The 54,446-nt window shown below is 61.2% G+C and carries 62 protein-coding genes, 1 tRNA gene and 1 pseudogene (2 of these 64 cut by a window edge); 35 read left to right on the top strand and 29 right to left on the bottom strand.

The features are described from left to right. Positions 1–266, bottom strand: partial view of a nucleoside-diphosphate kinase gene (locus EOW68_RS13960; RefSeq protein WP_128225776.1) — the 5' portion only. The gene continues 241 nt to the left of window position 1, outside the view; only the first 266 of its 507 coding nucleotides appear in the window; the start codon lies at positions 264–266; its stop codon lies beyond the left edge, outside the window. Between the two features lie 106 nt (positions 267–372). Next, entirely contained in the window at positions 373–804 is a 432-nt protein-coding gene (locus EOW68_RS13955; protein WP_128225775.1) for an EamA family transporter, read from the bottom strand. A 489-nt stretch (positions 805–1,293) separates the two neighbouring features. Here EOW68_RS13955 and EOW68_RS13950 point away from each other — a divergent pair, with 489 nt between their 5' ends. Further along, positions 1,294–3,831: a DNA topoisomerase I gene (locus EOW68_RS13950; RefSeq protein WP_128225774.1), complete on the top strand. Its 2,538-nt coding sequence runs from the start codon at positions 1,294–1,296 to the stop codon at positions 3,829–3,831. A gap of 32 nt (positions 3,832–3,863) precedes the next feature. Here EOW68_RS13950 and EOW68_RS13945 read toward each other — a convergent pair whose 3' ends face one another. Both EOW68_RS13945 and EOW68_RS13940 read right to left on the bottom strand, forming a co-directional pair. Further along, a complete protein-coding gene (locus EOW68_RS13945; RefSeq protein WP_128225773.1) occupies positions 3,864–4,673 on the bottom strand; it encodes a M14 family metallopeptidase in 810 nt (269 codons plus the stop codon). A gap of 97 nt (positions 4,674–4,770) precedes the next feature. Continuing rightward, a complete protein-coding gene (locus EOW68_RS13940) occupies positions 4,771–5,916 on the bottom strand; it encodes a PQQ-dependent sugar dehydrogenase (protein WP_431358939.1) in 1,146 nt (381 codons plus the stop codon). A 382-nt stretch (positions 5,917–6,298) separates the two neighbouring features. Between EOW68_RS13940 and aspS the strand changes: the two genes are divergently transcribed. Further along, positions 6,299–7,603 carry an aspartate--tRNA(Asn) ligase gene (gene aspS, locus EOW68_RS13935; protein ID WP_128225772.1) on the top strand — a complete coding sequence of 435 codons (1,305 nt, stop codon included), beginning with the start codon at positions 6,299–6,301 and terminating at the stop codon, positions 7,601–7,603. A gap of 25 nt (positions 7,604–7,628) precedes the next feature. Here aspS and EOW68_RS13930 read toward each other — a convergent pair whose 3' ends face one another. The 3 genes from EOW68_RS13930 to EOW68_RS13920 form a co-directional block, all read right to left on the bottom strand. Continuing rightward, positions 7,629–8,579: a type IV pilin domain-containing protein gene (locus EOW68_RS13930; RefSeq protein WP_128225771.1), complete on the bottom strand. Its 951-nt coding sequence runs from the start codon at positions 8,577–8,579 to the stop codon at positions 7,629–7,631. 226 nt (positions 8,580–8,805) lie between these two features. Then, complete coding sequence (locus EOW68_RS13925; protein ID WP_128225770.1) at positions 8,806–9,312, bottom strand: PIN domain-containing protein; 507 nt, start codon at positions 9,310–9,312, stop codon at positions 8,806–8,808. Beyond that, the gene (locus EOW68_RS13920; protein ID WP_128225769.1) at positions 9,313–9,615 is read right to left on the bottom strand and encodes a UPF0175 family protein; all 303 of its coding nucleotides are present in this window, start codon (positions 9,613–9,615) and stop codon (positions 9,313–9,315) included. A 103-nt stretch (positions 9,616–9,718) separates the two neighbouring features. Between EOW68_RS13920 and EOW68_RS13915 the strand changes: the two genes are divergently transcribed. From EOW68_RS13915 to EOW68_RS13900, 4 genes are all read left to right on the top strand, one after another. After that, positions 9,719–10,558: a pantoate kinase gene (locus EOW68_RS13915; protein ID WP_128225768.1), complete on the top strand. Its 840-nt coding sequence runs from the start codon at positions 9,719–9,721 to the stop codon at positions 10,556–10,558. Between the two features lie 55 nt (positions 10,559–10,613). Further along, complete coding sequence (locus EOW68_RS13910; protein WP_128225767.1) at positions 10,614–11,363, top strand: 4-phosphopantoate--beta-alanine ligase; 750 nt, start codon at positions 10,614–10,616, stop codon at positions 11,361–11,363. A gap of 76 nt (positions 11,364–11,439) precedes the next feature. Further along, positions 11,440–12,084, top strand: a complete 645-nt coding sequence (locus EOW68_RS13905) for a chemotaxis protein CheC (RefSeq protein ID WP_128225766.1) — start codon at positions 11,440–11,442, stop codon at positions 12,082–12,084. A gap of 184 nt (positions 12,085–12,268) precedes the next feature. After that, positions 12,269–13,195 carry a sulfide-dependent adenosine diphosphate thiazole synthase gene (locus EOW68_RS13900; protein WP_128225765.1) on the top strand — a complete coding sequence of 309 codons (927 nt, stop codon included), beginning with the start codon at positions 12,269–12,271 and terminating at the stop codon, positions 13,193–13,195. 225 nt (positions 13,196–13,420) lie between these two features. On the opposite strand, the gene EOW68_RS13895 is transcribed toward EOW68_RS13900, so the two are convergent. After that, on the bottom strand, positions 13,421–14,125 hold the full coding sequence (locus EOW68_RS13895; protein WP_128225764.1) for a class I SAM-dependent methyltransferase: 705 nt from the start codon (positions 14,123–14,125) through the stop codon (positions 13,421–13,423). A 113-nt stretch (positions 14,126–14,238) separates the two neighbouring features. On the opposite strand from EOW68_RS13895, the gene EOW68_RS13890 reads away from it, so the two are divergent. Continuing rightward, positions 14,239–14,478, top strand: a complete 240-nt coding sequence (locus EOW68_RS13890; protein WP_128225763.1) for a hypothetical protein — start codon at positions 14,239–14,241, stop codon at positions 14,476–14,478. 4 nt (positions 14,479–14,482) lie between these two features. On the opposite strand, the gene EOW68_RS13885 is transcribed toward EOW68_RS13890, so the two are convergent. Together EOW68_RS13885 and EOW68_RS13880 are read right to left on the bottom strand one after the other, a co-directional pair. Continuing rightward, positions 14,483–14,794, bottom strand: a complete 312-nt coding sequence (locus EOW68_RS13885; RefSeq protein ID WP_128225762.1) for a glutathione S-transferase N-terminal domain-containing protein — start codon at positions 14,792–14,794, stop codon at positions 14,483–14,485. A 68-nt stretch (positions 14,795–14,862) separates the two neighbouring features. Further along, a complete protein-coding gene (locus EOW68_RS13880; RefSeq protein ID WP_128225761.1) occupies positions 14,863–15,981 on the bottom strand; it encodes a helix-turn-helix transcriptional regulator in 1,119 nt (372 codons plus the stop codon). 144 nt (positions 15,982–16,125) lie between these two features. On the opposite strand from EOW68_RS13880, the gene EOW68_RS18835 reads away from it, so the two are divergent. The 3 genes from EOW68_RS18835 to EOW68_RS13865 are packed head-to-tail and all read left to right on the top strand — an operon-like array spanning position 16,126 to position 19,501. Next, entirely contained in the window at positions 16,126–17,937 is a 1,812-nt protein-coding gene (locus tag EOW68_RS18835) for a DUF7096 domain-containing protein (protein ID WP_431358938.1), read from the top strand. Beyond that, on the top strand, positions 17,885–18,676 hold the full coding sequence (locus tag EOW68_RS13870; RefSeq protein ID WP_128225760.1) for a DUF7345 domain-containing protein: 792 nt from the start codon (positions 17,885–17,887) through the stop codon (positions 18,674–18,676). The genes EOW68_RS18835 and EOW68_RS13870 overlap by 53 nt, the downstream gene beginning before the upstream one ends. Before the next feature lie 57 nt (positions 18,677–18,733). After that, entirely contained in the window at positions 18,734–19,501 is a 768-nt protein-coding gene (locus tag EOW68_RS13865) for a DUF7001 family protein (RefSeq protein ID WP_128225759.1), read from the top strand. Between the two features lie 10 nt (positions 19,502–19,511). On the opposite strand, the gene EOW68_RS13860 is transcribed toward EOW68_RS13865, so the two are convergent. From EOW68_RS13860 to dcd, 4 genes and pseudogenes are all read right to left on the bottom strand, one after another. Further along, positions 19,512–20,183 carry a class I SAM-dependent methyltransferase gene (locus EOW68_RS13860; protein ID WP_128225758.1) on the bottom strand — a complete coding sequence of 224 codons (672 nt, stop codon included), beginning with the start codon at positions 20,181–20,183 and terminating at the stop codon, positions 19,512–19,514. Beyond that, positions 20,176–21,075 carry a thiamine-phosphate synthase family protein gene (locus EOW68_RS13855; RefSeq protein ID WP_128225757.1) on the bottom strand — a complete coding sequence of 300 codons (900 nt, stop codon included), beginning with the start codon at positions 21,073–21,075 and terminating at the stop codon, positions 20,176–20,178. Before EOW68_RS13855 ends, EOW68_RS13860 begins: the two co-directional genes overlap by 8 nt. Positions 21,076–21,213: 138 nt before the next feature. Beyond that, complete coding sequence (locus EOW68_RS18830; protein WP_431358942.1) at positions 21,214–22,902, bottom strand: dCTP deaminase domain-containing protein; 1,689 nt, start codon at positions 22,900–22,902, stop codon at positions 21,214–21,216. Beyond that, positions 22,885–23,238, bottom strand: a pseudogene (dcd, locus tag EOW68_RS13845) (dCTP deaminase); the annotation flags it as partial. The pseudogene dcd and the gene EOW68_RS18830, both read right to left, overlap by 18 nt. Before the next feature lie 461 nt (positions 23,239–23,699). On the opposite strand from dcd, the gene pth2 reads away from it, so the two are divergent. Then, positions 23,700–24,038, top strand: coding sequence for a peptidyl-tRNA hydrolase Pth2 (pth2, locus tag EOW68_RS13840; protein ID WP_128225756.1), 339 nt, complete (start codon positions 23,700–23,702; stop codon positions 24,036–24,038). Positions 24,039–24,143: 105 nt separating this feature from the next. Continuing rightward, the gene (locus tag EOW68_RS13835) at positions 24,144–24,518 is read left to right on the top strand and encodes a hypothetical protein (protein WP_128225755.1); all 375 of its coding nucleotides are present in this window, start codon (positions 24,144–24,146) and stop codon (positions 24,516–24,518) included. Between the two features lie 51 nt (positions 24,519–24,569). On the opposite strand, the gene EOW68_RS13830 is transcribed toward EOW68_RS13835, so the two are convergent. Beyond that, the gene (locus EOW68_RS13830) at positions 24,570–26,501 is read right to left on the bottom strand and encodes a CheF family chemotaxis protein (RefSeq protein WP_128225754.1); all 1,932 of its coding nucleotides are present in this window, start codon (positions 26,499–26,501) and stop codon (positions 24,570–24,572) included. Between the two features lie 344 nt (positions 26,502–26,845). Here EOW68_RS13830 and psmA point away from each other — a divergent pair, with 344 nt between their 5' ends. From psmA to EOW68_RS18825, 12 genes are all read left to right on the top strand, one after another. Beyond that, complete coding sequence (gene psmA, locus EOW68_RS13825; protein WP_128225753.1) at positions 26,846–27,583, top strand: archaeal proteasome endopeptidase complex subunit alpha; 738 nt, start codon at positions 26,846–26,848, stop codon at positions 27,581–27,583. Next, positions 27,576–28,268 carry an archaeal proteasome endopeptidase complex subunit beta gene (psmB, locus tag EOW68_RS13820; protein ID WP_128225752.1) on the top strand — a complete coding sequence of 231 codons (693 nt, stop codon included), beginning with the start codon at positions 27,576–27,578 and terminating at the stop codon, positions 28,266–28,268. Before psmA ends, psmB begins: the two co-directional genes overlap by 8 nt. Positions 28,269–28,494: 226 nt before the next feature. Beyond that, a complete protein-coding gene (gene truD, locus EOW68_RS13815; protein WP_128225751.1) occupies positions 28,495–29,832 on the top strand; it encodes a tRNA pseudouridine(13) synthase TruD in 1,338 nt (445 codons plus the stop codon). Between the two features lie 74 nt (positions 29,833–29,906). After that, a complete protein-coding gene (locus EOW68_RS13810; protein ID WP_128225750.1) occupies positions 29,907–30,632 on the top strand; it encodes a DUF2103 domain-containing protein in 726 nt (241 codons plus the stop codon). Positions 30,633–30,686: 54 nt separating this feature from the next. Next, complete coding sequence (locus EOW68_RS13805) at positions 30,687–30,959, top strand: 50S ribosomal protein L37ae (protein ID WP_128225749.1); 273 nt, start codon at positions 30,687–30,689, stop codon at positions 30,957–30,959. Beyond that, positions 30,956–31,090, top strand: a complete 135-nt coding sequence (locus tag EOW68_RS13800; RefSeq protein ID WP_128225748.1) for a DNA-directed RNA polymerase subunit P — start codon at positions 30,956–30,958, stop codon at positions 31,088–31,090. The genes EOW68_RS13805 and EOW68_RS13800 overlap by 4 nt, the downstream gene beginning before the upstream one ends. Before the next feature lie 59 nt (positions 31,091–31,149). Beyond that, positions 31,150–31,335 carry a KEOPS complex subunit Pcc1 gene (locus EOW68_RS13795; protein ID WP_431358937.1) on the top strand — a complete coding sequence of 62 codons (186 nt, stop codon included), beginning with the start codon at positions 31,150–31,152 and terminating at the stop codon, positions 31,333–31,335. 64 nt (positions 31,336–31,399) lie between these two features. Beyond that, complete coding sequence (locus tag EOW68_RS13790; protein ID WP_128225746.1) at positions 31,400–31,777, top strand: prefoldin subunit beta; 378 nt, start codon at positions 31,400–31,402, stop codon at positions 31,775–31,777. After that, complete coding sequence (locus EOW68_RS13785; protein ID WP_128225745.1) at positions 31,778–32,023, top strand: DUF3194 domain-containing protein; 246 nt, start codon at positions 31,778–31,780, stop codon at positions 32,021–32,023. It abuts the gene before it with no gap. 382 nt (positions 32,024–32,405) lie between these two features. Continuing rightward, positions 32,406–32,921, top strand: coding sequence for a bifunctional nuclease family protein (locus tag EOW68_RS13780; RefSeq protein ID WP_128225744.1), 516 nt, complete (start codon positions 32,406–32,408; stop codon positions 32,919–32,921). Further along, complete coding sequence (locus EOW68_RS13775; protein WP_128225743.1) at positions 32,922–33,596, top strand: HAD family hydrolase; 675 nt, start codon at positions 32,922–32,924, stop codon at positions 33,594–33,596. Positions 33,597–33,679: 83 nt separating this feature from the next. After that, positions 33,680–33,838 carry a hypothetical protein gene (locus EOW68_RS18825; protein WP_431358936.1) on the top strand — a complete coding sequence of 53 codons (159 nt, stop codon included), beginning with the start codon at positions 33,680–33,682 and terminating at the stop codon, positions 33,836–33,838. 54 nt (positions 33,839–33,892) lie between these two features. Here the strand turns inward: EOW68_RS18825 and EOW68_RS13770 are convergent, their stop codons facing one another. Then, entirely contained in the window at positions 33,893–34,945 is a 1,053-nt protein-coding gene (locus EOW68_RS13770) for a zinc-binding dehydrogenase (protein WP_128225742.1), read from the bottom strand. 246 nt (positions 34,946–35,191) lie between these two features. Here EOW68_RS13770 and EOW68_RS13765 point away from each other — a divergent pair, with 246 nt between their 5' ends. Next, a complete protein-coding gene (locus tag EOW68_RS13765) occupies positions 35,192–35,524 on the top strand; it encodes a cupin domain-containing protein (protein WP_128225741.1) in 333 nt (110 codons plus the stop codon). A gap of 59 nt (positions 35,525–35,583) precedes the next feature. Here EOW68_RS13765 and EOW68_RS13760 read toward each other — a convergent pair whose 3' ends face one another. Together EOW68_RS13760 and uvrB are read right to left on the bottom strand one after the other, a co-directional pair. Then, a complete protein-coding gene (locus tag EOW68_RS13760) occupies positions 35,584–35,946 on the bottom strand; it encodes a hypothetical protein (RefSeq protein ID WP_128225740.1) in 363 nt (120 codons plus the stop codon). Next, positions 35,943–37,994, bottom strand: a complete 2,052-nt coding sequence (uvrB, locus tag EOW68_RS13755) for an excinuclease ABC subunit UvrB (protein ID WP_128225739.1) — start codon at positions 37,992–37,994, stop codon at positions 35,943–35,945. The genes EOW68_RS13760 and uvrB overlap by 4 nt, the downstream gene beginning before the upstream one ends. Positions 37,995–38,092: 98 nt before the next feature. Here uvrB and EOW68_RS13750 point away from each other — a divergent pair, with 98 nt between their 5' ends. Then, a complete protein-coding gene (locus EOW68_RS13750) occupies positions 38,093–38,506 on the top strand; it encodes a hypothetical protein (protein ID WP_128225738.1) in 414 nt (137 codons plus the stop codon). Between the two features lie 46 nt (positions 38,507–38,552). On the opposite strand, the gene EOW68_RS13745 is transcribed toward EOW68_RS13750, so the two are convergent. Continuing rightward, the gene (locus EOW68_RS13745) at positions 38,553–38,960 is read right to left on the bottom strand and encodes an acyl-CoA thioesterase (protein WP_128225737.1); all 408 of its coding nucleotides are present in this window, start codon (positions 38,958–38,960) and stop codon (positions 38,553–38,555) included. Positions 38,961–39,047: 87 nt separating this feature from the next. Further along, positions 39,048–39,902, bottom strand: a complete 855-nt coding sequence (locus EOW68_RS13740; RefSeq protein WP_128225736.1) for a complex I NDUFA9 subunit family protein — start codon at positions 39,900–39,902, stop codon at positions 39,048–39,050. A 164-nt stretch (positions 39,903–40,066) separates the two neighbouring features. Between EOW68_RS13740 and EOW68_RS13735 the strand changes: the two genes are divergently transcribed. From EOW68_RS13735 to EOW68_RS13715, 5 genes are all read left to right on the top strand, one after another. Further along, complete coding sequence (locus tag EOW68_RS13735; RefSeq protein ID WP_128225735.1) at positions 40,067–40,885, top strand: lipoate--protein ligase family protein; 819 nt, start codon at positions 40,067–40,069, stop codon at positions 40,883–40,885. Between the two features lie 54 nt (positions 40,886–40,939). Then, positions 40,940–41,806, top strand: a complete 867-nt coding sequence (locus EOW68_RS13730; protein ID WP_128225734.1) for a deoxyribonuclease IV — start codon at positions 40,940–40,942, stop codon at positions 41,804–41,806. A gap of 101 nt (positions 41,807–41,907) precedes the next feature. Beyond that, positions 41,908–42,921: a WD40/YVTN/BNR-like repeat-containing protein gene (locus tag EOW68_RS13725; protein WP_128225733.1), complete on the top strand. Its 1,014-nt coding sequence runs from the start codon at positions 41,908–41,910 to the stop codon at positions 42,919–42,921. A 91-nt stretch (positions 42,922–43,012) separates the two neighbouring features. Then, positions 43,013–43,552 (top strand): winged helix-turn-helix domain-containing protein, encoded by a 540-nt coding sequence (locus tag EOW68_RS13720; RefSeq protein WP_431358935.1) that lies wholly within the window; start codon positions 43,013–43,015, stop codon positions 43,550–43,552. 60 nt (positions 43,553–43,612) lie between these two features. After that, positions 43,613–44,404, top strand: a complete 792-nt coding sequence (locus tag EOW68_RS13715) for a class I SAM-dependent methyltransferase (RefSeq protein WP_128225732.1) — start codon at positions 43,613–43,615, stop codon at positions 44,402–44,404. Between the two features lie 24 nt (positions 44,405–44,428). On the opposite strand, the gene EOW68_RS13710 is transcribed toward EOW68_RS13715, so the two are convergent. Further along, positions 44,429–45,082, bottom strand: coding sequence for a DUF7095 family protein (locus EOW68_RS13710; RefSeq protein WP_128225731.1), 654 nt, complete (start codon positions 45,080–45,082; stop codon positions 44,429–44,431). Between the two features lie 483 nt (positions 45,083–45,565). Between EOW68_RS13710 and ncsA the strand changes: the two genes are divergently transcribed. Continuing rightward, the gene (ncsA, locus tag EOW68_RS13705; RefSeq protein WP_128225730.1) at positions 45,566–46,546 is read left to right on the top strand and encodes a tRNA 2-thiolation protein NcsA; all 981 of its coding nucleotides are present in this window, start codon (positions 45,566–45,568) and stop codon (positions 46,544–46,546) included. Positions 46,547–46,623: 77 nt separating this feature from the next. Here ncsA and ftsZ read toward each other — a convergent pair whose 3' ends face one another. From ftsZ to EOW68_RS13690, 3 genes are all read right to left on the bottom strand, one after another. Then, positions 46,624–47,805: a cell division protein FtsZ gene (ftsZ, locus tag EOW68_RS13700; RefSeq protein ID WP_128225729.1), complete on the bottom strand. Its 1,182-nt coding sequence runs from the start codon at positions 47,803–47,805 to the stop codon at positions 46,624–46,626. Between the two features lie 2 nt (positions 47,806–47,807). Continuing rightward, a complete protein-coding gene (gene cdrS, locus EOW68_RS13695; protein ID WP_128225728.1) occupies positions 47,808–48,020 on the bottom strand; it encodes a transcriptional regulator CdrS in 213 nt (70 codons plus the stop codon). 230 nt (positions 48,021–48,250) lie between these two features. Further along, positions 48,251–48,859 (bottom strand): double zinc ribbon domain-containing protein, encoded by a 609-nt coding sequence (locus EOW68_RS13690; RefSeq protein WP_128225727.1) that lies wholly within the window; start codon positions 48,857–48,859, stop codon positions 48,251–48,253. 143 nt (positions 48,860–49,002) lie between these two features. Here EOW68_RS13690 and EOW68_RS13685 point away from each other — a divergent pair. Further along, positions 49,003–49,076: transfer RNA gene (locus EOW68_RS13685), tRNA-Tyr, on the top strand. A 134-nt stretch (positions 49,077–49,210) separates the two neighbouring features. Here EOW68_RS13685 and EOW68_RS13680 read toward each other — a convergent pair. Continuing rightward, on the bottom strand, positions 49,211–50,389 hold the full coding sequence (locus EOW68_RS13680) for an acetamidase/formamidase family protein (protein WP_128225726.1): 1,179 nt from the start codon (positions 50,387–50,389) through the stop codon (positions 49,211–49,213). A 1,065-nt stretch (positions 50,390–51,454) separates the two neighbouring features. Here EOW68_RS13680 and EOW68_RS13675 point away from each other — a divergent pair. Further along, complete coding sequence (locus tag EOW68_RS13675; protein ID WP_128225790.1) at positions 51,455–52,222, top strand: nucleotide-binding protein; 768 nt, start codon at positions 51,455–51,457, stop codon at positions 52,220–52,222. A gap of 5 nt (positions 52,223–52,227) precedes the next feature. Then, on the top strand, positions 52,228–52,770 hold the full coding sequence (locus EOW68_RS13670; RefSeq protein WP_128225725.1) for a DUF8054 family protein: 543 nt from the start codon (positions 52,228–52,230) through the stop codon (positions 52,768–52,770). Here the strand turns inward: EOW68_RS13670 and EOW68_RS13665 are convergent. The 4 genes from EOW68_RS13665 to EOW68_RS13650 all read right to left on the bottom strand — a co-directional run. After that, positions 52,761–52,991 carry an HTH domain-containing protein gene (locus EOW68_RS13665; RefSeq protein ID WP_128225724.1) on the bottom strand — a complete coding sequence of 77 codons (231 nt, stop codon included), beginning with the start codon at positions 52,989–52,991 and terminating at the stop codon, positions 52,761–52,763. The genes EOW68_RS13670 and EOW68_RS13665 overlap by 10 nt on opposite strands. Positions 52,992–53,084: 93 nt before the next feature. Next, complete coding sequence (locus EOW68_RS13660; protein WP_431358934.1) at positions 53,085–53,606, bottom strand: DUF7261 family protein; 522 nt, start codon at positions 53,604–53,606, stop codon at positions 53,085–53,087. Continuing rightward, positions 53,603–54,013 carry a DUF7262 family protein gene (locus tag EOW68_RS13655; RefSeq protein WP_128225722.1) on the bottom strand — a complete coding sequence of 137 codons (411 nt, stop codon included), beginning with the start codon at positions 54,011–54,013 and terminating at the stop codon, positions 53,603–53,605. The genes EOW68_RS13660 and EOW68_RS13655 overlap by 4 nt, the downstream gene beginning before the upstream one ends. Beyond that, positions 54,006–54,446: the 3' portion of a DUF7263 family protein gene (locus EOW68_RS13650; protein ID WP_128225721.1), read on the bottom strand. 231 nt of this gene lie beyond the right edge of the window; 441 of the gene's 672 nt are visible here — the last part of the coding sequence; its start codon lies off the right edge, out of view; the stop codon is at positions 54,006–54,008. Before EOW68_RS13650 ends, EOW68_RS13655 begins: the two co-directional genes overlap by 8 nt.

Below are 54,446 nucleotides of genomic sequence, written 5' to 3'. Positions count from 1 at the left end.
ACTTTCGAGACAGCGTTCCGTCCCTGGAGCACCATCGGGATCACGGTGAACTCGGAGATGTACTCGACGAGATTCTCCCGGACATCCTCGCCGTGGCGCTCGGCAATCTCCGGCCCGTAATGCTCCCGTGCGAGTTCCTTACTCGGCGAACGGATATCGATCGCGGCGATCTGCAACCCCGTCTCTTCGAGTTGACCGATGATCTCCCCGACTTTTCCCCGGTGTAGCGCGTCTGGTTTCAACATCACGAAGGTTCGTTCTGTCATACAACTGTCTTGATCCGGACTGTTAATATAATCCCAGAGTTGTTCACTCCAGATTCAAACCGTGGTGTTTCCCGACCAGTTCGTCCACCACAGTCGTATCGTCGCCTCACGCCCCCGACACCAGGTAAACAGCGAGGACGGCGAGGACGATGCCGAGCGCTTTTCGCGTGGTAAACTCCTCGCCCAGCACAAGAAACCCGATCATCGAGGAAAACACCAGAAAGATCGCGAAGATGGGCGTGACCACACTTACAGGCCCGAGAGCCAGCGACCGGTACAATGCGAGGATTCCAATCCCCAAAAAGAAGCCTGCTGCGAGCACATACACCATCTTTGGTGAGGACAAATGAGCGACGAAACGTTGATCCGTGTACCACAACACACCAAGTGCCATCAGAATAAGCACGATGTTCGAGATGACGACGGCGACGTCGCTCGGAACTGCGTCAGGACCGGTCGTCGCGACGCGCATGAGTGGGGAGACAAGCGCGTACGCCCCCATCGCGAGAAGTGCATAGGGCAGGTATGTGGCATCCATACGGACGCCTTGCCCGGCACAGGCAAGTGTTTGCCGACCTGCAACCGATCGGGACCAATCGCACCCGGTACCTTTTCGAATGTGTGTCAGATGGATATACGGTCCACAGGCCAATGAGTTACCCTCTACATCTTGGCCGCGAGTTCTGACAGGATGTGGACAGGGAGTACGAGTCGTTCTACGACAGGCTCCGAATTGGCAGACAGATCATCCGAAAGGATCTACCGAGTAACCGAAGGGAGGGGTGAAAACCGATTCGCTTGACTCGGGAAACCGCGCCATTCACCATGCGGAGGATGTCATCGTCGAGCATCCGCGCCGGAGGCGCGGTTCACCGGAGCCGAGCAACGCGAGGCTCCGGCCTTTTTCGCCCACGTTTTTCAAGGAGTGGTTCGCGCAGAGCGCGAACCCGACGCAGAAAAAGGTGGGGCGTAACCCTTTAGACTGCATCCAACCGTAGGAAGGCGTAACAACCGGTGATCCTCCACAGTGAAGCTAATCATTACAGAGAAGGACAATGCAGCCCGACGGATCGCAGAAATTCTCAGTGAAGACACTGCAGATGTCGAGCGACAGAACGGGGTGAACATCTACCGCTGGGGGGACAAACGCGTCATCGGACTGTCCGGTCACGTCGTCGGTCTCGACTTTCCCGAGGAGTACTCGAACTGGCGCGACGTCGAACCGGCGGAACTGATCGACGCAGAGATAACGACCGAACCGACCAAAGAGAACATCGTCACGACACTCGAACAGCTCGCGGGCCGGGCAGACGAAGCCGTGATCGCGACCGACTACGACCGCGAGGGCGAACTCATCGGCAAGGAAGCCTACGAGATCATCGAGGACAGGATCGACGGCCCGATCGAACGCGTCCGGTTCTCTTCGATCACGGACAACGAGGTCCAGCAGGCGTTTGCCAACCCCGACGATCTGGATTTCGACCTCGCAGCGGCGGGCGAGGCGCGCCAGATTATCGATCTCATCTGGGGCGCGGCGCTGACCCGCTTTCTCTCGCTGTCGGCCCGACAGCTGGGCAACGATTTCATCTCCGTCGGGCGGGTGCAGTCCCCCACGCTGAAACTCATCGTCGACCGCGAGCGGGAGATCCAGGCGTTCGATCCCGAAACCTACTGGGAACTGTTCGCCGACCTCGCGAAAAACGGCGACAGCTTCGAGGCACAGTACTTCTACGAGGACGAGGACGGCAACGAAGCCGAGCGCGTCTGGGACGAGGCAGATGCAGACTCGGCCTACGAGAACCTGCAAGAAGCAACAGCGGCCGAGGTGCAGGAGGTCAACCGACGCACTCGAACCGACGCCCCACCGGAGCCGTTCAATACGACGGCCTTCATCGGTGCTGCGGGCTCCCTCGGTTACTCCGCACAGCGGGCGATGTCGATCGCAGAGGAGCTGTACACCGACGGCTACACCACCTATCCGCGAACGGACAACACGGTCTACCCGGAGGATCTCGATCCCGAGGAACTGCTCGACGACTTTGTCGGCACCGAGTTCAACGACGACGCAAAGCAGTTGCTGGATCTCGACGAGATCGAGCCGACGCGGGGTGACGAGGAGACGACCGACCACCCGCCGATCCATCCGACCGGAGAGCTCCCGAGCAAGGGAGAACTGAGCGACGACGAGTGGGAGATCTACGAACTGATCGTCCGGCGGTTTTTCGCGACGGTCGCCGAGCCAGCGACGTGGGAACACCTCCGTGTCGTCGCGCTGGCCGGCGGCGAGCGACTCAAGGCCAACGGCAAACGGCTTCTCGAAGAAGGCTATCACGCGGTCTACCCCTACGGCTCCACGAGCGAGAACTACGTCCCCGATGTCGAGGAGGGCGAGCAGCTCGATCTGACCGAGGTTCGCTTCGAAGAGAAGGAGACCCAGCCACCCCGCCGGTACGGTCAGTCGCGGCTCATCAAGAAGATGGAAGAGCTCGGCGTCGGGACGAAATCGACCCGGCACCACTCCATCGAGAAGCTGTACGACCGGGGCTACCTCGAAGGCGATCCACCGCGACCGACAGCCCTCGCGGAGGCTGTCGTCGAGGCCGCAGAGACGTTCGCCGAGATGGTCGTCAGCGAGGAGATGACCGCTCAGTTGGAAGCAGATATGACCGCCATCGCGGAGGGCGAGGCAACCCTCGAAGAGGTGACCGACTCCTCGCGCGAGATGCTCGAACGGGTCTTCGAGGAACTGCACGACTCCCGGGAGGAGATCGGCGACCACCTCCAGGAATCACTGAAAGCGGACCGCCGACTCGGACCGTGTCCGGAGTGTGGCGAGGATCTGCTGATCCGCCGGAGCAGGCAGGGATCGTATTTCGTCGGCTGTGACGGATTCCCGGAGTGTCGCTTTACCTTACCGCTACCGAGCACGGGCGAACCGCTCGTCCTCGAAGACGTCTGTGAGGACCACGAGATGAACCACGTGAAGATGCTCGCCGGCCGGGATACGTTCGTCCACGGCTGTCCGCGGTGTGCCGCCGCGGAGGCCGACGAAAGCGAGGACAAAGTGATCGGTGCCTGTCCGGAGTGTGGTGAGGGTGTTGCTCCGGAGGAGCAACGAGATGGAGGCGGTGAAACCGCCGACAGCGAACACGGCGGTGAGCTGGCGATCAAACAGCTTCGCTCGGGCTCGCGGCTCGTCGGCTGTACGCGCTATCCGGACTGCGAGTACTCGCTACCGCTCCCCCGGCGCGGGGACATCGAGATTACCGACGAGTACTGCGAGGAGCACGACCTGCCGGAACTGCACATCCACGACGGCGACGACGAGCCCTGGGAGCTCGGCTGTCCGATCTGTAACTACGAGGAGTACCAGGCCGAACAGCGGATCGACGATCTCGAAGATCTCTCCGGCATCGGCGAGAAGACCGCCGAGAAACTGGAAGACGCCGGCGTCGAGTCACCGGAAGATCTCGATACGGTCGACCCCCAGGAGATCGCCAACCGGGTTCAGGGCGTGACCGTCGATCAGCTGGAAGACTGGAAAGGCCAGCTTGCGGGATCGTAGCACCGACGCAGTCGCTACGGTGTAGTCCGTTCTCAGTCGGTTTTCGGTGGCTCGATCGGTTCCGCGAACGTGCCATAAATACCGTAGATGTCCTCGTATCCTTGCTCGCTCGCGAGGATTGGAACGACTCCCTCGGTCTCGACTCTGTGGGTGTGTGTGTCGTCACGGGCGAAGACCTCTCCTTTTGGAATCTCGACGAAATTCGAGTAGTAGACGTTGGGTTCGCCGCTCCCTTTCGGGACCTCCTCGTGTCCCCTGACGACGTCCGTTTCCGTGAATGTGGGTTCCGCGTCGGTCAGCACTCCGTGGGCTCGGAGAAAGGTGCGTGCCGCATCGTAGCCGTCCTCGATCGCGTCGTCACTCCCCTGGCGGCCGACTTCGAGTGAGACCGCGTGTGCGAGCACCGAATCCAGTGTCGTCCCACGGAGTTCGCTCGAATCCACTGCGTACTCGACCGGGAGCGCGGTGATCGTCCGGCGGACAGCCTCTGAAAGGTGGCTGAAGATGGCAAACGGCGGTGGCGCGCTCTGGGAACTGTGCAAGGCGAGTATCGCATCCGCACCAGTGAGGATATCGACCAGTCGCGCAGCGAGTGCGGACTCGTATACGTCGCTCGTACTGTCGCCCGGAAACGCGCGGTTCAGATCTGTCTCTGTATATCGTACCTGGCGTTCGACTGCCGGTTCGTTCGCGATAATCAACTGTATCGTTCCGTCCGTTCCACCGGCGGGTAACGTCTCGGCGAGACGCTCGACGATTGCCGGCCCTGCCGGTTCGTCACCGTGGATACCGCCGACGACGGCAACGCGGGGCGTCCCCGTCCCACGCTCGATTATTTGCATACGTTACCGTAGGGAGGTGGATACTGATAAACGGTAATGTATTCGTATGTCCGCATCTGACGAGCGACAGCCAGTGAGACCAACACTGTGGTCCGGGCTACCGAAAGGCTTCGACTGGCACGCGAACGAGTTTGTCGTCGTCCGATCCCTCCTCCCCGCGACCATCGGTGTTACTCGTCGTGAGATAGAGGAACTCTTCGTCAGGGCCGAGGGTCACCGCCCGGAGCCGACCGAAATCCCCGGAGAGGTGTGCGACGAAGCTGGTCACTTTGCCGCCGTCGATGGTTGCCTCGTAGAGCCGTTCGCCGCGGAGTCCGGCGAAGAAGATACTGCCGTCGGCGTAGGCTGTGCCGGCCGGGGCCCACGTCTCGTACTGCGATGAGTGGAAGACCGGCGACTCCATCGCCGGGTCGGTCTCACTGCCGGTGATCGTCGGCCAGCCGTAGTTCTGGCCCATCTCCACCTGGTTGAGTTCGTCGCGTGCGTCCGAGCCGTGCTCCGTGGCCCAGAGGTCCCCCTGGTCGTCCCAGGTGATGCCCTGTGGGTTGCGGTGGCCGTAGGAGTAGACTGCGTTGCCGAAGGGGTTCGATTCCGGGATCGAGCCGTCGTCGTTCAGCCGGAGGATCTTGCCAGCCAGCGAGTCGCGATCCTGTGCCAGCGTCGCGTTGGCCGAATCGCCCGTCGTAACGTACAGGTAGTCGTCCGGTCCGAAGGCGATGCGACCGCCGTTGTGGATACGATCGCTCGGGATCCCGTCGATGATCGTCTCTTCGTTGGTGAGTTCGCGGTTGTCGAAGTCGACTTCGAAGCGGCGAACCGTGTTCTCGACAGATTCGCGGTCGACGGTCTGGTGGACGTACAGATACTGATTTTCTTCGAAGTTTGGATGGGTAGCGATACCGAGTAAGCCGCCTTCGCCGAGGAACTGCTCTTCCAGTTCGTCGAAGCTCTCCAGGACGTGTTTTTCACCGTCCTCGATCAGCAGGAGGTCGCCGGTCCGTTCGGTCACGAGGTAGCGATCCTCTTCGAGGACGACGACTTCCCACGGTACGTCCAGATCCTCCGCGAGGACCTCGTGTTCGACATCGTCGGCGGCGAGGCCGGCCGCTGCGCCCGTTCCTGTCGGACTGAAAAACAGGTGTAGCGGCAGGCCGAAGATAGCAGCGAGGACGACTGCGAGAACCACAGTACCGACGACGCCAGCGCCGACACCGATCGCGAGGCTCCGTTTGTTGATCTGCACTATCGATATAGTAGGGAGGAAATTGCATAAGCAGCAGGGTTGGAGTTGGAAGATGTTTGATTACGAGTGGCAGGAGTGAGATTACGGCGATTAACAGCAAGAAAGCCCCTTGACACAACGAATCTGAGAACACCGCTACTAACAGCAAGAAAGCCCCGAGGCTCTGAACTCGGGGGACCCATCTGCGCTCCGGTAGGTGCTTGATGGGTCCGCCTTCGTCCAGAGCCTCGCCCCTTTCAGTCCCACCCTGCCTCCAAAGCCATATCGAGCGGTCGGGGGCTTTCTTGTTGTTCGCATTTCCGAGCCACGCCCTTGTTCCAGACACCTTCCCTCTCGACTCACAAACGACCGAACTAAGTTCGGCGACCCCAGAGGGAGAGTCATGGAATCACGCACGCATACTGCAGATGCGACGCCCGGCGACCACGTCACGGTGGCTGGCTGGGTACACGAGATCCGAGACCTCGGCGGCATTGCCTTCCTGATCGTCCGCGATGGCTCCGGCAAGATACAGGTCAAATTCGAGAAAGACGAGAGGGACGACGACCTCGTCGAGACGGCCCTCGATGTCCAGCGCGAGAGCGTCATCAAAGTTATCGGTGACGTCGAAGAGGAAGACCGCGCCCCGACGGGTGTCGAGATCGTCCCCGAGGAAGTCGAGGTTATCTCCCCGGCAGATCCGGAACTCCCGCTCGATCCCTCCGGCAAGGTCGACGCCGAACTCTCGACGCGACTCGACAACCGAACGCTCGATCTGCGGAAAGAAGAGGTAAAGGCGATCTTCGAGATCCGCGCAGAGATGCTGCGTTCGGTCCGAGAGGCCTTCCGATCGCTCGACTGCACCGAGATCAACACCCCGAAGATTGTCGCGACGGGGACCGAAGGCGGGACCGAGCTGTTCCCGATCACCTACTTCGGCCGCGAGGCCTTCATGAACCAGAGCCCGCAGCTGTTCAAACAGCTGATGATCGGCTCCGGCCTGGAGCGGGTCTTCGAGATCGGCCCGATCTTCCGCGCAGAGGAGCACAACACGCCACGGCACCTCAACGAGGCGACCTCGATCGACTTCGAGTCTGCCTTCATCGACGAGTCCGGCGCGATGGACGCCTGCGAGGAGATCGTTCGGGCTGCCTACGAGGGCGTCGAAGCGAACTGCCAGAAAGAACTCGAAGCACTCGGGCTGGCCGAGGAGTTTGCCGCGCCCGAGGAGGAGTTCCCGCGGATCAGCTACGAGGAGGCGATCGAGCGGATCAACGCGACGGGCGAACTCGACGAACAGCTCGTCTGGGGTGACGATCTCTCGACGGAAGCCGAGCGCGCGCTGGGCGAGGAGGTCGGCCAGCACTACTTCATCACCGAGTGGCCAAGCGAGATCAAGCCGTTCTACATCAAGGACAACGACGACGACGAGCAGCTCTCGACCGGCTTCGATCTGATGCACCCGCGGCTCGAACTGGTCTCCGGTGGGCAGCGTGAACACCGCTACGAGCACCTGATCGAAGGCTTCGAACAGCAGGGCCTCGAACCAGAGGCCTTCGAGTACTACACGAAGATGTTCCGCTACGGGATGCCGCCACACGCCGGCTGGGGGCTCGGTGCCGAACGACTCGTGATGACGATGCTCGGACTGGACAACATCCGCGAAGCCGTCATCTTCCCGCGTGATAGGCAGCGCCTGAGCCCATAACGAACGCGTCGGGGCTCAAAAAACATCACCAGTTGCTGGGATCCTCGGGCGTGTAGGAGCCACAGCTTTCGCCATTGATTGTGGCGTTCGTACAGTCGAGATCCGAGGGATCGGCGTAGACGTCGCCCTCGATCGTCGAGTTCTCTACTTTCACTGTCGCACTCGCGGTCACTGACCCCTCGACGAGACTACCATCCAGCACTTTGGTGTCCGAGGTGTGACTCTCCATATCCCCGCCGACAGTGCTACTGCGGGTCAACTCCGCAACTTTTTCCGCCTCAATTGAGCCGTCGACGGAGCCGTTTCCGATCTTGACATCCTCCAGATTCGACGTCGCACTGCCTGTGATCTGTCCATCCTGTAGATTTAGCACTTTCTCGACGGTGACATCACCGTGAACCTGTGCCTCATCCGCATCCAGGTCTTTCTGATCACTGAATGTCTCCCCGATGACGACACCGCCGTTCTGTATTGCGACCTGTTTCTCGGTCTCGACATCACAGTTCACCACGACGTTGTCGATCGTGATCGACTCCGTGCCGTTGACTGTCTCGTCTTCGACCCACGCACAGCTCTCGTCGGGTTCGGGTACGACCTGCTCGGCTTCCACCGTTGTCAGGCTGTAGGACTCCTCGTTGTCGCCGTACCAGACGACGGTCACCTCCTCCGAGGTCGGGTAGAACGTGATCTCGTCGTCGACCTGGAGTGTCTTCCCTGCAGGGTCGTCTGCCGGGACGGCACCTTTGAGTTCCAGGCGCTCTCCCTCGATACTCTCGCCGCCCCCGTGAACGAGTGCGTGCGCTGGGGTATCTGTGGTGTTACTCTCCAGCACGACGTTCGGCTGTGGGTCAGTTTCGGCATCGAAACGCAGAAACATCGCTCCGCCGACCGTGGCGAGAACGACGATGATCGCAACCATCAGGACCGTTCCGATGACTGGCGAAACGGCGCGAGTCGGTCCCTGCTGGTTATCCATTGGAGAGTCTTGTGGTGGATCGATAATAAAATTGGATCGGCTCTATCAGATGTGATAACAGGTTAGTATCAAAACGGCACAGCACCCGGAGTACTCCGGACGACTGTGGACAAACAGCGCGGATCACGGACGACCGTGGACAACCAGCGCGGATCACGGCCGACCGTCAGCGACAGTATCGCCCATTTGTCGAGTGAATTGCGGCAAAATGTATTCTGATACGCTCCTAATCTACTTCACCGATCGCCCGTTCACGGAGCTGTCCGGTCATCTGGAGGCCGTGGTGATCAGTCCGGCGGATGACCCGTTTCGCCTGCGTGACGGAGAAATACTTGTCGTCCATCGAGGCACGGGCAGTCAGTCCGAACGTTCCCGTGACCGTCGCACCAAGCCCCTCTGCGAGCGCGCGCAGACGGCGGTCGTCGGAGACGAGAATTGCATCCTCGTCGTCGTCCCGAGCCGCAAGCAAGCAGGCGATCAGGGCCACGTCGCTGGTCCCCTCGGTGACGTCGAGCAGTCGTTTCGCGTCGTCGATCCACGCCTCGATATCTGGGGCAGTTTCGACAGGCTGCTCGTCGAGCAATCGTTCGAGGTTCGTCGCCGCTGGCTCGACGGTGATCTCGTCGATGACACGCTGTGGGATGACCAGGTCGGTATCGAACGACGCCAGCAGTTCGAGTTCGCCGATCTGTCCGAGATCGTACAGTGGTGTGGCGTCGACGTAGATCGACATCTACAGCTCACCCGCCCGCTCGGCGTCGAAGCTGAGATCGGTCTCGGTGAGCTGTGTCGTCAGCCCCCGGTCGTGGGCCAGTTCGAGCCACTCGGCGATCGAAACGCCGGCCAGCTGTGCGGCCTCGTTGACCGAGACCTCGCCGCTCTGGTAGCGTTCGACTGCGTGACGGGTGCGCAGCGTCTCGACACCCTCGCGCATCGCCTGTCGCATCGTCGTACTGCGATCCTGTTCGAGTAGTGCTGCCACGTTGTCCAGCACTGCTTTCTCCCCTTCGTCGATCCGAACGCTCACTGTCGGCATGTATACGATTGCTCACAGCGCAAACACACATCAAAGGAGGGGGTAGCAGATAACTGAGTGACAACACGCCACCGATAAGCCACTGGCCACACGACAGACTGCCATGACAGACGTGACACAGGCGTTCGTTCCAGGGCACATTACCGGGTTTTTTACGAGCAATCCCGACCCAGATCCGACGAAGGCAGGCTCGCGCGGCGGCGGCATCGCACTGTCGGATGGGGTCACGGTGACTGTCCGACCGGCGAGTGACCCGGTTATCTTCCTCAACGGCATCGAGATTGAGATGGACCCGGTCGAACGCGTCCTGCGGACGCTGGAAGCCGGTGCAGAGGTCCGTGGCGTGACGGACCTGCCACTGGGTGCTGGCTTCGGCGTCTCGGGGGCGATGGCACTCGGCACGGCGCTGGCGACGAACGCGGCCCTCGACCGCCGACTCTCGGAGAACGAACTCGTCACGATTGCACACGGCGCGGAGGTCCAGTCCGGAACTGGACTCGGCGACGTCGTCGCACAGGCCCGCGGCGGTGTGCCGATCCGACTCGAACCCGGTGGGCCACAGGACAACAAACTCGACGGCATCCCAGCCCGTGGCCGGGTCGAGTATCACGTCATCGGCGAACTCGAAACAGCGGACGTACTGGGTGGGGACACCGGCGAACTGACCGACGCGGGAAAACAGGCACTCGCGACGGTCGTTGGCGAGCCGACGATGGAGACGTTTATGCGCGCCTCACGGCAGTTTTCCCGCGAATCCGGCCTGCTGACGGCGGACGTTCGCGAGGTTATCACCGACGTTGCTGACGCCGGTGGGGCTGCAGCGATGGCGATGCTCGGCGAGACCGTCTTCTCGCTCGGAACCGGTCTCTCCGATGCAGGCTACGATCCGGAGGTCTGTCAGATCCACCCCGGCGGGGCGACGATCGAGGCCAGCCCGGAGTAGCCGGATCGATTGCAGCGACCGATGCGTTTTCGAACACGGCCCCCAAGCGTAGGATATGAGCGATCCCGAGATCCCGGAGAGTCACCCACGGTACGAGTCGCTGCTGACGCGACACCGGATCGAGGATGGTGTCGAAAAGGGAATTACGAGCCAGCAGGGGCTGATCGCACAGGGTCGTGGCGAGGCCTTCGACTACCTGCTCGGCGAGGAGACGATCCCGAGTGCCGACGAGGCAGCACGCGCGGCCGCCGCCGAACTCCTGCTCGCCGAGCATCCTGTGCTCTCTGTCAACGGAAACGTCGCCGCGCTGGTCCCCGGCGAGATCGTCGAACTCGCCGAGACAACCGGGGCCGATATCGAGGTGAACCTGTTCAACAGAACCCCAGAGCGAATCGAGGCGATCGCGGATCAACTGCGCGAACATGGCGCAACCGAGGTGAAGGGACTCACTGCGGACGAGCGAATCCCGGGACTGGATCACGAGCGGGCGAAAGTCGACGCAGACGGGATCTACGCGGCCGACGTGGTGCTCGTCCCGCTGGAAGACGGCGACCGGGCAGCAGCGCTCGCCGAGATGGGGAAAACAGAGATCGTCGTCGATCTCAACCCGCTCTCGCGGTCGGCAAAAGCGGCCGACGTACCGATCGTCGACAACGTCATCCGGGCAGTGCCGAAGATGACCGAGCACGCCCGCGAGTTGCAGGACGCATCGACGGCTGAACTGGAGTCGATCGTCGAGGCGTTCGATCCCGAAGCGGCACTTGCGAGTGCCGAACGGCAGATCCGGGACGGCAGTCCGGAGTGACGACCCGGCGCGTACGCGGGTGAGTGCGCCAGCCGGCTATCCGAGAATTTACACGGTTCGGTTTCTACGTAGGAGTATGAGCCTTGAGGTCGATGTCCGGAAACTAGAGATTTTCAACCGAGTTTCGAAGGAAGGATCCAGACGAGTTGCCGAGAGCCTGAGCCAGATGTCGGGGCTGGACGCCGAGATCGAGGTGGCCAAAATCAACGTCCTCCACATGGACGACGTGAAGACACACCTCGGCGACGACGAGGCCGTCGGCATCCACGTCGAGCTCACGGAGTCACCGTACGGCTACGTTCTCTTCCTGCTGGATCCGGCCGACAGCAAACGGCTTGCACAGTCGATGATACCCGGCGAGTCCAAAAGCGGGAGCGGCTTTTCTGATATGGAACGGTCTGCGATGCAGGAGATCGGGAACATCATGACCTCCGGATACATCGATGGCTGGGCGAACGTCCTCGATACGACGATCAACATGGGGACGCCAAACTTCACCTACGGTCCGAGCCACAGGATCATCGAGAAAATGGGTGGCTGGCCAGACGAAGAAATCGTCTTCGTCCTCGACTCGGAGATTACGACGGGTGACGCGAACGTCGACCTCACCGTGTACACGTTCCCGAAGGTCCGGAGCCTCGTCGAACTCGTCCAGAACATCGACCTCGAAACCGATGTGCAGGCCGACAGCGTCGCGGACGAAAGTATCACGAACAACTGAACTGATTTTTCGAAGCGTCGCAGGGGACAGCTGTCGACGCGATAGCCGAAGAACAGACGTAGTGACAGCAGCTGATGGGTTTCTTGCAGTACAGACACTCCAAGGAGAGACGGACAGACACTCCAAAGAGACGGGTCAACTGTCGACCGCAAGATAATAGTATCCAGTAGTATTAGCCAGTAGTATGGACGGATACGATCAGTTCAGTGACGTTGGTGAGGCAGACGTAACACGAGCAATCGGTCAGGAGTGGACAGAGGAGTTCATGGACTTCTCGGACAGCGACGTGATCGTCGTCGGTGGCGGTCCATCCGGCCTGATGGCAGCCAAAGAACTCGCAGAGCGCGGTGTGAAAGTGATGGTCGTCGAGAAGAACAACTACCTCGGCGGCGGGTTCTGGCTCGGCGGCTTCCTGATGAACAAGGTCACGGTCCGAGAGCCGGCAGAGCAGGTCCTCGACGAACTCGACGTCTCCTACAAACGATCCCAGGACAGCGAAGGGCTGTTCGTCGCGAACGGCCCGGAAGCCTGTTCCGGACTCATCAAGGCCGCCTGTGACGCCGGCGCGAAGATCCAGAACATGACGGAGTTCACCGACATCGTCATCCGGGAGGACCACAGAGTCGGCGGGATCGTGATGAACTGGACGCCAGTCCACGCTCTTCCCCGAGAAATCACCTGTGTCGACCCGATCGCTGTCGAGGGGGATCTTGTCATCGACGCGACGGGCCACGACGCCGTCGCAGTGACGAAACTCCACGAGCGCGGTGTTCTCGACGCGCCGGGGATCGGCCACGCAGACGAGCACAACACCGGGATGGACAAGACCGGCGACGACTCCTACGGCGCACCCGGCCACGACTCACCGGGTCACGACTCGATGTGGGTCGGCGAGAGCGAGGACGCCGTCGTCGAGCACACGGGACTCGCACACGACGGCCTGATCGTCACCGGTATGGCGACGGCGACGACCTACGGCCTGCCACGGATGGGGCCGACCTTCGGCGCCATGCTCGTCTCCGGGAAACGCGCCGCACAGGTCGCACTCGACGAACTCGGTGTCGACGCCGACGACGTCGAGATGACCACTCGCGCGCCTGCTGACGACTAGCCCCTTTTTACTTCGTCGGGTGCGCTCGCTACGCTCGCGCACCACTCTCTGCTCACGGCGCAAAGCGCCGTTCGCATGGTCAGCGAGACCTTCGGTCTCGCTCGACTCGTAAAAACTAGGGGAAAAACGTTCTCGACGCTCGCTCGCGTCGCTCCGCTCGCGTCGAGTGAACCGCGCTCACTTCGTTCGCGCGGATGCTTGTCCTGACCGCACTGCAGGAATCGATTATTGCGAGTCCGAAACGACCAGCATCTCGGTCACGCCGGGCTGGAATTCGTACGGGACCCTCTGAAACTCCGTGCCGTATCCCTCGCTTTCGAGTTGATCAACCACAGGATCGACGTACTCCGATCGCTCGGCATCCAGCGAGGCGAGCGGGAAGATCCGAACCTCACCGGCGACTCGTGCGAGTTCCCGGAGCGAGTCCAGATGGAAGTCGAGGTCCAGCCGGTCGTCGTAGAGAAAGAGGAAATTCGCCGACAGTGCGAGATCGAACCGATCGGAGTCGAAGGGGAGATCCGGGAGGGCTGCCGGGATGTATCGCCCTGAATGCTGGCTGTAGTCGGCGAGAAACCGCTCGTATGCTGATCTGAGATGCCGACCCCGTGTCTCGACATCGCCGTAGCGCTCCCAGACGAACAGATCGGTCTTCTCCTGTAGTTGTGCGAGCGTCTTCTCGACTGCGTCCTGGCAAATCTCTTCGAGTGTCTCCACAGGCTGGCCGTAGGTCGGATCGACCGCAGTTACATCTGCACCGATCTGGGTCGCAGTCGCGGTGAACGACGCGGGACCAGCAGCACAATCGAGTATGGACTGCCCGGCGAGATCCGAAAGTGCGAGGTCGAACAGCCACCGGTACTCCGTGAACGTCCGCCCGATAAATCGAAACTGCTCCGAGACTGCGAACCGATTTGGCTGTTCGTCGGCCATAATGAATGAATATATACATTGTAGTATAAATATGTCCATCTATCTGCCCGGAAGGAGAGCAATTTCACGAACCAGTACGTCTAACAACAGGAGGGCCGTATCTCCGGGCAGGGATGCTCTCGATCCAGCTCTCACTGCCTGCGGCGCTCATCGTCGTCTGTCTCGGCGGCTACTGGATCTATCAGGACGCCAGAAAGCGGCGGATGGACACCGCAGATATGTGGGCCGTCGGCTTCGGTGTCGGCTTCTTTGTACTGCCGATCATCGGCGGTCTTGCCGTGCTTTTCTACTATCTCCACAAACGAAACGAGGGTGGTCCCGGACAGTACCCAGTTCAAAAGCAGTGGGAGTAGTGGGTTAGAACAGCGCCGAGAGCACTCGCGAAACGAGCCCGGATGGCCGTTCTTTCCCGTCACCGTACTCCTCGTAGAGGTACTCGACGATATCGTCACTCTCCGGCATTCCCTCAATCCCGTTGTTCGGATCGACCAGCACCGGGACGCCAGATTGCCCACTTATTTTCTGCACCCTGTTCCGGTTTTTTCGCGAGGAAGGAACGGTGTGCGATTCGTACTCCAGGTCGAGATCGTCGAGCGCTCGGCGGACCTTCGCACAGTACGGACAGCTCTGGAGTTCGTACAGCTCCAGCCCAGGGTCACGAGTTGTCATAGCTACAAGAACGGGTTCGAGTATAAAAAAGCCTCACCGAGAGTGTACTGGCGATACACAGGATCGCCTCAGGAATCGCTGTTTCCGGTGTCGTCACCGAGATCGATCACGTTTTCGCGGCCGATTCGGAGTTTCTCGACTGCGTCGTCCGCTGCGAGTTCGGAGATAACACGTGAGGTCTTCGAGGCCGACCAGTCGAGTCGGTCGGCTATATCCGCCTGGCGCATCCGCCCGGCTTCGGCTTCCAGCAGCGCGATCACACGATCCTCGTCGGTCGCCAGCTCGTCGAGTTCGAGGGAATTGCCTCCGTCATCGACGAAACTCTGTGGGTCGGCTTCGCTCGCAGTACCGCCAGCGCCTGACTGCTCGGTTCCCCTGTCAGCTGTGACCGGGTGCTCGCCGTCACTGTCACGGCCCAGCGTGTACACGGCGGCCAGCCCGACGAGGAGTACGACGACCGAACCGAGAATTACGGCTGTCGGCAGGGAACCTCCACTCCCATTAGACTGGGCGGAGTCTGCAGGAACGAACCGGACCTGTGGTCGCTGATCGTCGAACGAGACCGGCCCGTTCCACTGCAACCGGCTGTCACCAGTCTCGTCGGGTGCTGGATCGACAGTATCGGGTTCGTATCCCGTCGGTGGCTCGATAATCAGGACATCGTCGTCGTCGAGAAACAGTCCACCGCGGAACACGTCACCGACAGTGACGCCGTCGTCGACTGCCGCGAACCCCTCCCAGCGAAACTGGTAGGCGACATACCCCCACCGCCGCGGGACCTCCTGAACACCGATCTCGGAGTCGAATTCGGTCGCTGCCATCTCTCGTTCTGTGACGGTTTCCGCATTCCCGATGACGCCGGTCATCCGGTCGCGGAACTGACCGAGATACCGGGAGCGATTGGCCTCGAATTCATCTTCGAAGGCCTCGAATCCCTCGACGGACTCGTTGGAGTCGAGTCGCATCCGGACTGTCAGACTCCAGACCGCAGTCCCGTTCGGATGGAGATCGATCCGTGTCACCGTGGCGTCCGGATCCGGGGCTTCCTCGACCTGCGGGAACTCGCCGGTAGAACGCTGGTCGACTGTTCGATCGCTGTCAGCGACCGCCCCACCTGCAACCACACCGATTCCGAGCACGACGAGCAGTCCGAGAGCGAGACACACCAGCCAGCGGCGAGATATCACAGCCGATACTTCGTCCGGGGGTGTATAAGTTGCATGTTAGTGGCTCGTGCAAACCGGTGAAATCCGGTGCAAACGTCGCAAAACTGGTGCAATTCGGGACGACGGTCGTCGGCGTTGAAGTAGGTACAGGAGAGAGTGGCGACCATGTCACGACTCAGAACGACAGCAGTTCTCGTCCTCATGGCTGCGGTCGCAGCCGGGATGGTCCTCCCGGCCGCAGCGATATCGGGGACAGCTGCTCAGACGGGCGAGCAACAGAACGAGACGGTCGATATCGAGGTCGGACAGCAGCTCTCGACAGTCGCCTCGGCGACGACCGACGAGGTTCGAAGCGAGGCCGACCAGGCCGGCTTCGAACAGCGATTCAACGAGACCAGCTCGACTGAACGGGCCGAAGCGATCGCAGATCGGGCTACCGAACTCGAAACGACGGCGACCGAGTTGCGAACCCAGTACGACGAACTGACCGAATCCTACCGCAACGATGAGATCGACGGCTCCACCTTCGCCCAGCGGATCGCATCGCTGACGACGAAGGCAAACGCAGTCGAGCGCAACACCGAGCGACTCGCCGACTACGCGGCACAGCTCCCGGCCGCAGAACAGCGCGCGTTCGACATCACCGAGGACGACTTCGACCAGATTACGGACCAGGTCAGCCCGGTCTCCACCCGGACGACCAGTGCGATTCTCGCCCAGTACACGGCGGAGTCGGCAGGTGAAATCGAGATCGAGATCGAACGCGAAAACGGTGTCCAGATCGAGGTGAGCAGCGAGGATGGCGAGCAGTCACGACAGTTCGAGCGGCCACGCGATGGCAGCGGCACCTACGAACTGAATCAGTCCGAAGCGACCGATATTGCGGCTGGCAGCCTCTCCGAGCAGGATGGAGAGTGGGTGCTGACCAGTACCAGTACTGACGACGGCGCCTACGAGTTCGAGTTCGAACTCCACGGCGCCGGCGAGGGCGAAGCCGAGGTCGCTGTCGACGGTGAGACCGGAACGGTGTTCGAACTGGAGGAGTCTGTCGAATCCGAAGACGACGATGACGACGACGAACGACTCGCCGTCCGTGTGACCGAGGGCGAGCCCGCACCTGGTGAAGAGATCACGCTGACTGTCACGGCCAGCGGTGAGCCAGTCTCGGATGCGACGGTCGAACTCGGCGACGGGACTGTCGGGACGACCGACGAGAACGGAACGATCACTGTGACGCTCCCGGCGGACGACGAGGCCGAGATCGAGGTGACCGCCGGCGAGCGCGAGGGTGAACTCGAATTCGAGTTCGAAGACGAGGAAGCAGACGGCGAACTCGGTGCGACGGCCGACATCGATAACGGGACCGTCACTGTCTCGGTGCTGCTCGACGGTGAACCGGTCGAAGGAGCGTCCGTCGCGGCGAACGAGGAGCCAGTCGGTGTGACCGGCACGGACGGGACTGTTTCGTTCGCGCTACCCGACAGCGAGGAACTCGAAATCGACATCGAGTACCAGGACCGTGAAGCCGAACTGGAGTACGAACTCGAAGCGGATGACGACGAAGAGAGTGACGACGATGACAGAGAACTCGACGTCAGTGTCACCGACGGTGAGCCAGGACCCGGCGAGGAAGTGACGCTGACTGTCACTGCTGACGGCGAGGAGGTCGAGGGAGCGACGGTCGATATCGACGAGGAAACGGTCGGTCAGACCGACGAGAACGGAACGATCACTGTGACGCTCCCGGCGGAGGGCGCGGAGATCGACATCACTGACGGAGACGCCGAAGCCGAACTCGAATTCGAGTTCGAAGACGAAGAGAACGAAGAAGACGGCGAGGACGAGGAAGGTGACGACGGCGAGGACGACGAGGAGGAAGAGGATGGTGACGACGGTGATGAAGACGAGGAAGAAGAGGACGACGATGATGAAGAGGATGAAGACGACGATGACGACAGCGACGATGATGATGAGTAATCACGACTGCGCGGACAGGACGGAGCGACGCGACTGGCTCCGGAGCCACGGGCGACAAGTTAGCGTGGTCGCGGTCTGTCTGGCGCTGGCCGCCACGATGGTGATCGCTGCAAGCGGCGGGGCCACGGCCCAGGTGGACGACCCCAGTTCCGAAGCGATGATCGTCTCCGTTCAGGAAGATGGTGACGCGACGGTCACCCTCACTGTTCCGTTCGACCTGACAGTCGAGGAGGAGCGGCGGGCATACGAGGGGTTCCGCTCGGACGAGACCAGACAGCAGCAACTACTGGATCGCTACGAGACGCGCCTCTCGAACGTCGCGACGGAGACGAACGCTGGGGCGGACCGCGAGATGGCCGTGTCCGAACCCGAAATCGAGACGCGAACCCACGACAGTGCGGAGGTTGGCGTCGTCCGAGTGACAGCCGACTGGGAACAGCTCGCAGCCACCGACGGCGACAAAGTCCGGATCGACGCACCGTTCGACAGCGGGTTCGAGACCGACCGAGCACTGACCATCGAACCGCCGGAGACCCACCAGATCACTGCAGCCAGTCCGGACCCCTCGACCAACGACGGCCAGGCAGTCTGGGAGAGTGACCAGCGACTCGACGGCTTCGAGGTGACGATGGCACCGACCGACGCTGCGACCGATTCGGACGGAACGGGTGCAGGGTTCGGTATCCTCGCTGCCGTACTGGCACTGGCCGGATTACTAGGCATCTCCCGCCGTCGCTGACCGACCAGCGCTCCGGCAAATCGCAAGCAGTTTGCATTTCCCACAGCAAAGCCTGATATGGTCGAGCAGGTATCGCTCTATCGCGCCCCGACAACCGAGGCCGACGCTGACGCACTCGCCGACTGGCTCTCCGACCGAATCGGCGCGACGGTAACCGTCCGCGACCGCTTCTGTTCACTGTACGCCGATGATTCGCTCGCCGAGGAGTTCGCCGAGACGCGTGTCCTCTCGCCACACGACCGCGAGACGGGCAACACGATGCTGGGTATCGTCCGGTACGAGGAGCGCGCACTCGACGATCCCGAGCGCGCTGGTGGCGTTCTCTACGACGGACTTGGCGTCCAGAAACGACTCGGTACCCGACTCCCCGAAGACGAGCGGGGACTCGACCACGCACACATCATTCTCACGAGTCGTGTCCTCGGCACCTGGGGCGACCACGACGGCCGCTGGCACAAACGCGTCAACGTCCTCGGACAGCCAGCACTCGTCTCCGTTCCCGGGCTCTACGAAGCACCAGCGAAACCAGAGGCGTACTACAAAGAGAAACAAAAACACGCGATGCTCTCCGGTGGTGCGCCGCCCCGTGAGGTCCTCGAAGAACAGGTAGAAGGCGATTTTCTCGTCGAAGATGACCCGCGGACGACCGATGTACTAAACGGATACGTCCTGCAGGCCGTGCACTATCTGGATACTGGCGAGGCGTTCTGTGAACAAGAGCACTGTCGGCTGGCGAACCCGCACCGACAGCCCGGCGTCATCGAGGCTCAGCTTCGCGAACCGGAGTTCTGTGAGCGCCACACGTCGCTGTACGGCACGGACTGACGAACCCTCGTTACTCGGGGACGCGGCCACTGGCAAGCCGGATGAATCCACCACCGAGTCTGTGGTCGACGTGATCGACGGTCTCCTCGAAGAGAGCTTTTTTCGCGGCCTCCCAGCGGGCTTCGAGTTCTCGGACTGGTGAGCCGGGGGCAGTTTTCTCTCCCGGTGCAGCCAGCCTGACGAAACCACGGAAGGCGAGATTCAGCGGTGTTGCGACGAGCTGATCGCTCCGGCCGGCGTTCATCATCGTGAGTCGACCGCCCGGTTCGACCAGTTCGATCCAGGTCCGAACGGCGCTCGCGGGATCTGCGAGCATCCCGATCAGAAAGGTCGAGACGACGGCATCTGCCTCGTCGACTGGTGGCTGCATCGCGTCGCCTCTGACGACGTGGACGTTCACCCACCCCTCGCGGTCGATCCGGCGGCGGGCCTGCGCGAGCATCCCGCCGACCAGGTCGATACCGACCACAGTACCCGTCGGACCGACAGCCTCGCGAAGTGCGGGGAAGTTCGCGCCGGTCCCACAGCCCATCTCGACGACAGTATCGCCAGCAGAGAGCGACAGCGTTTCCGCGGCGCGTCTCCGCCAGGAGGTGACACCGGGCGCTGTCGCGATCTGGTCGTAGAGTCTGGCCCAGCGGTTGTAGAACTGCTGTGTCGTGCGGACTGTCTCGTCAGGCATCGAGATCACGGATCGTCGCTGCGACCGTCGGGGCGTCCGGACCGAGCACGTAGACGACCGGCTCGATCCCGAATCCGCCGGTCTGGTAGAGCACCGAGGCGTCCGGCGTCGCCGCCAGCGCCGCCGAAATCGCGTCGTCGAGCCCCGCTTCGGCGTCGAACTCGGCGGTGACGGAGCCGTCGGCCGCGAGTGCATCGACGAGGTCCTCGCTGTAGCTGACGTTCAGCGCAGCCCGGGCGTCGCTGCCCTCGGCCCGCGCTGCGAGCAAGACGTTGGCGACGTGCTGGCTGACCCCGAACTCGGGTTCGCCGGGGACGGTCAACTGCCCGTGGACGGCCAGCAGTCGACCGGGAATCGCAGCCACGTCGTCGACACTCTGTGCGTCGGGAAGACACTCGACGAGATTCGAGCCGACGTTCGGGATCTGCTGGGTGAACCCCTCGGTGTTGCGGAGGATTCGGAGTCCCCGCCGGACCGAGGATCGGACCTGACTCGCCTTCCGGAGTCGGCTGTCGGGATCGTGGACGGCGAAGTAGCCGTCGTACTCGGCGAGTTCCGGCACTGCCTCGGCGTGCAAATCGGCGAGGACGCCGCCGCGTTCGAGATCCCGGATGCAGACCTCGGTCTCGATGAGCGCCTCGACCGGTGTTATCTCGCCAGCAGCCAGCCCGTCTGCGAGTTCCTCGACGAGTGTCTGGAGGCGATCGTCGTCGAGCACGCGTTCGTTTCGATCCACCTCACCGTGGACGTACTTCGAGACGGCACTCTGGCTGATTCCCAGGTGTCTCGCGACCTCGTCCTGGGTGAGCCCGCGCTCGCGCAGTGATTCGGCGAGCAGTGATCGGAAGGTCGGGAGAAACTCCTCGACGACGATCTCTTCGGCGAATTTCATTGGTCGCCTCCGAACGCTGCTCGTTTCTCGACGAGTAACGTCTCACGCTCGCTGTGCTCGCGGAGACTCATTGGTCACCTCCGAACTCTGCTCGTTTCTCGCTGATACTCGCGACACACTCGCTGTGCTCGTGGTCGCTCATTGGTCACCTCCGAACTCGCGATCGCCGCCGATCCGCGACGCCTGCGGCCCGGACTGGTCCTGATACTTCGATCCCCGCTCGCTGCCGTACGGTCGTTCGGCCGGCGAGGAGAGTTCGGTAAACGTCAGCTGTGAGATCCGCATATCGGGTGCGAGTGCGACCGGCGCGGCACCGAGATTCGACAGTTCGAGCGTGATCTGTCCCTGGTAGCCCGGATCGCAGAGGCCTGCCGTGTTCGACAGGAAGACACCACCGCGCCCCCCGATGAAGTTCTCGATCGTCCGTCCGTCCGGCTGGACTTCGAGGTCGTAGGTCGGTTCGACTCTGCCTGTTTTCTCGACGGCGATCACTTCCTCGAAACGCACCCCGCCATCGAGAATCTGATCGACCCGGCTCGTGTCGACTCCCGCCCGGTCGTAGGCGTCTCGGAACCGTTCGAGGGTGTCACGTTTAATACTCTCGTACTCTTCGTTTTCGACGTTCGAAATACTCGATTTCGACGAGTATCCCATCGCATCGGCCGCCTCTTGCATTCGCATATCTGCGTTCTCCCGGTACTGCCGGAGCAACGAGTTCGGAGTCGGAACGTACTGCCCGCGTTTGTGTGCATCCTCACTGAAATCGACGGCCCACATCTCACCGGACCATTCGACGTCGCTCATCGGGATGTACGTTTCCCGCTCTCGGCTGTAGATCGACGTCAGCAGACCGAGCCGCGAGCCAAGATATGCCGCCCGGTTCGCGAGTTCGGGGTACGCCGTGTACAGCGTGTCCCGGGATTCGCGCCGGCAGCCGTCCCCGTCGAGTAACCCTTCGAGCAACGCTTCGAGCACTGGCTCGGGCCAGTCGAACGCTCGTTCCGGAATCGTCTTCCGCTCGTTCGTGCCGGCTAGCTCCCGGAAGATCCCCGACCAGAGCGCCGAGCTGATCGTTACCTTCGTGATCCGGTCGGTCTCACGCCAGCAGACACCCGTATCGTGCGTCTCGAAGAAGTCAACGAACCGCTCGAGCAACGTCTCGTCGACGTTCGAAATCTGGATCTGTTTTCGACGAGCGTACCCTTCTGCAATGTAGAACCCGAGTACCCAGCCGAACTCCGGGGTCACTTCGAGTTCCCTGGTCAGTTTCGTATCGCCCTGTTTGAACGAGATCTCGACCTGTGATGGCATCTCGGTTCTGGAAAGTGCTGCCATGGGCGCGCTCTCCGTCTCCTCGTAGAACCGTCGCGAGCCAGCCGGAACCCGTCGCCAGTCGACCTCACCGAAGCCGTCGGCGGCGTACAGAGTCGTCTCCTCGGGATCGACCAGATTGGCCAGATCGAGCGTATCGGTCGCTGTCGGCGAATCCGGGAGCGTCGCCGGGACCATCACGTGTGTACCCTCTGCGTCCTCGCTGGAAACTCGACTCACCCCACCGTGATCGTCGAGGGTAAACAGATTGTGGTCTTTCGTCACGAGTACCTCGCGCCCGGACTGCAACCGCACGCGATAGATCCGTTTGGTCGGGTTGGTGATGTAGTCGGTTACGCGGTGTGTCCCGACTTCGAGTGTCTTTGGATCGAAAGAAACCGCGCGGGCCAGACGTTCGTTCTCGACGATATCCCCGATCTCGTGAAACCCGAACCCACCTTCCGGCGTCCACAGGAAGACCTCCTCGTCGTAGGGTAATGATGCGTGGACGACGATCGCGAGTCGACCGAGCGAGGATCGCCCCTCGACGTTGGCGATGATATCCGGCGGGATCTCGACGCGCTCTTTGGTCGTCCCGAGGACGAAATCACCGGGATGGAGGATGAACTCGTCGCCTTCCGGGACCTCTGTTTTCGTGACGTAATCTTCGACCTCGTCTTCGCTTTCGGGGTGGATACAGGGAATGTTCGTCCGCTGGAACTCCAGAAACTCGCGGCCGAGGCGGAGATCGACGCTCGCCGGCTGGATCTGTAGTTCGGGATCGTCGAGGGGTTCGATGACGAGATCGCCCTCGTCGAGCCGGGCCGCAATATCGCGATCGGAGAGTATCATACCCTGACCACGGGGCACCAGGGTGTAAAATCTCCCGATCAGCGGCGATGATGTGTGATTACAAATGAGTGACTGGATGGTGCGAATATCAAAAAAGCCCCGTCAGGAGTGATCCGAGCTACCGCTACGACCAGCAAGAAATCCCCGGCTGGCTACGCTCCCGCGACTCGCTGCGCCCTTCCCTCACTACGTTCGGTGCAGTGCTTACATCGTCGGGGTTCGCGTAGCCAGCCGCCCCTTTCAGTCCCGCCCAGTGTGGCTTTCTAGGCTGGGCGGGAGTGAAAGGGGCCGTCCGCTTGATCCGTCCCGGACGACGCAAGGACCGACTGGACCGCAGCGAGTCCCGGGCGGTCAAGCGGACGGGGGCTTTCTTGCTGTTTGTAGTTACTCCAGAAGTACCCCCACAAACGCCTCCTAGACGAATTCGCACATTTTTACGCCGGCCACTCCGAGAAGCGGGTATGAAACAGGCAATCGTCGCGCGCGCGGACCTCGGAATGGGCGAGGGGAAACTCGCAGCACAGGTCGCACACGCCTCCCTGCAGGCCTACGAGGAGGCCGACGGGAAGACACAACGGGAGTGGAAAGGCGGCGGCCAGAAAAAGGTCGTCCTACAGGCCAACAGCGAATCGGAGCTGTTCGAACTCTCGGAGAAAGCCAGACTGGAGGGGCTACCCAACTCGATCGTCCGTGATGCCGGCCACACCGAACTCGAACCCGGCACGGCGACGACGATGGCTGTCGGACCTGCTACGGACGAAGAGATCGACGCTGTGACCGGCGAGCTATCGCTGTACTAGTCCCGGAGAATTGACTGCGTCTCTGGCGGGAGACGAGTACCGACCGTGATCACTGTTACCTGCAGGTAATCTACAGTTATACAGAAGTATCCTGTTATCGAAGATATGTCAGTCGCAAGATCCGGAGAGGGCTGGACAGTCGAGATACACGACGGCGTGATGATCTGGGAGTTCCTGCCGGGAATGGAGTTAGAGGCGTTCAGAGATGACGCCTATCCCGTCTTCGAGGATCTACTGGATTCACACCGTATCGAGGGGATGGTCACCGTCGTCAAACTCGACGATCCGTTCACCGGAGCGGTCTTCGACATCTGGGAAAAATCTGCAACACGTGCAGACGAACGCGGCGTGGACCGCTGGGCTGTCGTCGCCGACGGGATCAAGGCCATCTCACTCGGTGGAAAAATCGATACTGCCGACCTGGAGACGTACAGAACGGAAGACCGAACCGAAGCCGTCGAGTGGGCACGGTCCGACTGAACCCTGTCTGTCGGCGACGGGTCGGCAAGGGGGTGCAACGGGAGAACCAACCTACTCGCTTGACTCGTACAGCAACGAGCCACCAGTCGTGACGAGATAGCCCGTTCCCGTGAGCGCGACACCAGTTCTGCTGTCCCTGACCAGATCCAGTTCCGTGAGTGAGGTCACCAGATTGGAGACACGCGAGGGGTTCATATCCAGGATTGCGACGAGTTCGCGCCCGTCACCCGCGTCGTGGAGCGCGTCGAGTGTCGCCTTCTGTGCGCTCGAAAGCGAGGCATTGCGAGCTTTCTCCAATTGGCGCTCGTGGTGTTCCATCAGATACCGCCGGAGCAGCTTCGCCGCTCGATCAGTCTTCGCCCGTAACTCCGTCGTGACGACGTTGGCGTTGACCCGGAGATGGTGCAGCGTCAGCCCCATCTCGTAGCCAACCTCGCTTTCCATCGGCTGGTGTTCGATCTCGACGATCGTGGAGAGTCGAATCCGGACCGGGAGCCTGTCCGCATCGGGGTCCCCGATTTTGAGCGTCCGCGGGCTCGCTGTGAGACGGCGGTCGTCGGGCTCGACATCCGACAGATCGCCGGAGCCAGCCGCGAGGTTCGCGTAGACGACGGGTACGTCCACGAGCAGCGACGAGAAGAGAAGCTGCTGGAACTCCCAGCTTCGATCCGGCGGGAGTTCACAGACGACGATCTTGCGCTCGTCGTGGTCGTCCTGGTAGGCGATACCCACCGTCTCCTCGAAGAGCCCGTCGAGCGGCCCGGGGAGATAGCCGGGTGCAACATCAGTGATCGACGAGAGCGGGACTCGAAGCGTGTCCGCGATGCCCGTTTCGTCACGCGAGAGAAAGACGAGCTCCCGCTGGCCGAGGACGACCGAGCCACCCGTCGGGCGGCTCTGCTCGATCCCCTGGCCGGCAAATCGGGTCGACATCGAGAACTCGACCGGCGCAGTCACCTGATCGCGGTAGGCAAGCGGCTGGTGGCCCTCCTGGTCCCTGATCCCGGGATCGCCAGTCTCGCCGTACTGTTCGCGCTGGGACTCCCGGCGCTGGACCCACTCGGAGAGAGATTTGCTCACGATCTGTGGCCCGCTGTCGGCTGCTGGCTCGCGGGGATCGAGCGCTGTCGCCGGATCGAACGAGCTGTCCGCCGGGGTCTCGACCGGCCGTGGATTCCGGCCGCGTTTCGGCGTGTTCTCCCCGCGCTGTGTACGCCAGCGAGCGTCGTAGCGCCGGGGATCGAACGGCTCGCGTTCGAACGGTGTCGGATCACAGACCAGCCGGTACTGGGTATCCTCACCACAGATCTCGGGTGGCGAGGCCGATGGAAGTGCCCGGTACATGTGCTCACGGAGGTCGCCGCCACCGACCCGTGCAAATTCGCCGGCAGTCGCCTCGTCGACGACGAGCAGGTCGGCGAGTCGCCGGGGACCGAAGCCAGCCGTCGCCAGAAACTCCGCCGCAGTCGCACGCAATCCGGGAAGCGAGACGGCGTCGGGGCCAAGCTCCCAGGCGTTTTCCGCAGCAGCGTCGACGAGGCCCTCGATATACGCCCGGTCGGCATCGAGATACTCCGAATCGCCCAGGACTGCATCGATCGCGGCCGTCAGCCGATGTGACCAGCCAAAGGCGAGCGTCCGACTCCCAGCCTGGCCACCGGGTGGTGACCAGAACTCCTCGGCGACGATCGTTTCGAGAGAGCGGTCGTCGGACTGGCTCTGGCGATCACGGGCCCGCTGCCAGCACCGGCGACAGGCACACGGATCTCGGGCTGGGACGTGAATCTCGCCCCGAGAGTAGTCGATCCATCCGTCGTGGAGGTGGATCAACTCGTCGACGCGAATCCCGAGCCGCCCCATCAGCAACAGAACGTAACACGTCTCGTGCTTGCGTTGCTCGTCTTCGATCGCCAGACCGCCCAGATAGAGACTGTAAAATCCGTCCGGCGAGAGTGCGTCGTCGGGCGACAGAGACGATGCCATTGCAGTAGCTGGGACCCCATCCAATAAAAAATCTAACCGTATTTCATCATCAGTGATAGGTCGAACAGTCACGCAACCATCGACGGAGAAGGTGACAGCGATCGGAACAATCGCCGTATTTCCGGTGCCAGAAGGGCTTTACTGTCCTGCCACTTATATGGGGATGACCTGTAGCTGCGGACATCACAGGTGGGGTCCGGCCGATCATATAAACCAGGTCGCTTGCCGAAAGCTCCCTCGAAAACCCGGCCACTCCGAGCCCATCTGGGAGTTGCCGTTAAAGTGCAGTTTATATATATCGAGGACTTACCTGACGTAAACACATCCCGTGTGAACACCAGACAATGCAAGGAAATCAACAGCAGGCCTACGACAGAGGAATAACGATCTTCTCGCCGGATGGACGACTCTACCAGGTAGAGTACGCCCGAGAAGCAGTCAAACGCGGCAGTGCGAGTCTCGGGATCCGGACAGCGGACGGCGTCGTTCTCGCCGCTGATCGGCAGACACGCTCGCCGCTGATCGAAGAGGAGAGCATCGAAAAGATCCACGAGGTCGACGAACACGTCGGCATCGCGAGTGCGGGCCACGTCGCCGACGCCCGTCAGCTGGTCGATTTCGCCCGCCGACAGGCACAGGTCGAACAGCTCCGGTACGAGGAGCAGATCGGCATCGAGACGCTCGCGAAGCGGACGACCGACCACATCCAGCAGTACACCCAGACCGGGGGCGCACGCCCGTTCGGTGTGGCACTGCTGCTCGGTGGGATCGAGAACGGCGAACCGCGCCTGTTCGAGGCCGACCCCTCGGGGACCCCCTACGAGTGGAAGGCAGTCGCCATCGGCGGCGGCCGCGAGGACATCCAGAAACACCTCGAAGACGAGTACGATCCGGAGATGGATCTCGCCGGCGGCATCACGCTCGCGCTCGAAGCGCTGGCAGCAGCCGACGAGGACATCGAACCCGACAGTGTCCACCTCGCGACTGTCGACACCGAGACCGAGGAGTTCGACACGCTGTCGACTGAAGAGCTAGAGGAGTACGCGGCCGAGGCCGACCTCGGAGGTGAAGACGATGAGTAAAGACCCAATACACGACATTCAGGACCCGTACGAACCCGAACTCGGTTCGTTCGACGACGTAGCGGAACAGGACAGTGACGCAGTGAACAAGACCGGAACGACGACGGTCGGGATCGCGACCGAGAACGGCGTCGTCATCGGGACGGACCGACGAGCGAGCCTCGGCGGCCGCTTCGTCTCCAACAAGAACGTCACCAAGGTCGAGCAGATCCACCCGACTGCTGCGCTGACGCTGGTCGGCTCGGTCGGTGGTGCACAGTCCTTTATCCGGACGCTCCGCTCCGAGGCGAATCTCTACGAGAGTCGCCGCGGCCACCCGATGTCGATCCACGCGCTCGCGACGCTCGCGGGGAACTTCGCACGCGGTGGGCCGTTCATCGCGATCAACCCGATCCTCGGCGGTGTCGACGAGGAAGGGAGTCACGTCTACAGCATCGACCCCGCTGGCGGTGTGATGCAAGACGACTACACCGTGACCGGGAGCGGGATGCAGCTCGCACACGGTGCCCTCGAAGGAGAGTACGACGAGTCGCTCTCGCTCGAAGAGGCGACTTCCCTCGCAGCCCGCGCAGTGCAGGCGGCGACCGAGCGCGACACCGGCTCGGGGAACGGCTTCGTCACCGCGACGATCACCGAAGACGGCGTCGAAATCGACAAGTACGACGACGTCACTGAACTGCTCTGATCTGGGAGTCGGAGTCGTCTTTCTGTGGATCAATCACGGTCCTTTTCATTTTCTTGCAACTGTCTCGAGTGAAATCTAAGCAGGAAGAAAGCCCGACGAGCCAATGGACTCGAAACGACCGCTCCGACCAGATCGGAAGTTCTGCGTTTATCAATACTCCAACCAGCTCGGTGTCGACATTCATTTCTTTCGCCGACACCACCCACCCAGTAGAGCTAGTTATCGAATGCGAACAGCACATCCAGTCGAACGCGAGGTCGGGATCGAGTACTACGTGAGTGACGAAGACGGGACCGGCGGCCAGCTCCGCGTCGAACCCGAGGATTTCCGGGTCCGGGAACTCGAACTGTTCGACGCCGAGCCCGTCGACGCGGAGCCGGGTGACTACCCCCATCTCCTGCTCCGTGTCGAACTCCGCGGCTGGGACACCAACGATTTCGCGAAGACACTCTCGAACCAGCTCGGGATCTCCCGCGAGCGTGTCTCCTGGGCCGGGACGAAAGACAAACACGCGGTCACCACACAGCTGTTCTCGATCAAGGGCGGCGACCCGGACGACCTCCCCGAACTCTCCGACGTCGAGTACGAAGTCGTCGGTCGAACCGGCCGATCGATCCTCTTCGGTGACCTGGCCGGAAACGAGTTCGAGATTAGAATCCGCGATCCCGAACGACCTGAAAATGCAGCTGCAATCACCGAACAACTCCAAATCTTCGCTGGCTCTCACGAAGGAAATAAAACGGAGGCAGTCGGCGTTCCAAACTATTTCGGCCAGCAGCGGTTCGGGAGTCGCCGGCCAGTGAGCCATACGGTCGGGCTAGCGATCGTCCGCGAAGAGTGGGAGCAGGCAGTTATGTCCTACGTGGGTAACGCATCCGAGCGAGAGCCCGAGGAGACACAGACAGCTCGCCGGTTCGTCGACGAAACGCGGGACTGGCAGGAAGCACTCGATCGGTTTCCGAACTATCTCGGCTACGAGCGGTCGATGCTCCACCGACTCGCAGAAGGAAGTGACTCTGAGGACGATTTCCGCGCTGCACTGGAAACGCTGCCGTCGAATCTCCAGCAGCTGTTCGTCCACGCCGCCCAGTCGTACCTGTTCAATCTCGTGCTGTCGAAACGGCTGGAGCGAGGGCTTCCCTTGCATCGACCAGTGGCGGGGGATGTCGTCTGTTTCACCGATAGCGAGGCCCCCGAGGGGTTCGCACTGCCGGATCAGGACCGAACACAGCGAGTCACCGAGAAGCGAGTCGACTCCGTCACCCGCCATTGCGAGCGCGGGCGCGCGTTCGTGACTGCACCACTGGTCGGCACGGAAACAGAACTCGGCGAGGGTGAACCCGGCGAGATCGAACGAGAGGTCCTCGACGAGGTTGGCATCGAACCGGGTGAGTTCGAACTTCCCGGGGAGTTCAATTCGACAGGGACGAGACGGGCGATCCTGGTCCGAACAGCGCTGGCGTTCGAGACCGACCCACTGACACTTTCGTTCAAACTGCCCCGTGGGGCGTACGCGACCGTACTTCTGCGGGAGTATCTCAAAACGGATCCCGAAGCTCTCTGAGTGGATCGTTTCGTCTCTGCGGCGCTCTCGACGAGAAACACCGTACTTATTCGGCTCGTAAAGCTAGATAGCCTATGGAGTGTCGGCAGTGTGCGTCCAGTCTCGAACGGCCAGGGGATTACTGCCTGGTCTGTCATACGGCCAACGCCGACACGATCATTCTCGAACTCGGCCGCGAGCGCGCGACCGTGACGACACTCGACGGCGAGCAGGTCGTAAGCGCGCGGACGGTGACGACCACCCCCGAGACTGACGGCGAACAGGTCGGTGCCGAGCTACGATACTTCGCCGGACAGCTCGCAGACGAGGTGCGACGCAAGCGACCGGAGGAGGTGTACGCCACCGGTGACCGCGAGGTTCTCCAGGCGGTCCGCGCACAGCTACACTACTCCTTCTACCGGATCGATGCCGAAGATCCGATCGAGTACGTCCTCGAACGCCAGGGAGAGACGGCACTCGAAGTCGTCGAGGCCTCCGTCGCGGAGAAACTCGGCGGCACCCACTCGACGTTGATCGGCGGCCGAACAGGACGGGAGGCGCTGGAGGTCGTCGCCGACCACCCCCACGTCAAGAAGATTATTCCTGGCCCGATCGACGCCGGCGGCTCGGGTTCACGGACCGGACTGCGGGCCAAGGTGACTCGCGCGGACAACAAGGGTAACGTCCGCTTGCTCGTTCGCGATGGATCGAGCGTCCAGGAAAACCGGGTAGTGACCACGGCCAGTGATCGGGAACTCGGCGAGCGCGTGCGCGAGGATATCAACGAAGCACTGATCGACGCGGAGTTCAAGGAAAATTAGGACCCAGGACAACTCGTAGGGTTTATTTGGCCGCTCGGCGGATACTGTTGTACTATGAGTGATAAGGAAAACCGGACAGGCAGTGCTGGCCGGTTTGGCGCCCGCTATGGGCGCGTCGCCCGCCGCCGTGTCGCACAGATCGAGCGAGAGATGGAAAACGCCAAAGTCGACGGTGACGACGTCAAACGCGTCGGCACTGGCATCTGGGTCAACAAGGAGACCGGCGAGAAGTTCACTGGTGGCGCGTACAAACCAGAGACGCCCGCGGGCAAGACCGTCACCCGGTCGATCCGCGCAGCCCTCGCCGAAGACGACGACGAAGAATGAGCTACAAATGTTCCCGCTGCAAGCGTGACGTAACGCTCGACGAGTACGGCGGCGTCCGGTGCCCGTACTGCGGTCACCGCGTTCTCCTCAAGGAGCGCAGCCGGGATATCAAAGAAGTCAACGTCGAGTAGCTGTGGATCACGAGGCAGTCTTTTCTTTGGAGTACAGTTCTTCTGAGCGGGCTCGCAGGGTGAGCAACGCGATCGAACCGGAGTTGGGTGCTATCGACGACGACCGGAGTCGGGTCAGAAGTGAGTGTTCGGGTGCCGAGCTTACGATCATCGTCGAAGCGCGCGACCCAACTGCCCTGCGTGCGGCGTTGAATACCTGGCTCTCGCTCGTCGGCGTCGCCGAGCGGGCCGGGAACGTCTGTTGATTCGCTCTGCGGGTCACAGGCGAAGATGCGTGGGTTTAACAGTCCGGGTCCCGAGGTGATGGGTATGCAAGGAAATCTCCCCCCGGAAGCACAGGAGAAGCTCGAGGAACTGCAGGATCTGCAGGAGACAGCACAGCAGGTCGCTGCCCAGAAGCAGGAAGCAGAGACACAGCTCACCGAGTCCCAGACAGCACTCGAAGAGCTCGACGACATCGAGGGTGACACCAAGATGTACCGACAGCTCGGCGAACTGCTCGTCGAGACCGACTACGACGAGGCAGAGGACGACCTCGAAGAGAAGGTCAGCAGCCTCGAAGTCCGCGTCGATACGCTGGAAAAACAAGAAGAGCGCGTCCAGGAGCAGTTCGAAGAGCTCCAGGAAGAGCTCCAGCAGATGCTCGGCGGCGGGCCGGGCGGCATGGGCGGCGCTGGCGGCGCATAGATGACAGCCGTGGACGACACCGAGGTCGTCCAGACCGCAGCCGCTGCTGCGGAGGAGGTTATTTTCTCTCGGTACTCCCGTTCGGAAGTCCATGACTTCGACATCACTGCGACCTTCGAGGACGGCGAGTTCGAACTCGACGTCTATCTGGACGTCCCCGACGACCGCCAGGACTCCGAACAGGTCGCGCAGGACGCCGTTCTTGCGGCCCGGAGTGCTGTCGATGAGTTGCTTGCCGAGGAGTGACTGAGAGTCGTTCTGGGTTGTAGGCGTTTTGAGTATCGTAGATTTTGCTGAATAGCATTCAGGAACAACAAGAAAGCCCCGAGACTCTCTCAGTCCCACCCGTATCAGTTGGCCAACCAAGCTACGTGGGTGGGACTGAAAGGGGCCGGTCGCTCGCAGAGTGAGACGACACAAGCACTACAGCGAACGAAGTGAGCGAAGCGCGCAGCGAGTCGGAACCTGCGAGCGACCGGGGGCTTTCTTGCTGTTTGCAGCGGTGCCCTCAGCTCCCGTTCTCGCAGTAGTTTCGTCCACTCGCTACCGCCAAGCGACCGTTACACTCACACCAGCATTGCATCAATCGAGAGCATAGCCTTTTGAGCCTCCGGGCGTATGTACGAGCATGGAACACGAGGCCACAGTCGAGGGCGTCGGCGTCGGCGTGAGCGACGAGGGCCCCGGTGCACCGGTCGTCATCCTCGAAGCGCGCGAGGAGTTGATCCCGATCTTTATCAGCACCGATCAGGCCCAGTCGATGCAGCTCGCACTCGACGGCGAACCCTTCGAGCGTCCGCTGACACACGATCTCTTCGTCGAGATGGTCGCGGAGTTCGGCGCGGCGATCGACCGGGTCCGCATCGACGATCTGGCTGACGGGACGTTTTACGCGAAAGTCGACACCGAACAGTACCACGGCGGCGAACGCAAACAGGCCGTCTTCGACGCGCGACCCTCCGACGGCATCGCACTGGCGCTGCGGGTGGACTGCCCGCTGATCGTCAGCGACGAGGTCGTCGACGAGGCTGGCCGCCCGCCGGACGCGTTCGAAACCGACGACGAGAACGAACTCGGCGATTCGGGGCTTGGCGACGACCCGGACTTCGGTGACGACTCCGATTTCGGCGAGGACCCATTCTAGATGAGTTACGACGGACTCCTGCTGGATTTCGACGGCGTCATCGTCGACGTGCTCGACAACGAACAACGACAACCGGAACTGCGTGACAAAATCAACGCAAGCGCAACTGCCGACAACGTCCACCTCGAGACAGACGTGATAGAGGAGTTAATCGAGAGTATCCCTCCCGAGCGACTACAAACCTTCAGCGAGGAGACCGGTCTGCCACCCGAACAGCTCTGGCAGTACCGTGACGACGCATATCTCGAACTGTTCGAGACTGCAGCTAAAAACGACGGCAAAAATCTCTATCCCGACGTGACCGCACTCGACAGCCTGGGCGTCCCACTCGGGATCGCGAGCAACAACCAGAGACGGATCGTCGAACTGCTCGTAACGGAGTACGACCTGGCCGAGCAGTTCAAAACAATACACGCCCGCGAGCCGACACCGGAGAGTCTCGGAAACAAAAAACCGGAACCGATCTTCCTGGAACGGGCGATCGCCGACCTTGCCGTAGAGAATCCACTCTACGTCGGTGACAAGGAGACGGATATTATGGCCGGACAGCGGGTCGGCATCGACACAGCCCTCATTCGACGCCCGCACAATACAGACCGGGCTATCGAGACGACACCGACCTACGAGGTGACGAGTCTCGACGAAATCACCGACCTGTTCGAGCAGTCGGAGTGATTCCCGCGGAACACGAGCTGGCGACCCCCCACACTGGGCGAATGGTTTAATTATTCCAATACACTACGTGCGAACGAAAAAAGATGACACTCAACGGGGTGAAATGCTGGTTCGGATTGCACGATTGGCAACGCGAACGGGATCGGTACGACGATGTCGTCCTGATCGAGAAAGACTGTCTGTGGTGTGCAGCCGAGAAGACAGCTGTCGAGTATTCCTCGCCTGCCACGGTTCACGGGTAGTTCGGCCGAGTCAGGGAGAGAGTACTCGGCTGTCACCACGCCACAGTATGAAGCTCACTCGAAGTTGATCAGCGGCTTGATGATGTCGTCTTCTTTCTCGTCCATCATGTCGAAGGCCGTCTCGATCTCGTCGAAGTCGAACTCGTGAGTCGTCATCTTCGTCGGATCGACGAGGTCGTTTTCGAGCATCCGGAGCAGCCGTCTGATCCGCAGGCGACCGCCGGGACAGAGATCGGTGACGATATCGATCTCTGCCATGCCGACACCCCACTCTTCGCGGGGGATGTGCCGGAACTCGCCGTCACCGTGGTAGCCCACGTTCGAGACAGTCCCGCCGGGTTTGGTGACCTTGATACAGTCCTGCAGTGTCTCGTCTGCGCCGAGTGCCTCGATCGCGACGTCGACGCCCCGGTCGTCGGTGAGCGCCATGATCTCCTCGACTGGATCGCCTTCGGCGAAGTCCACGATGTGGTCGGCGCCGTACTCGCGGGCCAGTTCCTGTCGTTGCTCGACAGTCTCGACAGCGATGATCTTGCCAGCACCCTGCAGCTGTGCCCCCTTCGTGGCCATCAACCCGACCGGTCCCTGTGCGAAGACGGCGACGGTTCCCCCCATCGGGATCTCACCGTTCTCGGCCGCCGCGAAGCCAGTACTCAACATATCCGCGGTGTAGGCCGCCTCGTGGTCGGTCACACCGTCGGGAATATGTGCGAGATTGCCGTCCGCGTCGTTGATGTGGACGTACTCCTGGAAGACACCGTCTTTGACGTTCGCGAACTTCCAGCCCCCCAGCGCGCCGTTGGACTGTGATGGGTGGCCATCCTGTGCAGCCTCGGAGTTCCAGTCGGGCGTGATCGCACCCACAGCGACCCGGTCACCCGACTCGAAATCCGTCACCGCCGAACCGACCTCCTCGACGACGCCGACGACCTCGTGACCGAGTGTGAGATCCTCGCGCTCACCGATCGCACCGTGAACGGTGTGGCAATCCGACGTACAGATCAGCCCCTTCGTCGGTTTCAGAAGTGCATCCGTAGGCCCGATCTCCGGCTGTTCTTTCTCCACGATACCCGTTTCACCGACCTCTTTCATTACGAACGAGCGCATATCTGCCAGTACAGTAGAGTCTATAATAATTTTACAGTGAGATTCCCACTTTGCTGGAATTCGACCCATTTTACCCCACTAAATGTCACTGAAGGCCAATAAAGGGCAGAGGGCAGACACGGGGATCGTCGGCCGTCGCTCCATCGGATCAGGAACCGGATCGATAGCAGGAATCTGCGGTCTGCGCGGCGATAGCTCCGGGGAACCGAAGTATTCATCGGAGCCCAAACGAATAGAATCAGATAGATGAGTCACGTGTCCACGACCGAACTGGTCGAACAACTCGAGCAGGAAGACAGACACTACGGGGAGGTGCTCAGCGAGCAGTCGATGAGTGTCGAGATCGCACGGTATCCGAACCCCGCACCCAAAACACCCCACAAGGAGGACGAACTCTACTACATTATTGCGGGATCCGGCACGGCCAGCGTCGACGAGGAGACGTTCACTATCGAGGAAGGTGACGTGGTCTACGTCGAAAAGGGAGTCCAACACGATTTTTACGATATCGACGACGAACTGGTCGCCCTGATCGTCTTCGCGGGCGCCGAAGAATCGGTGCTCGGACGGGATCTGTAGGAAGTATCCTCTTAGACTGATTACATCGACACAGAGACCAATATCCGTGTTCGAACCATTCACGCTCGCGCGTGAACGTGAAGCCGGACATTGTGCACAAACGCGACCCAGCCGAGCACGCCGACGAACGCCGGTAGCGAAAGGGTAAGATCCACACCGAACGCAACGCTGGGTACCGAACTGCTCGACTGGAGCAGCGAGCGCACCGTCACCGTGAGCACGTAGAAGACAGCGAGACTGGCCCCCTTCGCCAGCCCGAACCGGAGTGGATCAGGATACCTGCCGAAATAGTGCCGGACGAATGGATTTTGCTCGGGGAGGCGTGGATTCGGCCAGACGGTCGACAGCCAGTCGAGCAGCCACCCGGAGACGACAAACAGCCAGACGAGCACTGCGACGCGACCCATCTCTGCAACGGTCACCACTCCGGATCGGGAGCCGGTACACCGTCGTCCTCGCCGCCCACCTCGAACTCCTCGCGCAGATCGCGGATCCGATCACGGATGTCGGCCGCGAGTTCGAACTCCAGATTGTCGGCAGCCGCCTGCATCCGCTCTTCTAACTCCTCGATCGCACGCGCAGCCTCCTCCTCATCTGCTGGCTCCATCGACGCCGCACCGCCAGTCTCGGTCTTGCTTCCGGGCAGATTCGTCTCGCCGACTTCCTTCTCGATGGTCGTCGGTTCGAAGCCGTGTTTCTCGTTGTACTCCTGCTGGATTCGCCGTCGCCGGTTGGTCTCCTCGATAGCCGACTCCATCGCGTTCGACGGTTCGTCGGCATACAGTACGACAGTGCCGTTGACGTTGCGGGCCGCTCGCCCCATCGTCTGGACGAGCATCGTCTCGGAGCGCAGGAACCCTTCCTGGTCGGCATCGAGAATCGCGACGAGCGAGACCTCCGGAATGTCGAGTCCCTCCCGGAGGAGGTTGATCCCGACGATGGCGTCGATCTCGCCGAGTCGCAGACTCCGGATGAGTTCGTGTCGCTCCAGCGTGTCGGTCTCGTCGTGCATGTACTCCACGTCGAGTCCGGCTTCGAGGAGGTACTCGGTGAGATCCTCTGCCATGCGTTTGGTCAGCGTGGTGATCAGCGCTCGCTCGTCGTCCGGGAGGTTCTGCAGGCGCTCGATCACGTCCGAGACCTGCCCCTCGACGTCAGCGACCTCGACGGCTGGGTCGACGAGGTGGGTCGGGCGAACGATCTGTTCGACGATCTGCTCGGAATGGTCACGCTCGTAATCACCAGGCGTCGCGGAGACGTACAGCGTCTTGCTGGTTTTCTCCTGGAACTCCTCGAAGGTGAGCGGGCGGTTGTCGAAGGCCGTCGGCAGCCGGAATCCGTTCTCGACGAGTGATTCTTTGCGCGACCGGTCACCCTCGAACTGGCCGCGGATCTGCGGCAGTGTCTGGTGTGATTCGTCGACGACGGTGAGGAAGTCGTCGGGGAAGTAATCGAGCAGCGTGTAGGGAGCCTCGCCGGTCTCGCGTTCGGAGAGATGCACCGAGTAGTTCTCGATCCCGGAACAGTAGCCCGTCTCGCGCATCATCTCCAGATCGAAGGTGGTGCGTTCCTCGATGCGCTGGGCGGCGACGAGATCACCGTGGCGCTCGAAGTAGCTGATCCGCTCTTCGAGCAGTTCCTCGATCTCCTCGATCGCGCGTTCGAGCCGTTGCTCCGGAATCGAGTAGTGCTCTGCCGGGTGAATCAGCGTGGCGGGTTCCTCGCTGACGATCTCGCCTTCGAGGGGATCGACCTTTCGGAGGCGATCGATCTCGTCACCCCAGAGTTCGACCCGGACGGCGTGGCGGCCGTACATCGGGTAGATCTCGACGGTATCGCCACGGACGCGGAACGTCCCCTGCGTGAAATCAACGTCGTTGCGCTCGTAGTTCAGATCGACGAGTCTCCCAAGGAGTTCGTCACGGTCGATCTGCTGGCCCTGCTCGATGCGCAGTGCCATATCGACGTAGTTCTGTGGATCACCGAGGCCGTAGATCGCCGAGACGCTCGCGACGACGATCACGTCCTCACGGGTCAAAAGCGACCGGGTTGCGGAGTGGCGCAATCGGTCGATCTCGTCGTTGATCGAGGCGTCCTTGTCGATGTAGGTGTCGCTCTGTTCGACGTAGGCCTCGGGCTGGTAGTAGTCGTAGTAGGAGACGAAATACTCGACGGCGTTGTCCGGGAACAGTTCGCGAAACTCCTCGTACAGCTGTGCTGCGAGGGTCTTGTTGTGCGCGATGACGAGTGTCGGTTTCTGGATCTCCTCCATCACCCAGGAGACGGTGTTGGTCTTCCCGGAGCCAGTGACACCGAGCAGGGTCTGTCGGTCCATCCCCTGCCGGAAGCCGGAGACGAGCCCTTCGATCGCTTCCGGCTGGTCGCCGGCCGGGTCGAACGGTGCGTCGACGCGGAAATCGCTCTCGGCGTCGGGTCGGTCCGGTGACAGTGGCCCCCCTGTGTCAGACATCGATTACTAGTACGTCCCGAGCAACTTGACGGACACGGTTGCTGACCCCACCGACGGGGTGTAGTAAGGTTTTTCCACCGCGGTTCGCAACTCGGCGCATGGAGATTGGTGAGTTATCGACTGGCGAAAAACTTGCACTCGGTGGCGGGGGACTCGGAATCGTCGGAGCCTTGCTCCCCTGGGTATCAGTTCTGGGACTCAGTCCCGGCGTCGGAATCGAGGGGAGCAGAGAGATTATCGTTCTCCTCGCCGGACTCGTGACGCTGGGTCTGATACTCGGCGCGGACTGGACGAAAACGACACAGCTCGTGACGGGCGTGCTCGGCGTGGTTACGACCGTCGTCAGCGTCTACACGCTCGCGGAGGTGTTCGACGTGATCGGTAACAGGGGCGTCGCCTCTGCAGAGTTCGGGCTGTACCTCTCGCTCGTGGCCGGCATCCTGATCCTCGCCGGTGGATTCGTTGGGTACAACAACCAGCCCGCGACGGCCGGCATGTACAGCCACCGTTGAGTCAGCTCCTGTTTTCGAACGACCGACCCGTTTCTCCGACCGCCGATCAGAGATCTTCGTAGTCGGCGATCTGTTCGCGGACGTGTTCCGGCACGGATTCGGGACTTCCCGTCTCGTCGACGGCAACCATGGTCGACGCGGCAGTGACAGCAACCGCGCCGTCGGCCCGGATTTCGTACTCCGATTTGATGCTCGACTCGCCGAGGGCAGTCGTCCGGAGCCCGACCGTCACCGGCGACTGAAACTCGATCGGTCGTTTGTAATTGAGTTCGAGATTTGCGACGACGATCCCGATCTCACCGGGATCTTCAGGTGTCGCATCGAGCACATCCTGAAAATAGCCAGTCCGGGCGTGCTCCAGATAGGTGGCACAGACAGCGTTGTTGACGTGGCCCTGGGGATCGAGATCACGGTACCGGACATTCAGCTCTATCTCGTACGGAAACTCGGCCATATCTGTTCTCCCAGCGGGAGGGAATTTTGTCTGTCGGTTCACGAGCCAGTGGTCGTATTCCAGGAGAGAACTGTACAGGTTAGTCACTTACGTCTGTAGATACGCGGACAGTGATCGAAGATCACGTTTCTCGAACCCGAAGGCAGCGAGGTCGTCCGACGAAACTGTATTGTCGAGCCGCTGAACGCGGTACTGGTCACGACCGATCGGGAATCCCGGAATATACTCTGCAATCATCGCTCCAGCGGCGGCGACCGGCATCGGGAGTGGCAGGATAACTGCATTCGGCCGGAGCAAAAGGACAGTCTCGGCGAGTGTCAGCACGTCCGGCCCGCCGAGTTCGTAGGTCTCGCCGGTGTGACGGTCCGCTTCGACGCCATCGGCGAGCATCGCAGCGAGATCGTCGACCCAGATAGGCTGGATTCTGAGCCCCCCGCCACCGGGGAGCGGGACGACCCTCGCAGCGGCGAGTTTCCGCAGGAAGGGGAGGAATGCACAGCCATCGCCAAAGACGACCGACGGTCGGTAGATAACCCAGTCGAGATCCGAGTCACGAACGATGCGCTCGCCGGCCCGCTTGGCCGCGAAGTAGGCTGTCTCCACGTCGGAATCGACACCGAGGGCGCTCATCTGGACGAACCGGTCGACGCCAGTCGTTTCGCTGGCGCTGACGAGATTCTGTGTGCCCTGACGGTGGACAGCGTCGTGGCTTCGGGCTGGCTGGACGTGTGAAGGGAGAGCAACGAGATTGACGACTGCATCGTGGCCGGCGACTGTGTCTGTGAGATCTGCGTCGGTCACATCGAGTGCCGTCGTCTGGATACCCGCCACGGATCGCGACGGTGATCGGCCTGCTGCTGTCACGTCGTGACCGCGCCGATCCAGTATCTGACAGAGGACGCGACCGATAAACCCCGTCCCACCGGCCACGAGTATCTTCATACCGACTGAAAGGGTGTCGACGGATAGATATTTTTCGTGGTTCGATAGGAGTGAGACGGCTCGTAGGAACCACGAAGAGGTGGTGGTTTCCGAGGAACTTCGACTCCCGAAACATCACCAGGACTTTCCAGTGATATTTAGCCAATCAGCCCTCTACAACAAATATGACCGAGGGAACCGAGAGGGAGTGGCGACTGATCCGAGAAGAGGCCCGACCGGGGCCGATGCAGATGGCACTGGAGGAAGTCGCCGCCGAGACTGCCGCCACGGGTGGCCCCCGGACTGTCCGTGTCTATCGCTGGGACCCGAGCACGCTCTCGCTCGGCTACCACCAGGATGCAACCACGGTCGACTGGGAGTACTGCGAGCAGGCGGGGATCGACGTCACCCGCCGGCAGACCGGCGGCGGCGGTATCTATCACGATGTAGACGGCGACATCTCCTACTCGATCGTCGCCCCGGCCGCGGAACTCCCAGGAGATCTGATGGACTGTTACGAACAGCTCTGTACGCCGGTTTTCGATGCCTTCGAACGAATAGGCGTCGACGCAGCCTTCGCCGACGAAGAACAGCCGTCGATCCACCAGCCAGCCTGCTATCTGCGGGCGATCAACCCGGCCCACGACATTCTGGCCGGCGGGAAAATAAGCGGCAACGCCCAGTATCGCCAGCGCGATGCCGTCATCCAGCACGGCTCCCTTTCGTACTCGCTGACGCCGGAGCGACATCTCGGAACCTTCGCGACCGACGACGTTTCGACCGAGCAGTTCACCGATCGGGTAACGTCGATCCGCGAGGAGTCTGGAATCAGTCGGGAGGAGGCCGTCGCGAGCCTCGAATCCGCACTGCAGGAGTGGGCCGACGCCACGGTCGGCGAGTGGACAGATTCGGAACTCGCCCGTGCACGCGAGATCGCCGAACAAAAATACGAGAGCGACGCGTGGAACCGCGACCGGACAGATCCACTTTCCAGTCGTGCCTGATCCAGCAGACTCCGATTCGGTATACCTATATTTTCTCGTCAGTTTCACACGTGTATGCAGGTAGGCGCACACGTCTCGGTTTCTAGTTCTCGGGTCTCGTCTGACGAAGAAACACCGCCGTACGACAATATCCGGAACGCGGTCCACCGACAGCTCGCCTTCGGTGGCAACTGTGGCCAGATCTTCACGACCTCGCCGCAGGTCTGGAAGACACGCAACATCGACGACGAGGAAGCAGAAGCATTCCGTGAGGGAACCGAGGAGTCGGATGTCGGCCCGTGGGTCATCCACTCGGCGTATCTGGTGAATCTCGCGACGCCGAAAGACGATCTCACGGAGAAATCCCGGGAGAGCATGCAGGCGGAAGTCGACGCTGCCGGCAAACTGGGTATCGACTACGTCAACGTCCACCTCGGGGCCCACACCGGCGCTGGCGTCGATCAGGGCCTCGACAACGCCGCAGCGACGCTCGACTCACTCGACGTTCCAGAGGGAGTTACACTACTCGTCGAATCCGACGCCGGGAGTGGCACCAAACTCGGCGGCGAGTTCGAACACCTCGCGGAAGTGATCGACCGCGCAGAGCAAGATCTAGCGGTCTGTCTCGATACGGCCCACGCCTTCTCGGCGGGATACGATCTCTCCTCCGCCGGGGCAGTCGAGGAGACGCTGGCCGAGTTCGACGACGTTGTTGGCTTCGAGAAACTCGCCTGTGTCCACCTCAACGACTCCAAACACGACTGTGGAACGAACAAGGACGAACACGCCCACATCGGGAAGGGCAAGATCGGCGAGGACGGGATGCACGCGTTCATCAACCACGACGCGATCCGCGACGTGCCGCTCGTGCTCGAAACGCCGACGGAGAACGGCAAAGGCTTCGCCTGGAATATCGAGCGCGTCAGAGAACTGCGGGAGTAGGAGATACTCACAGCACGTAGCCACTTATTCTGGAGAGTGTGGCTGATGAGTCACTGTCAGAGACGCACAAGAGCGATACATCCCGACAGCAAAGATATGGTATGCCCACGCTCTACGCTGCGCTCGACGACCGCGTGCTGGTGGTTCGCGGGCAGCGGCGCTCACACTGCGCCCAGGGGACGCAGTGGGACTGTACCGAGAGACTCCGCGAGCACGACATGGAGTGTCTCGCTGCGAGTCCGGAGCACCCAGAGCGCGTCTTCGTCGGAACTGTCGACTCCGGACTCGAACGCTCGACCGACGGCGGCGAGACGTGGCACGCCGCTGGCGAGTTCACCGACCGCGTCACGGCCGTCACTGTGAGTCCACACGACCCGGATACTATCTGGGTCGGCACGGAGCCCTCTGCAGTGTACCGCTCGACGGACGGCGGCGTGAGCTTCGAGAAACGCGACGGGTTGACCGATCTCCTCTCTGCAAACCAGTGGTCGTTCCCGCCGCGGCCACACACCCATCACGTCCGCTGGCTCGCCGTCCATCCGACCGATCCCGACCGGATCTACGTCTCGATCGAGGCCGGCGCCTTCGTTCGATCCGACGACGGCGGAGAGAGCTGGAAACCACACCCAGAGGGCGCTCGTCGGGACAACCACACGCTCGCGACGCACCCGGATGTCCCCAGCCACGTCTACACGGCGGCTAGCGACGGCTACGCTGAATCGGCAGACTGCGGAGAGAGCTGGACGTATCCACAGGATGGGCTCGACCACCGCTACGTCTGGGGGCTGGCCGTCGACCCAGGCGATCCCGAGACCGTCATCATCTCTGTCGCGCCTGGCGCACGGACAGCGCACGCTCCGGCGCGGGCAGAGAGCTACGTCTACCGCAAAACAGGTTCGAGTGACAGCTGGGAACTCGCGATGGATGGGCTGGGTGATCCGGCGGGCACCGTCCGAGCGGTGCTGGCTGCCGGCGACGGGGCTGGCGAGTTCGCCGCGCTGACCAACCGGGGGATCTTCCGGAGCCACGACGCTGCCCGAACATGGCACAGGCTGACGATTCCGTGGCCGGAGGAGTACGAACAAACGGTCGGCCGCGGACTCGCCGTCGTCTGATCTGTACGACAGTCAAGGACGCCCCAACTAGCTTGTTCCAGTCAACTTGGTTAGCCCAAGCAGTTATACCGGAGTAGACCGAACCACCGCTATGGAGAAAGTCCCGCCCGGAGAGCATCTCTCGCCGTTCGAGGCCCAGCGCAAGATCCACGAGTTGCTGGCCCAGGAGACGCGCTTCCGCATCATCCAGACAATTCTCGGCCACCCCGACCACCTCCCGTCGCTCGCGGAACTCGCCTACTACAGCCAGAAAAGCGAATCTGCCGTGCTCGATCAACTCGGGGAGCTGGAAGAACACAGCCTGGTCACGACGTACGAACTGTCCGAGAGCCAGGGGAAGCGGGATCTGCCGGGTACGTTCTACGGGCTGACCGACCGCGGTGTCGGCATCCTCGACAAGTACAACTACCTCCGTGGACTTCCGATGTTGCAGGCCGTTCACGAGAATACGGTCAAAACGGAGCGCATCCGGCGACACGAGGCAGCACCCCGCCCGACGCTGCCCGACGCTGTCGCTGACGCACTCGGTGTCACCGAAGGGACCAGCCCCGGCACAGATTACGAGACGGGACTGCCTGCCGTCTTCGAGAAGGCGATCCGCGAACTCGCAAATCAGTCGGAGACGGGGTAAGCAGTCAGAGACGCCACCGGGAAACCCCGGGCTTTTCTTTCAGAGCCGGCAACAACGGCTGTGCGCCGGTTCACAGCGGAGTATCTGGAGACGACACGCGAGGGTATGTGGGAGGGCTCGAAAGCGGCACTCGCCGATATCGGCCTCGAACAGCGACAGTGCGTGCTCGACGTTGGCGCGGGAACCGGCGAACTTACCCGCATCCTGCGCGAGGTAGTCCCGGGCGAGGTGATCGCCACCGACGTAGATCCGGAACTACTCGCCCATACCGACGATCCACGCGTCCTCGGTGATGCGACGCGGCTTCCCTTCGCCGACGACAGCTTCGATCTGGTGATCTGTCAGGCACTGCTGGTCAATCTCCCGGCCCCCGAGGTTGCGCTCCGGGAGTTCGCCCGCGTCAGCAGCGACTGCGTGGCCGTCGTCGAACCGGACAACAGCGCCGTGTCAGTCACCTCGACAGTCGACAACGAGTCACAGTTGGCGAAGGAGGCACGGGAGCTGTATCTCGCCGGGATCGGGACCGACGCGACGATCGGCGATGCTCGCTCGCTGTTCGCCGAGGCGGGAGTCGAAGACGTGAGTGTCCGCCGATACGACCACAGACAGACCGTCTCGCCGCCGTACACCGAACAGGCACTCGAAGCCGCGCGTCGGAAGGCCAGCGGTGCCGGTATCGAGACCGACCGCGCAGAGATTCTGGCCGGCGAGACGTCCGAGGAAGAGTTCGATGCGCTCCGGGAGCGGTGGCGCGCCATGGGACGAGAGGTTATCGAGCAGATGCAGGACGGCAGCTACGAGCGTGAAGAGGTGGTTCCCTTCTACGTGACGAGTGGGGTCGTATCTGAGTAGCCTGGGCGGGAAAATAGCGAACAATCAGACAACGTCGCCGCGCACCGATGCACCGGCTTGCTCCGAACGAGCCTGTTCGATCGTCGCTGCGGCCGCAGTCGCCTGTTGCTCGTCGGCCCCGAGCATCTCCAGGGAATCCGGAAGCGTCGGGAAGACGAACTCGCCGGCGCGGAGTTTCTCGAAGGCCTCTGCGGAGCGCTGGCCGTCGATCCAGAGACACGCGCCCCGCGGATCGAGAATCTCCTCGTAGTTCTCGCGGGCGAGTGCGCCTTTCAGGCGCTGTCTGACGTTGTCCTCGAAACTGGCGTTGCAGACCTCCAGATGGATCGGTTCGTCGTCGTCGACGAGGTGCGCGCCAAGGCATTTCTCCGGGGCAGCGTGGCCGTTCGCCGTCGTTCGCAGGTACTCCGGGTGTTCGTCTGCCCACTCCGCGCGGACCGTCTTGCCGACGCTTTTGATGCCGTGGGATTCGACGAACTCCTCGGCACGCTCGGTGTCGTCGTGGAGCAGAATGTCCTTGGTGAGGTAGATATCGAGTCGCTCGACTGGATCGAGTCCGAGCGCGACGTCGCCGAACACCCACACCTCTCTGACGGGGACGGGCATCTGTTCGGTCTCGACGGTCTCGACGACCTGTTCGACGCGCTCGACTGCTCTGGTTCGGTCCCAGCCCTCCATTGTCGTGTGGTACGGGCGCGGGATGCAAAACAATAGCGAAGGTATGTGTTGGAGGTGTGGTTGTTGCTGTGAGTACAGCTGAGGTGGTTACGAACAGCAAGAAAGCCCCCGACCGCTCGATGGCTGCGCCTGGCGAGACTCGCTTCACTCGTCTCGCTGGCCTTCGCTCACTCCGTTCGCGAAGAACTCGCTGCGCTCCTCGCGTTGCTGCGGTGCTTACGTCGTCTAGCTCATCGAGCGGTCGGCCCCTTTCAGTCCCGCCCAGCCTGGAAAATCACACTGGGCGGGACTGAAAGGGGCGAGGCTGTCGGCGAACCCCGACGAAGCAAGGACCTACCGGACCGCAGCGAGTCGCGGGAGCCGACAGCCTCGGGGCTTTCTTGCTGTTCTCACCAGTCGATCTCAAATCCACTCCAAAATCAAACACCCCTAGAGCACCTAGAGTCGAAACAGTCAACCGATCAAGTCGCCAATCCCCTGCCAATGGAGTGTGACAAGTGCCCGAGCGAGGCCGTCATGCACGCCGCCTACTCCGGGCTCCACATGTGCGAGGAGCATTTCTGTGCCTCCGTCGAAAAACGAGTTCGTCGACGGGTTCGCGAGGACAACCTCCTCCCCGACGACGCATCCATCGACGATCCGGAGACGTGGGTCATCGGGCTCTCCGGCGGCAAGGACAGCGTCGTTCTCACGGAGATCCTCGCCGACACCTTCGCCGAGGACCCCCGGATCGAACTGATCGCACTCTCGATCCACGAGGGCATCGAGGGCTACCGCGACGAGAGCCTCGACGCCTCGAAAGAACTCACCGACGAACTGGAGATCCAACACGAGATCGTTACCTACGAAGACGAGTTCGACGTCCAGATGGACGACGTCGTCGAGGACGATCCGGAGAATATGTCAGCCTGCGCATACTGTGGCGTCTTCCGCCGGGACATTCTCTCCCGGTACGCGGCCGAACTCGATGCTGACAAGCTTCTTACTGGTCATAATCTTGATGATGAAGCCGAAACGGCGTTGATGAATTTCCTGGAGGGCGATATCAGAAAAATTTCACAACAGTTCGATGCGAGTCTCGGCCCCTTCGATGGGGCCGAAGCGAGCCAGACGCGTGGCGAACGCGAGGAGTTCGTCCCCCGTGCGAAGCCACTCCGGGACGTGCCGGAAAAGGAGGTCGCACTGTACGCACACCTCCGCAATCTGCCCGCACACATCACCGAGTGCCCACACGCCGAGGAGGCGTTCCGGGGTGAGATTCAACAGCTACTCTACAAACTCGAAGAGAAACATCCGGGGACGCGGCACTCGATCATGGCCGGCTACGAGCAACTCGCCGGGCTGGCCGCCACGGAGTATGACGACGACAATCCCGACCTCGACGAGTGCGAGAACTGCGGCAGTCCGACGACGGGCGAGCAGTGTCGGAAGTGTGGATTGCTGGCTGCACTGGAAGCCGTCTAAACTACCTTTCTTCGGCCAAGATCACGATAAAAAACCGCAGTAAGAGAGAATCGACAGGAAGACAGCGGGTGGAAAGGTTACTCTGTCCGGATGACGTCGAGTCCGTTCTTCTTGTCGACTTCCTCGCGGCCGCCGTCAGTTTCGCCGAATCCCGCGTTCGATTGCTGGACGTTGTTGGAGGCGTCGAAAGTGTCGTCGTCGACACCCTTGATCGCCTGCCGGGACTTGTCGGCCTGTTTCTGGGTCGTCGGACCGAGGACCTGGGCGCTTTTGACGCCGGTCATGATCGCCATGACGCGGACTTTGCCCTTGTACTCTTCCTGAATGCGGGCGCCCCAGATGACGTTGGCGTTGGCCTCGAGTCGTTCCGTGATGTTCTGGGCGATCCCCTCTGCCTCCTGCAAGGTGAGATCTGGACCGCCAGTGATGTGAACCAGGCCACCGCTCGCGCCGCGGTAATCGACGTCGAGTAGCGGATGGTTCATCGCATCCTTCACGACCTCCTCGGTCTTGTTCTTGTCCTGTGTCTCGCCGACGAGCATCACCGCGACGCCACCCTGGTTCATGATCGAGGTCATATCCGCGTAATCCAGGTTGATCAGCGATGGCTGGGTGATCGTCTCGGAGATGCCTTTGACGGTTTCGGCGATGATCTGGTCCATGACCGAGAATGCCTTGCCGATCGGCAGATTCGGCACGTAATCGAGCAGACGGTTGTTGTCGAGCACGATGATCGAATCGGCTTCGTCACGGAGCCGTTCGAGGCCTTCCTCGGCTTTCACCGTACGCGCGCGTTCGACGTTGAACGGCGTCGAGACCATCCCGACGACGATTGCGCCCTGCTCTTTGGCGATTTTTGAGACAACTGGTGCAGCACCGGTCCCCGTCCCGCCGCCCATCCCGGCGGTGACGAAGACGAGATCGGCGTCGCCGAGCACTTCCTTGATCGTGCCCTGGGCCATCTCTGTGGCACGTTCACCCATGCTCGGGTCGCCACCAGCACCGAGACCGTTCGTCAGGGACTTCCCGACGAGAATCTTCGTGTCGGCCTCGATCATCTTCAGGTGCTGTTTGTCGGTGTTGATCGCGATGGTCTCCGCGCCGTCGACGCCGATGTTGTACAGCCGGTTGACTGTGTTGTTACCGGCGCCGCCAGCTCCGATGATGACGATCCGTGGGTCACCGAACCCCTCGGCGTCTTCCATCTGTTTTTGCTCCTGCTCGTCGCGTTCGAGAGCTTCGTTGACGATATCTTGCATTGTTATGCCCTCGCCCACGAGCGGTCTTTGCGCCGCTGGCTGTTGCGCTGTTTGCGTTTTTCGGATGGCCGCATCTTGCCGGTATCCTGCTCCGCGAGCATCTCCCGCACCGCCGAGCGAATTGCCTCGCTCCGGTTGGGATACTCACCGGTTTCGACCATCTGCTCTACCTCTTCGATCTGCTGTTTCGGAATCCGCAGTGTCACACGCTCCATTGTTGTATTTCCCCTTGTGGTAAGACGGAGGCCGGTTTACACCACGCCCGATCGTTTTACACAGCAGAACCGCCAGAAGGCGGCGGGTCGTACATTGTGACCCATACTGTGTAAGACGACCGTCTTACGCAATCAATACCACTGACTGAAGGGTTATAAAACTACCGGCCGTCGTAAGACAAGCAGACGTTTACGCCCGTAAACAAACGCTACCGCCTGTTTGCGCCACTTCATGACTGATCGAGAACGTCCGCTGCGGGGGTACGGCGGCCACAGCCGGGGCAGAATGCCCAGTCCGAACGGATCTCGTCACCACAGTCACAGAACACGCGACGGGATGTCTTCTCCCCGCAGTTCGGGCAGTAGACGTGGGATGGCGACACGTTTTCGCCACATTGCGAGCACGTCGTACCCTGTGAGACAGTGGTGTTTTCGTCGTCTCCCGCGGGCGTCTTACTCTCACCGCCGGTGTGTGACACATCGGTTGACGCGTCGTTTGACACCGCCGTGTCGGCGTTTACTGCCTCGTCGGCCGTGTGTGACGAGTCAGAGACTGGGGCATCGAGCGTGATGTTTACGTTCACATCTTGCCCCTGTGGCTGTCGAAGCGAGCGATCCAGTCGATCTGCGATCAGCGAGTCGACGCGGTCGGCAACGAGATCGTCGAGACTCCCGTCCGTTGGCTCGTCGGTCGAGACTCGATCAGTGTCTGCGCTGGCCTCTCCGTGTGTGTCGAGATACTCGCGGAGTGCCTCGCGCATGATCTCACTTTTCGAGGCGTCGAACTCTTCGAGCCGGGTGATGAGCTCGTCGTCCGCCCGGAACGTGATCTTGCTCATCTGGTTGTTGTAGCTATTCTTTCTCCCCCTATTTCAATCTTCCCTGAATGTCTGACATTCGTCACACTAGATCGTGAGTCACCCGCACGGCAGAGACGATGCATAATGGTTAAGTCCAACAGGCATCCTACTCACTTACGCGACCGCCCTTAGCTCAGACTGGTAGAGCAGTCGACTGTAGATCGACTTGTCCCCCGTTCAAATCGGGGAGGGCGGATTTTTCCTGGGAACGGATGTGAGCAGTGAAAAATCTACGCCGAACCGATTTGAACACACCAGTCGCAGGCTCGCGAACGTAGTGAGCGAGACCGTCTGGCACCTGTTCAAATCGGGGAGAGAGGACGCAGAAAGCTAGAAACTTTCCCCGAGATTCTGGGGATCGATTTCCAACCCATCCTCGAACACAGCTTTCGGAATCTTGCCGTGGATACCCTTGTTGATGTCGACAATCTGTGAGACGTTGAAATCACCGGCGAGGCTGAGGAACCGGTATGCTTCTGCGGGTGACATGTCCTTCTGGTGGACGAGCAGTGAAATCGCCTCCCGGAGTGCGTGTTCCATCGCGTTGTCCAGGTCCGGATCGACGCCCATCACCAGCACGTCGTCGTCGGTCTCGGCGATCGGCCAGTCCATCTGTTCGGCGTCCTTGTGGAGGGTAAAGCGAAACGTGGGCGTCAGCGACGTCTCCAGTGCGGTGAGATCGACCTCGCCGTTGCCCTGGAGTGCGTGCCCGTCGCCGGTGAAAAACAGCCCTCCCTCCACGAACACCGGGTAGTACATCGTCGTTCCAACGCCGGTGCCCTGGATGTCGATATTCCCGCCGAACGGCCCCGGCGGCACCGAGTTCACACGACCAGTAGTCAGGGTCGGTCCGACCGCCATGATACCCTGGAAGGGGTCGAGCGGAATCTCGATGTCGTCGCCCAGCAGTGCAACTTCCCGGTCCAGATCGAACTCGAGTACCTCGCTGTCGTTCCACGTAAACTCCGAGGGGAGACCGCCCTTCCGCTGGCGGAAGGTGTTAGCGCCGTAGGGGACACGAAAGTCGATATCGAGTACCTCGACTTCGAGTACGTCACCGGGTTCGGCGTCCTCGATGTAGACCGGGCCAGTGACGACGTGGGGTCCACCTCCGTCGTGTGGAACTTCGTCGTGGACTCTGACCTGATCCTCTAGAATCTCTTCTTCCGGGATACCCCGGTTGGTGAAAAACTCCTCCGGGTCCGGCTGGTCTTCCAGTATCCCCTCGTGAGAAATAGTTTCGATCTGGACGACATCACCGGAGGCAACCGTTTCAACTGGCTCTTTGGTCGGGTCGATTGCACCCCAGACCACATTTTCGGGAGTCGACTCTACGACGGTGTCGACATCGTAGGAGTCGTCAGCCTCCTCGTCCGGCTCGTCGTCTGCCCCATCCTCCTCCTGGAGCGCAGAAAGGTCGATGTTGTCGCCGAGAGCCTGCGAGCTGCCAACGCCGGCGGTTGCGATTCCCAATGCGCCTGCTGCTTTCATGAGCGTTCGTCGTCTCATTACTACGACACAGAGGAGGTGTCAGCGGAGATTAATTTTGGAGGTTGTACACAATTATTGACGATAGAGCTTTCAAGCGTACAATATTGCTATATTTTGATGGAACTCCCCGCAAATACCGAGTTCGTAATTGGACAGCGAATTCCTACGTTACCCTACTTTCGTCGGGCGACCGCGCACAGGCGTCGTCGGTCGTCAGATCTTTTTGTCGATGTGCGTCGGGAGACAGACAGAATTATAGAAGTACTAGAGTGATACTGGTGGCTATACGAAACTGAAGCATTTCGACCCGCGTGAGTACTTGTTCTCACGGTGGTAGAATATCTTGACGAATGTATAGCCACCAGTACGAGTTACAGCCACCGTCACTTCTATGCACGCACGCGAGTGTGAGAGGGAGTCGCAAAGTTATAAGAATATAGATAAGTAACGAAAAATAACAGAGCCAGCAGATAAATAAGAACTATTGTAATTAAATTTCTCTTTCATTTCTGGCGCAGTCAGTCCAGGTCGTGCCGACCGGAGGGAATGTATGGAATCAGTCATGATCAGCCGGAGGCCTGTGCCAGCGGCTGGCCGAAGCAGCGGGCTACCCAGTAATCGTTTTTGATATTACAGGAATTCGAAAAACCGCAAGACAGCAGCGCCAAAAAATGACGTAAACTATCATCTCCCTTTTTACGGTAACACTGCAATAGAGTGAGTGTGGTCGTGATGGGTGTCTTAGACAGAGCAAAAAGAGTGTCAGGCCTCTCGGGATCGGGCGAAACAGCTAATGCGTACGTCTGTCTCGCCTGTGAGACGACCTACGAGGTGCAACACCACAGCTGTCCTGTCTGTGGGAGTTTCGATATCCGTTGTTCCAAATGGGTCCAGGAGTAACGGACACACCCACCTGCACCACCGTACCCGCACGGGTCGGCCACGTACGCGGGTGCGATACATACGATTTATTGCCTGCGGCTTGTGTTCTCTGCTGACCACCACGAGAGATATCGATAGACGACACGGCAGGCGGTTCCAATGCAAGTTTTTAAATACGACACCAGAGCCAATGTGAACTACATGGTGGAGGTGTTCGCAGTCGCAAGCGGCAAGGGCGGGACAGGGAAGACGACAAGCACGCTCGCCCTGGGCATGGCCCTCGCGACGGAGTACGACGTCACAGTCATCGATACCGATACCGGGATGGCCAACATGCTCTTTCACACCGGCCTCTCGGACTCCGAGACGACGCTACACGAGGTTCTCGCCGGCCAGGCAGCCGTCGAGGACGCGATCTACGAACGGTTCGGAATGGACGTCATCCCCTGTGGAACCTCACTCGCAGGCTTCCGCGAGGCGGACCCGAGACGGCTCAGGGAAGTCGTTGCCACAGTCGCCGAGGGAACGGACGTGATCTTACTCGATTCGGCTGCCACCCTCGGAACCAGAAGCGCCGTGTTACCGATCGTCCTCGCAGATCGTGTCGTCATCGTCCTGCAACCGACTGTGCCGTCGATCTCGGACGGGCTGAAAGTCCAGGAGTACGCCAAAACCTACGGCACCGACGTCGCGGGGATCCTGTTCAACCGGGTGACCGAAGACGAGAATATCGACACTGTCGCACGGAAAGCACAGCGGTATTTCGACGGCGAAACCCTGTCAAAGGTTCCAGAAAGCGAGACAGTGCGGGCAGCACGCCGGGCGAGCAAGCCATTGCTTGCCCACGCAGCAGAGTCGGAGGCTGCAGGGGCCTACCGCGAGGCTGCGGGCAAGTTGACCGTGCGAGATGCAGATTCCACAGCAGTGGCGGATCGGTTCCGAAACGCGGTCATCCCCGACGAGAGCTGACAGCCATGAATCTGCCACAGGGAGAGTTACTCCGTCGGCGGGTCCTCGAAGACGTCGGAACAGTACTCAGAACTGCCTTCGAGCGGGAGCTAACCGGCTACGCGCGGCTCGAATCACAGGATACACTGCTGCTGGATGCAGACGGAGTGGGCGTACTGACCTTCGAGGACGGCATTCCAGTTGCGGCCTACCACACCGGGAGCGACGCAGCAGGTACCGAGGCAGTCACCGACATCGGCTCTACCGGCCCATATCGACTAGAGTTGTACGAACTCGATGAGGAGATTACCGAACAGATTCACGACGACGAGAGCCTACAAATCCCCCCGGCACTGCCCGCACGGCAGCTAAGCGGTGAGACGGAACTGGTCGACCAGATCCGTGAGCGAGCGCCCGAGACGTGGCAAGAAACAACGTCAGACACATCGTTAGATGCCGTCGAGCAGTTTCTCGACGACGAACAAAAAGTGGAAGCGATCCGCGACCACGCACGAAGCGAGGCACAGTCCCGCGCCGACGAGTGGCAGTTCCCGACCGATCAGACGTAGACCGGTATCCACCACACCCTGCTTCGCCCCCCGACTTTCTTGCTCGTGATGTCGGTTTCGTCCTGGAGCTGGTGGAGCTTGTCCAGTGCTGTCCGCCGCGAACAGTCGAGTTGTTCGGCGACCTCTGTCGCGGTGAGTGGCTCCGCATAGTCGTCCCGTTTCTCGAACACTGCAGTCACGTCTTCGAGTTCGAACTCTGTGTCTCTCCCCTGTTTGCTCATGTCTCTCTAGAGACACGCTGCTCACTTATCTCTTCGCTCAGTGGGGAAGAGAAACGTCCCAGATACTAACTTGGTTATATCAAGTTAGTTATCTCAAGCTAAATATCGGACTGTGGTGAGCCGACGCTCGCCATCGGGCGTACTCACAGTAATGTCGAGCGCGATAGCGAGGACGTGTGTCTGGTCACCCCGGTCCTGAACGACAACTCCGCGACTCGTTTCGCAGGGGCCGAACTGTCGATCCGGGCCGCTGTCGCAGTTGGCCCGTACCCACTGGCTCGCACGGCTCTGGTTGTACGAGATCCGATACACGATCCCGTCCGCTAACCGGGATCGTTCGAGACCCTGTATCGGTGGGTCGAGTCGGTTCTGTACCGTCCGGATCGCCTCGTCCCGTCGGTCCCACTCGTATATATCGGCGATGCCACTGGCTGCGTTGTGGACTGCCCGGTCGAGTGCCCGTTCGACAGCGGTCTCGGGCGCGGTCCCGGTTGTCGGCTCTGTGTCCGCGTGGTAGCCAAGTTGGAGATACGCCAGGACGATCGGGACGAGGACGACAGCCAGTGCGATCGCAGCAAGCAAGACGATCTGTCCGCGGTGCTGGTCCCTCGTCATGCGTACCACACGGTGAACGTAACTTTGCCGTTGGTCGTCGGGACAGTCGCCGTCCCGGTCTGGACACTATCCGGCAATGGATATCCGACGGTGCCGTACGCTGTCTCCACCTGGAAGAGCACATTTGGAGGGAGGATCCGTTCGACGCGGCGTTCGAGTGCGTTGGCCTCACGGTCGAATGCGGCCCGTGAGCGGGTGACCTCCGCGACTCTGGTCTGGTCCGCGTGGCGTGGCTGTTCGTTCGACAGGAGTGTCGCCGCGTCGTTTGCGTACAGGTCGAGTTGCGTCTGTGCCTGTGAGTTCTGTTCACCGGGACCACCGAGAACGAACACGAACATGAGACTCAACAGGAGGATAACCCCGATTCCTGCCTCGATCGCCGTGACCGAGGCCTGTGCCCTATGCATCGACGGTCACCCGGAGTGTTGCTTTGCGTGTCTGTGCCGGATAGTAGACGATACGAACGTCCCCCGTCGAGAGGACGCCTGCCGTCTCGAAGGAGAGCTGGACTGTTTCGTATCGTGATAGCGAGACGTCGAACGTGCCCCGGAGCCCGGACTGGTTTCGAAGTAGAATCCGGTCATCGGCCCGGACACTGCGGACGACAGTTCCCGGCTGTGGGTCGATTTCCAGGGTGGCGTTCGGTGTCCGACGTGGGAGCGTGACCGACCGGTTGTTCGTAAACGCAGGCTGGAGTGTTCGCTCGACGCGCTCTTCGACGACGACGAGCCGGTCGACTGTCGTCCCCTCGTCTGGATCACCGGCGACTGCGATCGCGTCTCCATCGAGCTGGACGCGCGCATCGTGGCCGGGAGAGAGCCCGTACTCCTGGTGGAGGTC

This window comes from Halovenus amylolytica (genome assembly GCA_004015825.1).
Lineage (GTDB): Archaea > Halobacteriota > Halobacteria > Halobacteriales > Haloarculaceae > Halovenus > Halovenus amylolytica.
Note: the sequence above shows the minus strand (reverse complement) of the source record. Positions and strands in the feature narration are given on the sequence as shown.

Excerpts from the sequence above, each read along its gene's own strand:
- EOW68_RS13750 (WP_128225738.1), top strand. The coding sequence starts at position 38,093 with ATGGAGATTGGTGAGTTATCGACTGGCGAAAAACTTGCACTCGGTGGC.
- EOW68_RS18825 (WP_431358936.1), top strand. The coding sequence starts at position 33,680 with ATGACACTCAACGGGGTGAAATGCTGGTTCGGATTGCACGATTGGCAA.
- EOW68_RS13785 (WP_128225745.1), top strand. The coding sequence starts at position 31,778 with ATGACAGCCGTGGACGACACCGAGGTCGTCCAGACCGCAGCCGCTGCT.
- EOW68_RS13810 (WP_128225750.1), top strand. The coding sequence starts at position 29,907 with ATGGAGTGTCGGCAGTGTGCGTCCAGTCTCGAACGGCCAGGGGATTAC.
- EOW68_RS13835 (WP_128225755.1), top strand. The coding sequence starts at position 24,144 with ATGTCAGTCGCAAGATCCGGAGAGGGCTGGACAGTCGAGATACACGAC.
- EOW68_RS13745 (WP_128225737.1), bottom strand. The coding sequence starts at position 38,960 with ATGGCCGAGTTTCCGTACGAGATAGAGCTGAATGTCCGGTACCGTGAT.
- EOW68_RS13830 (WP_128225754.1), bottom strand. The coding sequence starts at position 26,501 with ATGGCATCGTCTCTGTCGCCCGACGACGCACTCTCGCCGGACGGATTT.
- EOW68_RS13740 (WP_128225736.1), bottom strand. The coding sequence starts at position 39,902 with ATGAAGATACTCGTGGCCGGTGGGACGGGGTTTATCGGTCGCGTCCTC.
- EOW68_RS13775 (WP_128225743.1), top strand. The coding sequence starts at position 32,922 with ATGAGTTACGACGGACTCCTGCTGGATTTCGACGGCGTCATCGTCGAC.
- EOW68_RS13910 (WP_128225767.1), top strand. The coding sequence starts at position 10,614 with ATGAGCGATCCCGAGATCCCGGAGAGTCACCCACGGTACGAGTCGCTG.
- psmB (WP_128225752.1), top strand. The coding sequence starts at position 27,576 with ATGAGTAAAGACCCAATACACGACATTCAGGACCCGTACGAACCCGAA.
- EOW68_RS13780 (WP_128225744.1), top strand. The coding sequence starts at position 32,406 with ATGGAACACGAGGCCACAGTCGAGGGCGTCGGCGTCGGCGTGAGCGAC.
- EOW68_RS13885 (WP_128225762.1), bottom strand. The coding sequence starts at position 14,794 with ATGACAACTCGTGACCCTGGGCTGGAGCTGTACGAACTCCAGAGCTGT.
- EOW68_RS13765 (WP_128225741.1), top strand. The coding sequence starts at position 35,192 with ATGAGTCACGTGTCCACGACCGAACTGGTCGAACAACTCGAGCAGGAA.
- ncsA (WP_128225730.1), top strand. The coding sequence starts at position 45,566 with ATGGAGTGTGACAAGTGCCCGAGCGAGGCCGTCATGCACGCCGCCTAC.
- EOW68_RS13900 (WP_128225765.1), top strand. The coding sequence starts at position 12,269 with ATGGACGGATACGATCAGTTCAGTGACGTTGGTGAGGCAGACGTAACA.
- EOW68_RS13800 (WP_128225748.1), top strand. The coding sequence starts at position 30,956 with ATGAGCTACAAATGTTCCCGCTGCAAGCGTGACGTAACGCTCGACGAG.
- EOW68_RS13860 (WP_128225758.1), bottom strand. The coding sequence starts at position 20,183 with ATGCCTGACGAGACAGTCCGCACGACACAGCAGTTCTACAACCGCTGG.
- ftsZ (WP_128225729.1), bottom strand. The coding sequence starts at position 47,805 with ATGCAAGATATCGTCAACGAAGCTCTCGAACGCGACGAGCAGGAGCAA.
- aspS (WP_128225772.1), top strand. The coding sequence starts at position 6,299 with ATGGAATCACGCACGCATACTGCAGATGCGACGCCCGGCGACCACGTC.
- EOW68_RS13680 (WP_128225726.1), bottom strand. The coding sequence starts at position 50,389 with ATGAGACGACGAACGCTCATGAAAGCAGCAGGCGCATTGGGAATCGCA.
- EOW68_RS13675 (WP_128225790.1), top strand. The coding sequence starts at position 51,455 with ATGGTGGAGGTGTTCGCAGTCGCAAGCGGCAAGGGCGGGACAGGGAAG.
- EOW68_RS13805 (WP_128225749.1), top strand. The coding sequence starts at position 30,687 with ATGAGTGATAAGGAAAACCGGACAGGCAGTGCTGGCCGGTTTGGCGCC.
- EOW68_RS13725 (WP_128225733.1), top strand. The coding sequence starts at position 41,908 with ATGCCCACGCTCTACGCTGCGCTCGACGACCGCGTGCTGGTGGTTCGC.
- EOW68_RS13955 (WP_128225775.1), bottom strand. The coding sequence starts at position 804 with ATGGATGCCACATACCTGCCCTATGCACTTCTCGCGATGGGGGCGTAC.
- EOW68_RS13655 (WP_128225722.1), bottom strand. The coding sequence starts at position 54,013 with ATGCATAGGGCACAGGCCTCGGTCACGGCGATCGAGGCAGGAATCGGG.
- psmA (WP_128225753.1), top strand. The coding sequence starts at position 26,846 with ATGCAAGGAAATCAACAGCAGGCCTACGACAGAGGAATAACGATCTTC.
- EOW68_RS13905 (WP_128225766.1), top strand. The coding sequence starts at position 11,440 with ATGAGCCTTGAGGTCGATGTCCGGAAACTAGAGATTTTCAACCGAGTT.
- pth2 (WP_128225756.1), top strand. The coding sequence starts at position 23,700 with ATGAAACAGGCAATCGTCGCGCGCGCGGACCTCGGAATGGGCGAGGGG.
- EOW68_RS13790 (WP_128225746.1), top strand. The coding sequence starts at position 31,400 with ATGCAAGGAAATCTCCCCCCGGAAGCACAGGAGAAGCTCGAGGAACTG.
- truD (WP_128225751.1), top strand. The coding sequence starts at position 28,495 with ATGCGAACAGCACATCCAGTCGAACGCGAGGTCGGGATCGAGTACTAC.
- EOW68_RS13670 (WP_128225725.1), top strand. The coding sequence starts at position 52,228 with ATGAATCTGCCACAGGGAGAGTTACTCCGTCGGCGGGTCCTCGAAGAC.
- uvrB (WP_128225739.1), bottom strand. The coding sequence starts at position 37,994 with ATGTCTGACACAGGGGGGCCACTGTCACCGGACCGACCCGACGCCGAG.
- EOW68_RS13915 (WP_128225768.1), top strand. The coding sequence starts at position 9,719 with ATGACAGACGTGACACAGGCGTTCGTTCCAGGGCACATTACCGGGTTT.
- EOW68_RS13920 (WP_128225769.1), bottom strand. The coding sequence starts at position 9,615 with ATGCCGACAGTGAGCGTTCGGATCGACGAAGGGGAGAAAGCAGTGCTG.
- EOW68_RS13770 (WP_128225742.1), bottom strand. The coding sequence starts at position 34,945 with ATGCGCTCGTTCGTAATGAAAGAGGTCGGTGAAACGGGTATCGTGGAG.
- EOW68_RS13870 (WP_128225760.1), top strand. The coding sequence starts at position 17,885 with ATGATGAAGAGGATGAAGACGACGATGACGACAGCGACGATGATGATG.
- EOW68_RS13660 (WP_431358934.1), bottom strand. The coding sequence starts at position 53,606 with ATGACGAGGGACCAGCACCGCGGACAGATCGTCTTGCTTGCTGCGATC.
- EOW68_RS13710 (WP_128225731.1), bottom strand. The coding sequence starts at position 45,082 with ATGGAGGGCTGGGACCGAACCAGAGCAGTCGAGCGCGTCGAACAGGTC.
- EOW68_RS13930 (WP_128225771.1), bottom strand. The coding sequence starts at position 8,579 with ATGGATAACCAGCAGGGACCGACTCGCGCCGTTTCGCCAGTCATCGGA.
- EOW68_RS13925 (WP_128225770.1), bottom strand. The coding sequence starts at position 9,312 with ATGTCGATCTACGTCGACGCCACACCACTGTACGATCTCGGACAGATC.
- EOW68_RS13945 (WP_128225773.1), bottom strand. The coding sequence starts at position 4,673 with ATGCAAATAATCGAGCGTGGGACGGGGACGCCCCGCGTTGCCGTCGTC.
- EOW68_RS13865 (WP_128225759.1), top strand. The coding sequence starts at position 18,734 with ATGGTCGAGCAGGTATCGCTCTATCGCGCCCCGACAACCGAGGCCGAC.
- EOW68_RS13730 (WP_128225734.1), top strand. The coding sequence starts at position 40,940 with ATGCAGGTAGGCGCACACGTCTCGGTTTCTAGTTCTCGGGTCTCGTCT.
- EOW68_RS13720 (WP_431358935.1), top strand. The coding sequence starts at position 43,013 with ATGGAGAAAGTCCCGCCCGGAGAGCATCTCTCGCCGTTCGAGGCCCAG.
- EOW68_RS13665 (WP_128225724.1), bottom strand. The coding sequence starts at position 52,991 with ATGAGCAAACAGGGGAGAGACACAGAGTTCGAACTCGAAGACGTGACT.
- EOW68_RS13855 (WP_128225757.1), bottom strand. The coding sequence starts at position 21,075 with ATGAAATTCGCCGAAGAGATCGTCGTCGAGGAGTTTCTCCCGACCTTC.
- cdrS (WP_128225728.1), bottom strand. The coding sequence starts at position 48,020 with ATGGAGCGTGTGACACTGCGGATTCCGAAACAGCAGATCGAAGAGGTA.
- EOW68_RS18835 (WP_431358938.1), top strand. The coding sequence starts at position 16,126 with ATGTCACGACTCAGAACGACAGCAGTTCTCGTCCTCATGGCTGCGGTC.
- EOW68_RS13895 (WP_128225764.1), bottom strand. The coding sequence starts at position 14,125 with ATGGCCGACGAACAGCCAAATCGGTTCGCAGTCTCGGAGCAGTTTCGA.
- EOW68_RS13890 (WP_128225763.1), top strand. The coding sequence starts at position 14,239 with ATGCTCTCGATCCAGCTCTCACTGCCTGCGGCGCTCATCGTCGTCTGT.
- EOW68_RS13735 (WP_128225735.1), top strand. The coding sequence starts at position 40,067 with ATGACCGAGGGAACCGAGAGGGAGTGGCGACTGATCCGAGAAGAGGCC.
- EOW68_RS13690 (WP_128225727.1), bottom strand. The coding sequence starts at position 48,859 with ATGAGCAAGATCACGTTCCGGGCGGACGACGAGCTCATCACCCGGCTC.